The following is a 57,671-nucleotide window of genomic DNA, read 5'->3' as shown; positions in this document are numbered from 1 at the left end:
TGAGGCGCATGGCCGAGATTGGTAACGGCAATGCCTGACATGAAATCCAGATAACGCTTGCCCTGATCATCCCACAGCCAGCTTCCTTGTCCTTTTACCAGTGTAAGCGGGTATCTTGCGTAGGTTGGAAAAAGGGAGCTTTCTGTCTGCGCTTTTGCCGACACCTTTTCCGTTTGCACTCCGCTTCCATCCGCACTTGGCATTTCCTCGCTCACCAGCGTATTCGGTTCCTTACTCATTATGTTCACGCTCCTTTATCGTTTGGTTATATAGGTCGAGCTATATATTGTAATTACTGCATACGCACGATGCGTGTTCCAATCGATTCTCCGCCCAGCACACGGCTTAGTACCTGCGGTTCGCTACCGTTCACAATGACGACTTCCTTCACTTTGCCGTGGATACAGGCAATAGCCGCTCTCACTTTCGGGATCATACCACCGTATATTTCACCTGTGCTGATCATATCCTCAATCTCCTGTACGGTGATAGAATCCAGCACTCTCTTTTCTCCGCCATACTTCTTCAATATGCCTGGTACATCTGTAACGACGATCATCCGACTGACCCCCAGATGAGAGGCTACCGCACCCGCCGCTGTATCCGCATTAATGTTGTAACGCTGACCCGATCGATCAATCCCGATGGGTGCAATAACAGGCATATAGTCCATATCCAGTACACCTGTAATAATCGAGGCTTGAACGGATGTTACCTCTCCGACCCAACCGACCTCAGCGGCATTCGACACAGGCTTGGCTTCGATTAAATAGCCATCACTGCCTGACAACCCCAACGCTCGGCCCCCATGCATCCCTATTCTACGTACAATTTGCTTGTTAATGCTGCCTGCCAGTACCATTTCCACGACATCTAGCACGGGTTCGGTCGTTTTGCGTAATCCATGAATAAACTCCGTTTCGATCCCCAGCTTCGCCAAGTTGTCGGAAATCGCAGGGCCACCGCCATGTACAATGACAGGTTGAAGACCTTCCGACTGCAAACGCGCCAAATCTTCAAAAAAGGAATCAGGTAACGCAGCCAGCGTACTTCCTCCGCATTTCATCACAAAATTACGACGTGCCACTCCCGCATGATTCGCTTGATCCGCGTGTTCCACTGCCGATTGCATATCATCTCTCCTTTTCTTCTCTGCATATCCGTGCAATTTTCAAATGATGCTGGGCTTACATCCGCTCGTTGCTTCTAATAACTACTATCCTTATTCAATCCGTATTTTATTCTGGTACCTATGTCCGATAAGCAGCGTTAATCCGCACATAATCATAGGTTAGGTCACAGCCCCACGCTGTAGCGATTCCATTCCCGTGATGCAAATCAACAATAATCTGCACCGTATCTCCCCGCAAATAGGCTAGCGCCTCTTCTTCGTCAAAAGCGACCGGACTCGATTGGCTTAGCACAACAATATCACCCAAGCGAATATCTACCGTATCTGGATTAACAGGTTCTCCGGCACGCCCTACGGCCGCAATAATCCGTCCCCAATTCGCATCTGCTCCGAAAACGGCCGACTTGACCAGACTGGACCCAACCACTGTCTTGGCTATCGCTTGGGCGGACGCATCGCTTACCGCTCCGCTTACAGACACCTCTACCAGCTTCGTAGCACCCTCTCCATCGCGAGCAATTGCCTTCGCCAGCTCTCGGCAGATATAGGTGAACGCCTCGGCAAAAGCGTCCCAATCGGGATGCCCTACGTGCAGTTCACGGTTGCCAGCCAGTCCGCTCGCCATGGCGATTAGCATATCGTTCGTGCTCGTATCCCCATCCACCGTAATCATATTAAAGCTGGTATCCGTTGCCTGCTTTAATAGTTGATGAAGCGCCGTCTGTCCGATCACTGCATCACAGGTCATAAAAGCGAGCATCGTTGCCATATTCGGATGTATCATGCCCGATCCCTTGGCCGCCCCGGCGATGTGTACGGTCACACCGTCCACCTCAACCGCCACACACGCTTCCTTTTTAACCAAATCCGTTGTCAGAATGGCTTGGGTAAATTGCTCCGCTCCATCGTTTGCCCCGTTCATACGGTCAGGTAAGGAGGATATTCCGCCAAGCACACGATCCATTTTCAAATGCTCGCCGATCACGCCCGTCGAGGCGACGGCTACATTGCTCTCAGCAACACCCAGTTCACGAGCCGCAGCCGAACGCATAGCGTAGGCATCCTGCTCTCCTTGCTGTCCTGTGCAGGCATTGGCGTTCCCGCTGTTCACCACTACTGCCTGCAATCGACCATCTGCCAAGCTCTCGCGGGTCACCTTCAGCGGTGCAGCCTGAAACACATTGGTGGTGTACACCGCAGCAGCTGTCGCCTCTACCTCACAACGAATCGCGCCCATATCGTTGCGGTTCGAATTTTTTAGTCCGCAGTGTAATCCCCCGGCTGTAAAGCCACGCGGAGTTACAATGTTCCCCCCGTTTACTACTGTAAACTCTACTTTGCCCATAATTATGTGCCCTCGTTCGCAACATATTCGATGAATGGCAGCTGCCTGTATTCGAAATTCCGCTCGCTGACGTTTCCTGCATCTTGTTGCGGTTACTTGCTACTTACGGATATACCGGTATGAAGCCCAGCCCGAGGTTCTCCTCCCATCCCATCATCAAATTTAAATTCTGAATCGCCTGTCCAGCTGCACCCTTCACAACATTATCAATGACAGAAATAATCGTAAGACGCCCGGTTCGGGCATCTGCTGCAAAACCGATGTCGCAGTAATTCGAACCCAATACTTCCTTCGTTGCTGGCCATATACCTTCGCCACGTACACGGACAAAAGGATGCCCTTTATAATAATCCCGGTATAACCCGATAAGATCCTGATCTGTATGGTCACCCTTCAGCGTGACATAAATTGTACTCATAATTCCTCGGGTCATTGGAACAAGTTGTGTCGTAAACGTAATCGTAACGTCCTCGCCCGCAATATCACCTAGTACCTGTTCGATCTCAGGGATGTGCTGGTGCTTATTCACCTTATAAGCCTTGAAATTCTCGTTCATTTCCGCATAATGCGAAACAAGACTTGTTCCCCTACCCGAGCCGGATACACCGGATTTGGCATCCACAATCAGCGACCGATGGTCAATCCAATCCGCTTTCAGCGCAGGAATAATCCCCAGCAATGTTGCGGTCGGATAACAGCCTGGATTTGAAATAAAAGAAACGCCCGCCAGCTTTTCTGCATACACCTCACTGAGTCCGTATACCGCTTGCTTGAGATACTCGGGTGAAGCCGCAGGCTTTTTATACCATGCTTCATACGTTTCCCCGCTTCGAAGCCTGAAGTCCCCGGAAAGGTCAATGACTTTCAGTCCGGCATCAAGAAGCTGCGGCACTAACTTGGTACTAACGCCCGATGGCGTAGCAGTGAAAACCAGATCGGCCTTGGCAGCAATTTCGTGGACTTCGACACCGTCCAAATCCTGCACCACAATGTCCGTTAGATGTGGAAACCCGTCACTGATTGGGACACCCGCGCTGGACGAAGAAATAACAGATACAATCTCTACTTGCGGATGATGAACCAAAAAACGAATCAGCTCCACCCCGCCATACCCGGTGGAACCGACAATTGCCACTTTTAACTTGCTGCTCACAGACCTTCCTCCATTCCGTTCTTATGAAATATGTATTATTATACGACTCTATTCATATAAATACAACACCTCATGTCATGTTATTCCTCCAAATTTAAAATATGCGCTCTTGTCTATTCTTTTGACGGACAAGCTGTACGAGCTATAATAAAGGAAATAAAAAATAGACAGAGAGTCTCTTGAATACAGTCTGCCGTTTTGCATAAAGAAAAGGGGGGGATATTCCCTTTAAATTATCTCATATATTGGTATTCATCTCGATTGGCCGTTTGCTGCACTTTATGAACTTGTTGAACATGAAGGGAGTCACATGGGCTGCATCTAGTGAATCTGCGCAGAGGAGCCGCTGAAGCGGATAATTGGGGTCGAAAATAAACTTAAACGTTAGGGGTGCTACACATCGAAACATATACAGCGAATATCGTTATAGATGCAAAGGCAAAGTTAGGCGAGGGTCCCAGCTGGGATCAGCGGTTTCAGCGTTTATTTTGGGTCGATATTGAAGGTTTTCAATTGCATATCTATGATCCTTCTACGTGCACAGATCGTACAATAGAGGTTGGTGAACATATTGGTGCAGTTGTACCTTATCTCAAAAATAAAGTGATCGTAGCGCTGATTAGCGGTCTATATTGTTTGGATATTGAGACAGGGGCCAAAGTATTGATCCATGATCCTGAGGAAGGTAAACTAGGTAATCGTTTTAATGATGGAAAATGCGATCCTACAGGACGTTTTTTAGCAGGAACAATGAGCCTAAATGGCGAACACGCGCAAGGAGCATTGTATAGTCTGAGCACAAAAGGCAATGTCTCCTTACTGGTTGATAAAGCTTCCATATCTAATGGATTAGCCTGGAGCGCAGATCATCGTACAATGTATTACATTGATACTCCAACATTGGAGGTCGTCTCCTTCGATTACGATGTGGCACAAGGCACGATTAGGAATAAGCAACTGGTGGCTAGATTGGATGAAAGTGAAGGGTATCCAGATGGCATGACAATCGATGCAGAGGGCATGTTGTGGGTCGCGCGATGGGGTGGTAAACGTGTCTCCCGTATCCATCCTGCTCATGGAGAAGTGATTGCTGAGGTGTCACTCCCCGTCAATTGTGTGACTTCGTGTGCTTTTGGCGGTGAACATCTGGATGAGTTATATATTACGACTGCTCAAGATAATGATAGTGCCGATCAACCATTAGCAGGCGGTCTATTTATGGTTAAAACAGGGGTAAGAGGAACGCTAACCTCGTATTTCAATCAAGGACAAACGGCAAATTGGCTTGAACGATTAGTAAAAGGAATCTAGGAAAGCCATTCTGAAGAGAGAGGAGCCTAATTAGTAGGCTCTCCTGCTCTCCTACATTAATTCAGTTAAGAGCATACCTCCAGACAGGCCCTTTTGTTTTAGCTTTCCTTCTTAAACCCTTCACCCAATACCTCACGAGTATTACTAATAATCACAAAAGCTTCCGGGTCTACCAAGCGGACGAGCGTCTTGAGGCGAGTTACCTCGTTTTGTCCGACTACAACCATAAGAACAGGACGTTCTTCGTTCGTGTAACCGCCCCGCCCTGCCAGCTCTGTCAATCCTCGGTCCAAATCCTGCAAAATAGCCTGCGTGATCGTTTCTTTCTGATTGGATATGATGTAAGCTACTTTGGAGTAGCTCAGTCCCATTTCCACAGCATCAATGACCTTACCAGTTACAAACAAGCCAATCAACGCATACAGCGCACGTTCCGGCGAGAGGGCGAAACCAGCCAGTGTAATCACCGTGCCATCCATCAACATGACACAGAGAGAAAGACTAAAGCCCGTATACTTTTGAATAATCTGCGCCAAAATAGCCAGTCCACCCGTCGAGCCCCTGCCCCGAAATACAGTCCCCAAACCCAACCCTACTCCGATTCCACCATATAGCGAAGCCAGCAACGGATTTGTTGTCGGAACTGCCCAGTCCTTCGTGACATAAACGAATAGCGGCAGCATAATACTTCCCAGTAAAGAACGCAAACCGTATTTTTTCCCTAACAGCAGGACCCCTGCTATAAATAACGGAATATTCATTCCCCACTGCGTATAGGCTGGTTCCAGGCCAAACAGGTCCTCACCCAAGATAGACAAGCCCGATACACCCCCGGATGCAATCCGGTTTGGAAGCAAGAACATGTTAAAGGTCAGCGCTGTAATGAAAGAGCCGAGTATAATCAGCAAAATGTCGGTCACGTTGCGTGCGGGTCCGCTGGCGGCAATCAGAGGCTTGCGGCGTCTTCGGCGGGCAGCGGGGGGATTCAATTGAGACATCATTCGTGTTCTCCTTTAGTTAAAAATACCGTTACACAAAAATTCCTACAGTCCGCAGGCACATGGTCTGCAGACTGTAGGAAAACGTACAGGCTATTATTCTGCGTCCAGCTTAATTTGGCTGCGCAGGTAACCATCGATGAACGGATCGAGATCGCCATCCATGACAGCTCCTACGTTGCCAGTTTCCACGCTAGTACGATGATCCTTAACCATGCTGTATGGATGGAACACGTAGGAGCGAATTTGACTTCCCCATGCAATATCGGACTGTTCTCCGCGGATTTCGTCCAATTGCTGACGCTGCTCTTCGATCTTACGCTCGTAGAGCTTGGAACGGAGCATCGTCATTGCCTGCTCACGGTTCTTGATCTGGGAGCGCTCATTTTGACAAGTTACAACAATGCCAGAAGGAAGATGCGTAATTCGAACGGCTGAGTCGGTCGTATTAATATGCTGACCACCTGCACCGCTGGCCCGGTACGTATCAATTTTAAGATCCTCTGTCCGGATCTCAACGTCCACATCATCCGCAATTTCCGGTACGACATCGCAGGATACGAACGACGTATGCCGACGACCCGAGGAATCAAATGGAGAAATGCGAACGAGACGATGCACGCCTTTTTCTGCTTTGAGGTAGCCATAAGCATTATAGCCCTTGATCAGCAGCGTTACACTTTTGATCCCTGCTTCATCACCCGCAAGGTAATCCAGCGTTTCTACCTTAAAACCGCGTTTTTCTGCCCAGCGTGTATACATCCGTAGCAGCATTTGACCCCAGTCCTGCGACTCGGTTCCACCTGCCCCCGGATGCAGCTCCAAAATGGCATTAAGCTTGTCATATGGCTGATTCAAAAGCAATTGGAGTTCAAACTCTTGAAGCTTGCTCAGCAAGGATCTGATACTGTTTTCAATTTCTCCAGCCAGTGTTTCGTCGCCTTCCTCATCAGCTAGCTCAGCCATCATCCCCGCATCCTCATATTCCTGACGGAGCTGTTCATAGCTGTCTACAGAAGACTTAACCGCGTTCATTTCCGCGATCACGGCTTGAGCTTTATCGTTATCATCCCAAAAATCAGGCGCAGCCATCTTTTCCTCAAAGTTTGAGATCATTTCCTGTTTGAGATCTAAGTCAAAGAGACCCCCTAAGGTTTGTTAGTTTCTTGCCTATTTCCCTTAAATCATGTTTTACATTTGGATCAATCATGATGACATTCTCCTTTTAATATAGGGTTAGGGGAGTAAAAGCGTTGTGAGTTACGGCTGGTGGGTAGGCGCTGCGCGAATGATTTGATCTTACGATCGCTGGCGCTTCTCCAGATTCAAATCCTCCGCTTCGCTACCGACCGCCGTAAACGCCGTAAAGTCAAACTGCTTTTAAATAACTGGCTCTGGTTATGTGAGCCAGATTAACTGCTGAATTAACTGACAAACAAGCAGAGACCAGCTTGCTTGTCATTATTGTTTAAAAAGAATTGAGATCAAGCTAGCCATTCATCAATATTCAAACTAATCCTCCAATAGAGAGCTATAAGTTGAAAACATCAGTCTCACCCCTGTATGGCACAAAATGGCCGACGGTCAGTGGTTGAACTGCCGCCTGCCATTATATGCACTGCAGGGAATAGTGTATCTCAAGATCTCTCCCTTAATTTCAATCCGTTATTTTCTACGCGGACGCGAAGGAGCGGATTTCTTTTTAGGAGCCGCAGGTTCACCACTCGTCGAGATTTTGTCTTCGTCGATGACAGCCTGACGCTCTTGATTGGATTCAATTTGTGCTTTCATGATGTATGTGGCTACTTCCTCTTGGATGCTAGCAATCATAGCATGGAACATTTCGAAACCTTCAAATTGATATTCGCGCAGCGGATCGGTACCGCCGTAAGCACGCAAGTGAATACCTTGACGCAATTGATCCATAGCATCAATATGGTCCATCCATTTGCTATCGACTGCACGCAATACGATAACCTTCTCGAACTCGCGTACCATATCTTCGCCAATCATTTCTTCACGGCTGTGGTATCTGTTGGTAACTTTCTCGAAGATCATATCCACGATCTCCTCTTTTTCCTTGCCCCACAGGTCGTCACGCGTAAGTGTATTTTCCTCAAGCAGGTTGTTGTTCACATACTCTGCTACTTCTTCAAGCTCCCAGTTTTCAGGAATGTCATCGCCGCAATGAGCTTCCACTACGCGCTCAATGACAGGCTTGATCATATCGAACACAATTTCCTTGATGTTCTCTGATTCCAGCACCTCACGGCGTTGCTTGTAAATAATAGCACGCTGCTGGTTCATTACATCATCATACTGGAGAACAACTTTACGCTGATCAAAGTTGTTGCCTTCGACACGTTTTTGAGCTGATTCGATAGCACGTGTAATCATACGGCTCTCGATAGGTTGGTCTTCCTCGAAGCCCAAACGCTCCATCATACTCAGCACGTTGTCCGCACCAAAACGCTTCATTAACTCATCGCCCAGCGATAAGTAAAACTGTGTGGAGCCCGGATCACCCTGACGTCCTGCACGTCCGCGAAGCTGATTATCAATACGACGGGATTCATGACGTTCTGTACCGATGATGTGCAAACCACCGAGTTCTGATACGCCTTCGCCCAGTACGATGTCAGTACCGCGTCCAGCCATGTTGGTAGCGATGGTAACTGCGCCAGCTTCACCTGCACGGGAAATAATCTCAGCTTCCTCAGCATGATACTTGGCGTTAAGCACTTTGTGACGAACGCCTTTGCGTTTCAGCATTTCAGAAAGAAGCTCCGAGTTTTCAATAGAAACCGTACCTACCAATATCGGTTGGTTCTTTTTGTTGCGCTCCAGGATTTCATCCACCACTGCATGGAATTTGCCTTTTACGCTCTTGTATACAACGTCAGGCATATCTACACGCTGGTTAGGCCGATTCGTTGGAATTTGGAGTACTTCCAGACCATATATTTTTTTGAATTCTTCTTCTTCTGTTTTCGCTGTACCCGTCATCCCCGCCAATTTGCGGTACATACGGAAATAGTTTTGGAATGTAATCGTCGCTAGCGTCATGCTTTCATTTTGTACAATGATGTTTTCCTTCGCTTCAATGGCTTGATGCAGACCATCACTGTAACGGCGTCCAGCCATCAGACGACCTGTAAACTCATCGACAATCAGGACCTCACCGTCAGCTACGACATAGTCCACATCCAAACGCATAATAGCATTAGCCTTCAATGCCTGTACAATGTGGTGATTGATTGTAACACTTTCCTGATCGTACAAGTTTTCAAGACCAAAGAAATTCTCGGCCTTGGATACGCCGTTTTCGGTCAAAGCAACCGACTTCACCTTAATATCCAGAGTGTAATCTTCTTCAACACTCAGGCTCTTCACAAAACGGTCAGCCGCGAAATACAGCTCTGTCGATTTCTGAGCTTGTCCTGAAATAATCAATGGCGTACGGGCTTCATCGACGAGAATAGAATCGACTTCATCAATGATACAGAAGTACAACGGACGTTGTACCATCTGCTCTTTGTAAAGCACCATATTATCACGCAGATAATCGAACCCGAACTCGTTGTTTGTACCGTACGTGATGTCACAAGCATAGGCTGCCTGCTTGGCGGCATGATCCATATTGGCCAAATTCAGCCCTACGGACATTCCCAGGAAGTTATAAATCTGTCCCATTTCTCCGCTGTCACGTTGCGCCAAATAGTCATTGACCGTAACCACGTGCACGCCTTTGCCCAACAGAGCATTCAAATAAACCGGCAGTGTTCCTACCAGTGTTTTACCTTCACCGGTTTTCATCTCGGCAATTTTACCTTCATGCAGCGCAATACCGCCGAGCATCTGTACGTCATAATGACGTTTACCCAGCACCCGCTTGGACGCTTCGCGAACCGTTGCAAAAGCTTCCGGCAAAATTTCTTCAGCCGTAGTCCCTTGTTCGACCCGAGCTTTAAATTCTGCCGTCTTCGCTTGCAACTCCTCATCCGAGAGCTTTTCGAAATCCGGCTCTATCTTATTGATCAGTTCAACCGTCTTCATTAAACGCTTGACGTCACGTTCATTGGTATCTCCGAAGATTTTCTTAACAATTCCTAGCATGGTTTACCCCTTTCGCGCAAAACAATTAATAGAATCAATTTCACAATAAGAAAGGGTCCATGATGAAATTGATTCCCGATATGTTTGACAGGCCCGGCTGTACCAGCCCATCGTGCGATGTTCTTTGCATAAATTGTAACAGTTTGTAGGACATGCCGCAACACAAGCAGCCTCCAGATTTGCATCCGGTTAAAGATACCAAAACAATTGACGCACGAAATACACAACTTCGTTACGCTTATCCAAGTTAAAATTTCCTTGCATTTACAAAAAAACATATAAAAGAGCCCTATCCCGCCAGGTTCGCAAGGATAAGGCTCGTGTTGTTTTCATTTTCCTAATATCCATGAAGCATGCTTCAATCGAAATCGTTCTATTCATTTTAAAATGTGAAAAGTTCCTACTTCACAGGCTATTCTCGTTCGATCAGACCGTATTTACCATCATTGCGCTTGTAAACTACGTTAACTTCTTCGTTGTCAATATTGGAAAACACAAAGAAATTATGTCCAACCATGTTCATTTGAAGAATAGCTTCTTCCACATCCATAGGTTTCAATAAGAAACGCTTGGTGCGGACGACTTCCAGCTCATCCAGTTCTACATCCTCATCTTCAGCAACAGCCACGCCACCTGCCGGATCTTCCACAAAAAGGGTTTTCAAACTGCCTTCCTGACGGAATTTACGGTTTAGCTTGGTTTTGTGCTTGCGAATTTGCCGTTCAAGCTTGTCTACCACGGCATCAATGGATGAATACATGTCATCGCTCTCGTCTTCGGCACGGAGTACAAGCCCCGGCAAAGGAATGGTTACTTCTACAGTGTGCAAATCTCTGGTTGTGCTTAACGTTACACTTCCATCAGACGTCGGGGGTGCATCGAAATACTTTTCAAGTCTGCTGAATTTCTTATCAACGTAGTCCTTCAAAGCGTCGGTAACCTCGATCTGTTGACCTCGTACTGTTAAGTTCATAGGGCACGCCTCCTTTGCTCCTTCAGTATAGCACATATGTTAACGCCAAGTAAAAAAAGAGACCAACATTTCGAAGCTATTTTACAAAATTCTTCTTTTTTCGCTAAAACGCTTCCGATAACGTCATTCTTTGAAAACAGGTATGTTTAAAATTGACTTGCATACATATGTGAATAATGAGTGCATATATAAATATTGCCCCGCTGACGTCACGACAAACAACTATTTTGGGCTTCATGCTAAGCTATTTTATCGAAAAAGGGGGTGGCCTTTTCCCGCTGGATTAGGTACATGGGCTTGTGCGATATGCAAGGCCTGGTTATAACGCAGGCAATTTATACGAAAGGATTATTACACCCAGCCTAGCTGGCTCTTCCTATACGAAAATCCTAAGATAACGGATTTGGAAGAGATGGAAAGTAGGAAGCTAATCCATGGCTTTTATTCAGCGTTACGTAACGAACCAGACGGGGGCTGTCACCTTTATAGGGAATACACTTGGGCTGGCACGCTCTAATTCGGTAGGAGTGCCGGGAACAGCGACCAGCATTGGCGCGTTCATCACAACTAATACAGCCTCTCGCTTCGGTACGTATCCATTTGGCACGACTTCTACCTTTACCAGTAACTCATCGACAGCATTCCTTGTGCTCCCTGCGGGCAGTACGGTGCTGTATGCTGAGCTTATTTGGGGAGGAAGTTATGCCAACGGCAGTACCAATGTATTGTCCAGCACCAGCAACCCTGTCACATTTCAGACACCTGCTTTATCTACTACGGTCAGTCCTGAATCTGCAACATCGGTCAACGTCACTAGTCTCAGTACCTATGTGAGAACAGCGAATGTCACAAATCTGGTCATTCAAGGTGGCGCTGGTGCGTATACGGTCGGAAATGTGACGGGCACCATCACGGTTCCCGATTCCACCAACACCAACCATGCCGGCTGGACGCTGGCTGTGGTGTACAATAACCCGTCTCTGCCCTTCCGCAACCTGTCGCTACGTGTTGGTGGTGAAGGGGTCAGTACCGCTACAGGCTCGGTCAATGTAGTGGTGAGCGGCTTTGCCACACCTGTGCAGGGGACTTTGCGTGGTAGGGCGCTGATTAGCGCCCAAGAGGGTGACGTGGACATTACGGGTGACCGTGCGTTGTTTGGACCTACCACATCGAGTTTGACTGCGCTGTCTGGGCCTAATAATTTTTCGACTAATTTTTTCGCTTCCCAAATTAACGGAGACGACGGTACATTGGTCACGACGGGGACCTTCGGTACAACTAATGCCGTGAATGGAGCACCTGGAACGCAGGTCACGGGTGGACGGCAAGGTTGGGACATTACCAATGTCGATATTTCCTCCACGCTGCTCAATAGCCAAACCACAGGTGTCCTCCAGCTGACAACAAATGGTGACATTTACACTGTAAATGCCAATGCCATTCAAATTGATATCAATGCTCCACTGGTGACCCTGACCAAAACTGCCAGCTCTACAGGCTTGGTTATTGGCGATACTGTGACCTATACGGTTAACATTTCGAATACGGGGCTCGTCAGTGCTTCCAACACAGTACTTACCGATACCATACCAGCTGGGGCTACCTTCGTACCCGGCAGTGTTGTTGTCGCGGGCACAGCCCAGCCAACAGCCAATCCCGCTACAGGTATCACAGTGGGCAGTGTAGCTCCTGCTTCCACGGTGACCATTACATTCCGTGCAACCGTCACTTCATTGCCAGCAAACACCCAGCTGGGCAATCAAGCATCGGCATCCTTTTCCTTCCAAACCGTGCCTGGAGGACCTGTCATTTCTGGCAACGTTCCGTCCAACACTGCCAGTACACCAATCTACCAACCTGTTATTGGAATTGTTAAAAGTGCCAATACAACGGCTGCTACAGTTGGAGATACGATTACGTACACGTTTCAGATATCCAACACGGGCAGCATTGCTGCAAATCTCAGCTTTTCGGAGAGCATTCCCGCCGGATCATCCTTCATACCGGGCAGTGTGACCATTGGTGGTTCTTCCGTGCCTGCTGCCAATCCCGCTACTGGTTTTTCAGTAGGAACGATTAATACAGGTGCTACTATACCCGTGACCTTCCAGGCCCTCGTCAACGCGGTTCCCGCCTCTGGTAATTTGACCGATCAGGCGGCTTACACGTATACCTTCACACCGCCTGACGGACGTATATTGAACGGAAGCGGGACGTCCAACACGCTCACCATTCCCGTATCCTCACCAAATGTGACCGTGACAAAAGCCTCTTCCCTGGCGGCAGCCGCAGTCGGAGAGACTGTTCAATTTACCATAACCGCCACAAACAACGGAATCGCCAATGTGACCAATGTAGTCGTTACCGATCCGCTGCCAAGCGGAGTTGCCTTTGTACCTGGTAGCGTCACCGTGAACGGAACTGCTTCTGCGACTGCTACACCTGTGAACGGTATTCCGATCGGCACTTTAGCTCCAGGCGCATCGGTTACGGTTGTATTTCGGGCAGCCATTAATTCTCTACCTTCTCCTGCACAAATCAACAATCGTGCAACTGTCAGCTTCACTTCCGGGGCCTTTACCGGATCATCTTTGTCCAATCTTGTAACCATACCTGTCGTTATTGCAGCGCCGACGATTACCAAAAGCGCCAGCTCCAACCGTGCCAGCGTTGGCGGGACGATTACTTATTCATTTCTCATCGCTAATGCCGGAACAGCCGTATTAAACACGACCTTGACGGAAACTGTACCGACAGGCTCCACCTTTATTCCCGGAAGCGTCATTGTCGGCGGGTCCTCAGTGCCAGGCGCCAATCCTAATACGGGAATTTCAGTAGGCACCGTAAACCCTGGTGCACAAATTACAGTCTCATTCCGGACGACAGTGGATTCGCTACCACCCGGGGGTGGATTAAACGATCAGGGCCTGCTCCAATACTCATATCAGTTGCAAGACGGAAGAACCCTGTCGGGCTCGCTTCTCTCCAATATTGTTTCCGTATCGATTTCTCTTCCCAACGTAGCAGTAACCAAGTCTGCGGGATTCACATCCGTTAGTGTTGGCGAAACGCTGACCTACAGCGTGAACGCCGTTAATAACGGAATTGACCCCATCACAAACACCGTAATTACCGATCCACTCCCCGGCAGCGTGTCATTTGTACCCGGAAGCGTAACCGTCGGTGGTTCACCTGTGAGCACAGCCGACCCAAGAAGTGGCATTCCAGTCGGCACCATTGGCGCAGGCGCATCCGTGCAGGTGTCCTATGCTGTGCTGGTCAATGCCGTTCCATCCGTGCAGCCGCTGCAAAACACAGCCAGTGTCAGCTTCACCAGTGGTGCTTTTACCGGAACATCCCAGACAAATACCGTCTCTGTGCCGGTTTATCAGCCTCGTATCAGTGTGGTCAAATCTGCAAATACAACAGCAGCTACGATAGGCGACACGATTCTGTACACATTGTTAGTCACGAACAGCGGCAACTATAATGCTTCTGTAACGCTGACAGATGCTATTCCTGCCGGGTCCACATTTATGGAGAACAGCGTGGTAATCAATGGCGTTAGTCAGCCTGGAGCCAGTCCAGCAGCAGGTATTTTCATCGGAACCGTGTCGCCGCAAAGCCCTATCACACTGACATTCCAAACTGTAGTGGCTACCCTTCCAACACCATCCCAACTGACAGACCAGGCCACCGCCGCCATTTCCTTTACGTTGCCCGATGGGCGAGTGCGAACAGATAGCACATCGTCCAACGTGTTATCCATTCCTGTGTCTGCGCCGAATGTGTCCATTTCGAAGACTGCAGACCGTTCCACCGCCATTCCGGGTGATTCGGTGTTATACACCCTGACCTTACTCAACAACGGAATCCAGACCGTGAGCAATGTGGTCGTTTCCGATCCTATCCCGGCCGGCTCTCAATTCACTGCCGGTAGCGTAACGCTGAATGGCTCCACAATAGCCAGTGGAGATCCGTCTTTAGGTATCGTAATTGGGAGCATTGCCGCTGGAGGGGGAGCTACAATCACTTTCAGGGTAACGGTATCCTCTCCATTAACAAGTTCTCCGCAGCTCACCAATCAATCGCGTGCCAGTTACACCAGCGGTGCTTTTTCAGGCGTATCAGTATCTAACCCAGTGACAGTGGCTTTGAACGCTCCGGTATTAAGCGTAAGCAAAACCGCAGAACCTATATCAGCCACAGTCGGGAACATCGTAACGTATTCTGTGGCAGTAACCAACAGCGGTAATATTGCAGCTGCTGCCACATTGACAGACAATATCCCCGCAGGCTCAGCACTGGTACCGAACAGTGTGGTCGTCAACGGTGTTCCTATTCCCGGTGCCAGTCCCGAAGCAGGTCTGTCTATTGGCTCCATTGTACCTGGAGCCGCGACTCAAACAACTTTTCAGGTGGTGATTACTTCCGTGCCTTTACCTCCCCAACTCACCGACCAGGCGAATATCAGCTTTTCCTTTCAACCGCCGGATGGCCGGATTGTTAACGGCAATGTTTCGTCCAATATTGTCACAATCCCTGTATCGTCACCCAATGTGCAAGTAAGCAAAAGCGCTTCGGTAGCTGACGCCGTTCCTGGGGATACGATAACCTATACCATTACAGCTACCAATAGCGGAGTCCAAACCGTGACGGATGTTCGGGTAAACGATACGATCCCGTCGGGCTCCACTTTTATTCCTGGCTCGGTTATTGTAAATGGAACGACATTGCCGTCAGCCAGCCCCTTAACGGGGATTCCAATCGGTTCCATCGCTGCTGGTGCGTCAACAACCGTCACCTTTTCCGTGTCTGTCAACAGCCTGCCTGACCCACCTCAGCTGAGTGATCAGGCTACAGTTTCTTTTACCAGCGGTACACTGAATTTCACATCACTCTCCAACACTGTTGTCATCCCTGTTTACCAGCCTATTGTCAGTCTTGTTAAAACTGCAAATACGAGTCAAGCAACGGTAGGCGACACCGTAGTCTATACACTCACTGCTCAAAATACAGGTAATCTAGCAGCGACCGCCACCTTCACCGATGCCATTCCATCTGGTTCCTCCTTTATACCGAATAGCGTCACCGTGAACGGTCAGCCTGTTGCTGGAGCCAATCCCCAATCAGGGGTACTGGTCGGAAACATTGCAGCGGGGGCTTCTGTCGCTCTTACCTTTCAAGTGGTCATTAACGCTGTCCCTGCTGGCCTGGGTCTGTTAAATCAAGGTTCGGCCACATTCACCTTCCAGCCACCTGACGGTCGCACATTAAATGGAAGTGCACAATCGAATCCGGTGTTCATTCCCGTATCCAATCCGAATGTCACCGTGACCAAAACGGTCAATCAGACCTCTGTAGCCTTCGGCGATACCATTACGTATACCATTAACGCAGCAAATAGCGGCATTACACCCGTAACAGGGACGGTCTTTATCGACCCGATTGCGGATGGCACTACTTTTATACCTAACTCCGTACAAGTCAATGGTGTCACTATACCGGGAGCCAACATCGCCACAGGCGTATCCGTAGGCACTATCCCTGCTGCCAGCTCAGTAACGGTCACCTTCCAGGCAACGGTAACATCCTTGCCAGCGTCAGGTTTGTCAACGGATCAGGCAACGGTCTCCTTTAATTCCGGGGCTTTCGCAGGTCAATCCGCCTCGAATCAGGTCAGCCTGCCTGTATTTCAGCCAATCTTGAATGTGACCAATACCCTCAGTGCAGATCGTGCAACCGTAGGGAATACACTTGGCTTTTTCATCACTGTAACCAATACCGGCAACGCGCCCGCAGAAACGGTCGTGCTTGATCTGTTGTCCAGCTCGCTTAGTCTGAATCAAAATAGCGTACTGGTCAACGGTTCGCCCATTCCCGGAGCAGACCCGATTACAGGCATTAATATCGGTTCGGTCGCCCCAGGTGCGACGGTAACCGTCTCGTTTAGCGCCGTGGTCATATCAGTACCACCTGGCTCCATACTAACCAACCAGGCAACTGTGAGCTACACGTTCCAATTGCCCGATGGACGAACGCTGAGCGGAAGCGGAGCGGCCCTGCCTGTATCCATTCCGATCTCGTCACCGAATGTAACAGTCACGAAGGCAGCTGATGTGGCTGTCGCTGTCGTGGGTGATTCTGTCCCCTATGTCATAACTGCGTTCAATAACGGACTCGATCCTGTTACTAGCGTAATCGTCACGGATACCATTCCTTTTGGAACCGCCTTTGTCCCGGGCAGCGTTACAATTAATGGTACGCCTGTTGTTACAGCCAACCCACAAAACGGTATTCCTGTCGGAACGCTTGGAGCTGGTGGCGGAGCTACCATTCGCTTTTTGCTTAACGTACAATCTCTGCCGTCGCCAGCGTCCATTACCAATGAGGCGACCGTAAGCTTTACTTCAGGTGCATTTAATGGATTTTCGGTATCCAATCCCGTTACCATCCCTGTGTATCAACCGATCGTCACTGTAACTAAAAGCGCGGGAACGGGAAGAGCTACGGTTGGAGATACGGTAACCTATACATTCTCCGTTACAAACTCTGGAAACATCGGTGCAGATACCGTCCTTAGTGATCCCATCCCGGCTGGGGCTGCCTTTATCCCTAATAGTGTAGTGATCAATGGCACCGCCGCACCTGGCTCAGATCCAAGTGTTGGGATTCCATTAGGTATCATAGGTGCAGCTACGACCGTCACTCTGACCTTTCAGGCAGTCATTACCTCACTGCCCGCATCAGGTACATTGGTCAATCAGGCGACCGCAGCTTACAGCTATCAACCTCCAGATGGTCGTGTCCTGACTGGAAGTGCAGTATCTCCGTCCGTGACCGTCTCGGTCTCTTCGCCAGATGTGGACGTTATCAAAACAGCATCCGCTACAGATGCCGTAGTCGGAGATACCATTACGTATACTGTGATTGCTACGAATAACGGAATCAGTCAAGTCGTCAATGCCGTTGTATCTGATCAGCTGCCGCCCGGCACCAGCTTTGTTCCGGGTAGCGTAACCGTAAATGGAACTTCTGTACCTGCTGCGTCACCAAGCTCCGGTATCCCTGTAGGCACCATTGCAGTAGGTGGTTCGGCAGCAGTTACATTCCAGGTCTCCGTCGTTAGTCTGCCGCAGCCGCCGCAAATAACCAATCAAGCGACCGTCAGCTTTACTTCAGGCGCGTTGACCACGTCTTCGCAATCCGATCCGGTTACCTTGCCTGTTTATCAGCCGATCATCGGCCTGACCAAAACCGTCAATACCGTCAACACACAGATCGGATCAACATTGGTCTATACTCTGACGCTAACTAATACCGGAAATATTGCCGTTATACCTGTGCTGTCGGATAACATCCCCGCAGGTTCTGAACTACTGCCTAACAGCGTAGTCGTTAACGGCATCCTTGTCCCGGGAGCTTCGCCAGTTACAGGCATAACGCTCGGATCACTGGCCCCTTCAGGCAGTATTACGTTGAGTTTCCAAACCATCGTCTCGTCTCTGCCAACTCCGCCTATATTGACCGACCAAGGGCAAGCGGACTTTACCTACTCACCACCTGACGGTAGAGTACTGAGCGGTTCTGTCACATCGAATACAGTCAACGTTGCTGTGTCTGCACCTAATATTCAGGTGATTAAAACATCCAGCCTGGCAGCCGCTGTAGTCGGAGATACGTTCAGATATACACTGAGCATCACGAATAGTGGCGTGGATTCAGTCACAGATACTGTTGTAACCGATACAATTCCTGCAGGTACCTCCTTCGTTCCGGGCAGTGTCCTAATCGACGGAGTAGCCTTCCCTAATGCCTCTCCGGTTGCTGGAATTGCCATCGGAAACGTCGCACCTGGAAATACATTCGTCGTCAGTTTCCAGACAACTGTCCAGTCTTTGCCGCAGCCACCACTGCTCACAGATATTGCAGCCGTCACGTTTACTAGCGGAACGTTCACTGGCACTGCCTTTTCCGATCCACTCATCGTACCTGTGTTCCAACCGTTAATTGCAATTACTAAAGCATCCAGCACTCTTAACGCCTCCGTCGGCGATACACTGACCTACACGATTACAACCGTGAATAGCGGCAATATTGCAGCAGCGCTTACCATCAGCGATAACATCCCGGCCGGATCGACTTTCCTTGCCAACAGTGTCAGCATTGCTGGCAGTCCGCAACCTGGATTGTCCATCGAAACTGGCGTTCCAGTTGGATCCGTGTTGCCAGGCGGAACGGTATCCGTAACGTTCCAAACCATTATCAATACACTGCCTAATCCACAGGTACTGGTCGATCAGGCATCAGGCTCATTCACTTTCCAACCACCAGATGGCAGAACTGTATCCGGATCTGCGGTATCCAATTCAGTTAGTATCTCTGTATCCTCACCAGACGTTAGCATTGTCAAAGGAACGGCGGCTACCGACGCCATTATTGGCGATATCATCACCTACACACTGGCTGTCTCCAACAATGGGATCAGTACAGCCAATAATATAGTGGTTTCAGATATGATTGCGGCGGGAAGCTCCTTTGTAAATGGCAGTGTTACCATAAACGGAACTTCCTTCCCTGATGGAAATCCTGGATTTGGTATTGCCATCGGTACGCTCGCTCCAGGAGCTGTTACTACTGTTACGTTCCAGGTTCGAGTCGATTTCTTGCCCACACCGGCACAATTAAACAATCAGGCATCCGTTAGCTTTACCAGCGGGGCATTTACTGGTAGCTCAACATCTAATGTAATAACCATTCCGGTCTTCCAGCCGATCCTGACAGCAGTCAAAACAAGCAATACCAATAATGCCACAGTCGGAGACATCATCACTTACACGATTGTCGTATCCAACACGGGTAACATTGCAGCCTCAACTACTGTAAGTGACAATATTCCGGACGGCTCTGTATTCCTTCCGAACACAGTCTCGATTAACGGCATTGCAGCTCCCGGTGCAAGCCCAGTTTCCGGCATCCCGACTCCAGCCATACCACCAGGACAATCGGCAACCGTCACTTTCCAAGTGCTGGTATCTTCCATCCCTGCAACCGTATTACTGGTCGATCAGGCTGAGGTAGACTATCGCTTTAATGCACCAGATGGGCGAGAGGCAGGCGGTTTCCATTTATCCAACATTGTTGAGGTTGCCGTGTCACCGCTAGACATCACATTAAGTAAAAGCGTAAGCTCACCTTTCGCCACTACTGGCGATACCTTGACGTATGAACTCGTGATCCTCAACGAGGATACGAATACCGTGCAAGATGCCCGTTTGCTGGATACTTTGCCAGAGGACATCGAGTTTATTACAGGTTCAGTTCAGATTAATGGATCTACGGTGGCAGAAAGCGATCCCGGCACCGGCATACCTTTGCCACCGTTAGAAGCGAATACCAAGACTGTCATATCCTTTGATGTCCGTATCACAGCAACAGAACAGCCAGGACCGCGTACGAATCAGGCGCGCTTGTTACTCACGAAAAGTGAAGAAGCGAGTGCCGTTTTGTCCAATGCTGTCACCATTGCCGTACTCCAGCCTGTGGTGAAGCTGACGAAAATAGCCAGCACGGAGAGCGTGCAGCCAGGCCAAAGCATCACCTATTCCATCATTGCAGAAAATACTGGAAATATCGGTGCCTTTGGCTTGTTAACGGACTCATTGCCATCGGAGCTTTCTTTTGTTCCCGGCTCTGTTTCGGTTAATGGAATCCCTCAATATGGGGTCAGTCCAGGGCAAGGCATTGCCCTAGGTACCATCGCACCAGGAGAAAAAACGACTTCCGTCTTCTCCGCGCTTGTCGTTCGTGCCTCCGAGTCTGGCACACTGGTGAATCAAGCTTCACTGGCTTACTCCTACCAGCTGCCGGACGGACGAAGCACGAATCTGGTAACTGCTTCACCTTCTATCTCGGTTAAAGTAGCCCCTACTGCTAAAGGAGCCTTGTCAGCTGTGCTACGCACAACAGTATCTACTGTCGCATTAGGCGATGCTGTGCCTTATCAGCTGACTCTTGTTAATGATGCAGGCTCAGTCATTACCGATGTAGTGTTAGCCGATTACGTACCGAATGGAACCATCATAAACCCGGACAGCTTGAAAATTAACGGTTCTCCACCTGCTTCTAGCAAGCCAGGTGAACCATTATTTATCGGCAGCTTACAGGCGGGACAGACAATGGATGTATCCTACAGCGTGAACGTTCAGTCTCTGCCTCTCGGAGGACGTCTAAACAATAGCGTACGGCTCCATTATGCTGGCAATGAGGGTGCGAGCGAGGTTACCAGCAACACCGTGACTATAACTGTTTTTGATCCACAGCTTGCCGCAAGTATCTCTACGGAAAATACGGAGGCCATCGCAGGAGAAAGCCTTACTTATACGGTACTGCTCAACAACTTTGGCAACGTAACATCCGAAGTTACACTGCAAAATTTCATTCCTGCCGGGACTCTATTGATTCCTGACAGCATACAGTTGAACGGTCAATCACTGTTGGGAACCGATCCTGCTGTCGGTGTTAGTCTGGGGTCTGTGGAACCTGGACAGTCATTGACACTGACTTATCAAGTGACCGTATCGGAGACGCCTCCATCTGGCTACATCGTAAATCAAGCTGCCTTTGCCTACTCGTTTACGTTACCTGGAGGAAGAGTCGTATCAGGGACATTGACTACGAATACCGTTACCATCCCAGTTGTATTCCCACTGCTCGAATTAGTTAAAAAAGTGAATACCACGGATGCCTCTGTAGGAGACATACTCACCTTCACCATTCAGATTACAAACAAAGGAGGAATTCCAGCACAGTATCCGCTGTTCACAGACCCGTTGCCGCATGGACTCATTTATGTACCCAACAGCCTAACTATCCAAGAAAAAGCACAGCCAGGCGCTAATCCCGCCGCAGGTATCACGCTTCCGGATATTGCACCAGGGGAGACGCTCACCCTTACGCTCCAGGCACAAATTCGTGAAGCACCAACAGAGGGAACATTCAGCAACCAAGCCACCATCGAATATACCTCACGTCGTAGTGGAGGAGAGACCATCCAGGAAACAACCCAAACCAACACCGTCGGCGTGACCGTTATTGCAGCCATCCCTAAACTTACACTTAGCTCCAGCGCTTTACGTGTCGGGCAAGAAGATACCCTGTCCTTCACCGTCCATGTGGAAAACATCGGCAATACTCCGCTGGAAGAACTCTTGCTCACTGCACCATTTGCAGCCGAAGATTTCATTTTGTTGCGAACTGTCACCGTGAATTCTGTGCCGCTTCCGCATCCTAACCTGCTCCAAGGTATTCCGTTAGGTCGGCTTGACCCAGACCACAAAGCCGTTATCGTCTTTTCTTTCGACATCGAATCTGCGCTCCGCGCGTATCTGATCGCCCAGGTCATCCTGCGCTATCAATTCCGCTATCCAGACGGAAGCGTAGAGAAACAATCTGCCTCCTCCAATACCATTTTTGTGGAGATGGCTGACTTTGATGGTTCTCTAGAGTAAATGTTCTATTGTGTCGAGCTCCTTACCACTGGGTAAGGGGCTTTTTTATGTAATTAGAAAACATAAAAAAGCCCTGGAATATTTTCCAGGGCAGTTGCTAGCGCGTTATCCATTGCTAACCATCTTACCAATTATGTAGGTCGGCTATGCCGGGGATGATTATAATTTGGTTACGTTAGCGGCTTGTGGTCCACGTGCGCCTTCGACAATGTCGAACTCCACGTCTTGTCCTTCTTCAAGTGTTTTGAAGCCTTCTGTTTGAATTGCGGAAAAATGTACAAATACGTCGCCGCCGTCAGACGTTTCAATGAAACCATAACCTTTTTCTGCGTTAAACCATTTTACTTTACCTTGCATGCACTAACATTCCCTTCGTCATCAAATGAAGTGAAGCTCTCGCCCACATTTCCGACTATACCACCCAAAGTTATCCATTGTCAATTGGAATTGATAATGTTTTCATTCATAGTTATTCCAATTTTACAAAGCAATCTATTTCTATAGATTGAAATGGTATATTAAGCAAAGAGTTTACTATACAAGTATAGTAAACTCTTTGTGAATGTTTGAAACTCCTAGGGAAAAAACATTGAAAATTTTTGTTATTTCTTTTTTACTTAATTATAGTAAACTACCGTTGGCTGGGGCTCAATTCCTTTTGCATAGTAGTAATTCAAGTTACTTACAAAATCAATTACTTTCTTTGTATCCAGATCATACACAAGAATGTCTGGATCTCCAGCCATATCAATAAAATCCAGGCGTCTCGGCGTAGTTCTGCCACTGGTGTCAACAAAAGAGGAACTGTGATTCGGTGGATTGCCAGAACTATATGCAGATTCAAAATAGGTAAAAAGCGTATCTGCATTTAGAACAATCAAAACAGCATTATCAGAGCTTGCATAATTTGAAAAGTTGAATTCTCTTGACCATTCCAAATTCGGGTTTGCCACCGTTGTATTGGCAATTTGGGTCCCATTCACCTTAATATCTCCGTTTGGATACTCAATGACCGTTAGTAGGGTGTTAGCTTGGCCGTCTTACCATTAATCGGTGTATCCGCTGGCGAGGCCGCATTCATGTGGATACTATAACCGTTCCTGTGGAAGTACAGCCTCAGTCGTGCTGGTAGGTTCCAGCGCTTGAATCGTATTAAGCGAAAGTGACGTATCAGTATCCTTCGCCGTTAAACTTGATGAGCTGGCCTCAACTGAGGCTGGAGCTATTGACATAATGCTTAAAACTAAAATGGCTAATAAAATTCCAGAAAGGTATTTTCCCCACTTCATAAACATCATCCCTTCTCAGAATATTTAAAATTATTCATAGATTGAAAATAATTCCTATGGATGATGTACTAATTCTATAACATACTTAATTATCCTTTATTCTAAGATTTCGTCTTAGACGATCTTACATTGAATCTATGAACGAGCATTGATCAGCACCCTCGTCCAATAATACCAACTTTCCATTTTTTGAATTCTGTAACCACACTTTATATATAAATTCAATGCATTGTAATTTCGACCTTGTGTTGAAACTACTAGTTGTTCAATCGGCCTGCTTTCAAGAAACACCTTTAATTCTGTTAGCAACTTCGTGCCCATTCCATTGCTTTGATGTTTCAGATCAATTCCTAAAAGGCCGATTCTTGCCTTTCTATTTATTAGATTTTCTTTAATTGTCACAAATCCAATAATTTCTCCATTTAATTTAATGACAAGACAATAATCATCGAACGCACCAGTAATAGACTTTTTCACCCATAGTTTATATAACTCATCCACTTTTTCAAAATTAAAAATATGTGGATAACAAGAATATCTACTATCCTTAAATAATCCAGTCATCATATTTTGTAAAACAGGAAAGTCATGCTCCGTTGCTAATACAAGAGAACTTTTATTCTGTGCATTAGTATCTATTCTAGTCTCAAATGTTACTTTAGTATCCGCTAAGTGGAAATTTTCATTTTCGAGAAAATGAATAGTCGTTATATCATCAATTTTACAAAGTGCTTGTATAAAATCTAATTGATTCTTTTCTATCACATGTTGAAAATATGAGCTTGTAACTGGAGAAGTAGTAGAAACTTCCGCCATATTCATAGCAAAAAAAATAGAATCCCAATGCAAAAGCCTTAGCATCCTAAATCCCTCCAACTATACTGTCGAAAAAAATCGTATATACAATCTACAATCTTATTTATATCTGACTCTTTTATATTAAAATAGAGAGGTAATCTAATTAAGCGTTCGCTCTCTCTAGTTGTATAGGCATCCTCACCAATAAATGAACTATGCTTTAATCCTGCCTCGGAACTATGAAGCGGCACATAATGAAAAACAGCCATGATTTCATGTATTTTCAAAAAATTCAATAGTTCGGTTCTTATTTCTAAATCTCTTACTTTAATATAAAACATATGAGCATTATGGGTACTATTAAGAGGTATAAATGGTAAGTCGATTAAATTTAATTCACTCAAAGGCTGTAATAGATTAAAATATAAATTCCAGCTAACCAATCTATTCTTTGTAATCATTTCTGAGGCCTCAAGTTGTGCCATTAAAAATGCAGTGTTTAGTTCACTAGGGAGGTAGGAAGAACCTATGTCAACCCAAGTATACTTATCTACCTGACCTCTAAAAAATTTAGATCTGTTTGTCCCTTTCTCACGTATTATTTCAGCCTTTTCCATAAATGTTTCATCATTAACTAACAAAGCGCCACCTTCCCCGCAATGTACATTCTTGGTTTCGTGAAAGCTGATACATCCTAAGTGACCAAGGGTACCCAGTTTCCTTCCTTTATATTCGCTAAGAATCCCTTGTGCTGCATCCTCCACAACTGCCAAATTGTATCTATTCGCCAACTCTAAAATTTTATCCATATCACAAGCTACTCCAGCATAATGCACTGGGACAATTGCTTTTGTTTTATCTGTGATCGCATCTTCTATAAGATCTTCATTAATATTCATAGTATCAGGTCGAATATCCACGAATACAATCTTAGCTCCTCTTAAAACAAAGGCATTGGCAGTGGATACAAACGTATAAGATGGCATGATAATTTCATCACCCTGTTGGATATCTAAGAGAATAGCAGCCATCTCCAGAGCATGTGTACAAGAAGTCGTTATTAATGTTTTTTTTACATCAAAAGTTCTTTCAAACCAGTTTGCACATAAACGCGTAAATTCTCCATCCCCCGAAAGATGTCCACTAGAAAATGACTTTTCGACATACTCTCCTTCTTTGCCTACGATTGCCGGTATATTGAAATTTATCATTATCATCTCTCATTTCAGCAAATTATGTGGTAAAGCCCATGCAGCTTAATAAAAGTGTGGTGATTTAGTCATAGTCTCTATAATTTCTCTCATAACCTTTTCACTGTCAAAAATTTCATCAGCCCTATTTATTGCTACAGATCTTTCGCGTTCCCTAAATACAGGATTTTCCCAATGTTTTATAAATGTCTTCACATCATCAAAACTGTTAATATGATAGTACTCTCCTGCCGTGTGAGCAACATCTCCGAAGGCATATGTAAAAACGGGTAGCCCTTGCCGTAAAGCAATGGCAGCAGAAGTACCGCCTCCAGATCGAACTGTGTTTAAATACGCGTCACACACTTCATAAACAGCGGCTAAGTCCCTTTGAACTCCGACATGGACAGATTGTTTTTCAAGAGTGACATACTGATTCGTTATCTTTTTATAATTTTCAAGTTCACCTATAAACATAATGCGGGTATGATCATTACATTTCAATAGATCGTCTAGTTCTGTTAAAAAAGAATCGTCTAGCTCCGTATCAAGCCGATTACCTACTATGGCCAATACAAAATTGTCCTCGCCTAACCCCCAATACTCTCTATGCATTTTAGTCTGTGGAGGCGTATATTTATAAGTAAACACACTCTCAATAACAGATTCCCGAGACCTGTTTAATTCTTCTAGGGTGTTCAAATCTGCTGTGTTTATTTTTCTGGGCAAAATAGAAAATGTGCTCTCTGAGATGGGGAGATCATAAGCTAATGGCAGAGTGATAACAGGCACAAAATTAGAAAATAGGTCGGAGCTTACATTTGAGCCTGAGACAGATAAAACAAAAAGCGGCTTTAAATGTAATATCATTTGGATTAGCTCTGATATCTGGGCACCATTTGGCATTTCCTTTTTACATTGAAAGAATGGAATACTTAAATCTTCATACACTAGCTTTTCAGTTTGATTGTACCCCTCAACATAGTTAGATAGGACAGCTCCGAAATAAGGCGTGGTTATAGATCTTGGCATGTCTGCGGTATTTATAAGGAAAATATTTTTTTTGAGATTATATAAAGCTTTGCAATGATCTAGCGCTACTTGTGTTGGGCTATGTAACATAGAAAGCATCTGTCCAGCTACAACAACTACAAGATCTTGGTTGCGTTCTTCATAAGGAATCCAATTCGCCTCGTTTGCAATTTGATTATTAAAATACTCAAAATATTTTCGATATATCCTTCTCAGTCTGTTAGTGTTTTCCTCCGTTTTTAATTTAGGAGTAGTAAAAAGAAAGCTCGTAATTTGCCAGTAAACAAAATGAAGCACATCTATTCTTACTTCTTTTTCTATAGATTCAAAAATATCATCCAAAAACTTCTGATCCTTTGTACAGGTGAGTAAAAATGACGTTAAATATAGTCCCCAATTCTTATAATCTGATATCATTTGTTCGATTTCAGTTACTATCTCTTGACGACTATTTGAATTTATACTTTCAAAGTTTCCAATTAATTTGGTTAGTTCATGGTCCAGTAATTTGTATACTTCCACATTTGATAATTTATCATTCGATAGTATTTTTTTTAATTCATGCATTGCCTCAGAATAGCTCATTAGGAACCTCTTTTCATTCTATCATTAGGGTTTGTTAAGGAAACCGAATTTAGGCGTGAAAAGCCAAATAATCCTCCTAATCTCCCTTTTCATGCCCCAAAAATCAAATCTAATTTTGGATAAAAAAACACAAGGAACAAACACAGTAGTTCGTTCCCATTCACATCCCACAGATCACAAATACGATGACGTCCCTAGGGGAGGTAGACGTATACAGTCTATTCTATCCATCCAAAATTCTCTGTTGTCAGAAATCCCCCCTTCTCTTGTACTAAAAGCACCAACAAATCCATTCTTCACTAGAACTGGAGTTAGTTTGTCCAACATTAACTTTTGGTTAACTCCACCACCAAAAGCAGGCGTATACCAGATCGGATTTATACCTAAAACACTCTTCATCCAATCTTTACAAGGGCCGATTTCAATATCATAAAATTCCTGTGGATCGCCATTGTAAGGAATATGATTATGAGCATGCACACCTATAGTCATTCCTGCCTGGCTCATTTCAACTATTTCTTCTGTACTTATATAAAAATCATTTATAAATTTTTGCTTATCGGGAAACAAGGACTGAAAAATAGACTCGAGAAAGATAGTTGCTTCCGTAACAGATAATTTAAAATTAAGCATAAATTTATTGTATCTGCGGAGTTTTTTCTGTTCATACTTATAGATTTGGCTCTCCTCTTCCACACCGCTCGTATCATATGTTCCACTCAATAATTCCCACAACTCTTCATCGGATTTGAAGGAGAGCACCGTGTGTACCAAATGAACTAATGGAACGTTACCTGTGAGGTGTGGACCAGACATGACTGTAAAATATGCAGGAATTCCTTTTCTTTTCAAGATGTCAAAAGCAAACGTATATTGGTCTTTTGTACCATCATCAAACGTTAGTACACACCATGGTTCCGAGTTGGACTTATCAATCTCGTCTAACGAGATAATTCGATGTGTCTTGCTAATTAAATCTAGCTGTTCTTCAAAGTCATGGGGATGCATGGGAACAATCCCACCCCATCCTTTCTTCTCACGTACATAGTGGTACATCGCAGCAATATTACCCATTATCAATTCCACCCTTTAGGAAGTGGCCAAATGTTGGGACGATCCATATCTCCGTCAGTTTTAACAAGATATATGTCATTCACTTCCGTATTTTGAAAGTAACCTTCATTTTTTTTAATTTTCCATACAAAATTAATGGGATTAACACGATAACGAAAAGGCTGGAACAGGCCTGCCAATCCACATTCCTTTGGCGTGTAGTCTATATTTTGTTTTTTAAAACCGATGGATTCCAGAACATGCTCTAAACGATTTGAACTTAACTGAAAATCCGCCGCAACACACCCTTGGTCACGAGCCCATGACAAAACCCCAGATACCATCTCAATCAAACGATGATCTGCTATTCCTTCCCAAACCTCCGCATTAGCTGGGATGATTTCTATAATCCTTAATACTTTTGTGCCGTGGGTACTCCCCTCTGGAGCATATACTCGATCTAGACGTGCAATTACAATCCCCTCAGCAGTGGAATCACCGAAAAATAAATACTTATAGCCCGCACTATTTATATATCTCCATTCCCAAAAGGAGGCGCTACGGTACTGCGAAAGTGAGAATCGATGTTGAATACTTTTAATGTATAATTGCTCTAACTCCTCACCCGTAATATTGAGTATTGGGCTGTATGAATGTATCAATCTTTCCTCAACACCTGATATCCATTGTCCAATAACCGAATGATCGAATGAATCATTTAGTAGGTTAACATAACCGTTGGCGTCAAGCGGAATGATGTAACGGTTCAAATGATCTGAATACGAATACCCCATACGTTCATACATAGGTACCACTTGAAGATTACAACCTAAGGTCACGCACACCGAATTATACTTTTCAGCTTCTTTCATAAGCATAATGCCCAAGCCACTGTTTCTATACTTCTCTGATACAATCCACATGGCGAAACTGATACCTTTATATTGTTCTCCGTTAGAACTATACTCACTAGGAATGACCCCAAGGAACCCCTCAATACAACCATTGTCAATCAGCAGTAAACTTTCCGATAAACCATTCTCGTCAATCCGATACTGCCAATCAAACAATTCTTTGTTATAGATAGCATGCTCTGGGGACCAATTAATTCTCATAAACGCAACCAGCGACTCATAATCAGAATCTTTATATTTTACAATTTCCAATAGCTTTCCCCCTCCTTTTTACGCGTTATATTTTTCCACATAACACTTCAAATAAATTATTAATTATGAATATTATTCAAAATATGCAAAATGCTTTGCACTGAATCTATATTAGCTATTTCATCAATGGGAATAGACACATTAAAATTAGCTTCAAGTTCCATCACTAAATTCAATTGATTGAGCGAATCCCAATTTTCAAAGTCACTTTTTACCGATCCCAATGTCACTTTTTCGACAGACACATTCATAATTTTAGATATTATCGATTGAACTAACTCAAATTTATTCAAAAAGAGCACTCCTTAAGTAAGATATGATGAGGTAAGAATATCTCTCCTAGATCTAATTCATTGTTTTTGGATACATCCCTATACTTCTTTGAAATAAAGTCATAAAAAGGTTTATTCTTTTCTGTTTTTATATACATACCCTTAATACTATGGGGGGAAAAATGCTTGGTAACTAAATAAAGCATTGCTTCCTCAATTCCCTTGCCCATGACACGACAACTCATAACAAAATCATGGATTTCAGCCTGACCTTCATCATCACATGAAACCGAAATCAGTCCTGTATAACCTGCATTTCCAAATTTGTCTTCCACTTCAAATAAGATTGCATGATTATTCGGCAGTTCACTCCAGGACCAATACTCTTCAATCGTAAACCTGCGGGTTGCCATGTTAAACTGATTCGTTTTATTCATTAACTGGACAGCACGTGTTAGCAATAATTTATTCAATTTATGTGGAGTCAGCTTAATTTCAAGTGAATGTAGCCATTCTTCCAATGATTCTACGTTTAACTTTATCGACTCTCGCTTTTGCTCCTGTTTGAACCAGTCTGTTCGTTTACGATCCTCCAACGTTATAGCAGGAGTCTCGAAACAATCCAGTTGGCTAATAAAAACAGGGTATTGGGTAACATCAATAGGTAGGTCAGGTACATATACTTCTGGAAGAGCCTGCTTGATACGATCTCTTTCAGATGGATTATCGTCTAGAAATACAACAGATTGCAGACCTAGGTTGAGCTCCTTTACAATTTCAACCACATTGGCAGCCTTGTCGTTCCAGTTGATTCGAATTGAAGAAAAGTCCTTTTTTCTCAGAATCATTTCCGGATGCTGTTCTATCATTTCTAGTGCTATCGGTTCGCTGTTTTTACTGCATATAGCCAGGATGACACCTCGGTTACTCAATCTGTGCAATTCTTGCTGAAAAAGCTTGAAACTCTCACCGACGGGATCAATCCCCCCCAGTTTGATGTTGTCAATACCATCGTCACCAATCACGCCACCCCAGAGTGTATTATCCAGATCACAGATAATTAACTTTTTACTTTGTCCGTATAGACCACTAATGATTGATTTTAGCTCATTGGATACAAAGAGAAAAAAATCGCGAGAGAACTGAATTTTCCCAAGTGCATACATTTTAGCATCGTAGCTTTTTTGCTGGATTGCTGCATACCAATAGCTAGAATCAAGAATGATAACATGCTCGTGCTCTTGTAGTCGTTCTGAAAGACGTAGATTCATTTGCATAAGTACATTGCTTAATCCTACATTGTGCTTTAATGTCATCGATTGTATCCAACGGTAATGAGGTGGGAGGGACCAAGACACAACAAAAATATGTTTTGCTTTTCCCTCAGCCCTGATAATAAGCTCGCAAAATTGATCGACTTCATTAAGAACATCACCGATATTAATTTCCTTATACTCCAGCAGTTTATTAAAAGAAGGAATTACTTTCTCAGGACTTGTCCATAAAAGCAACATATCCTTTTTTTCCGACCATACGGAGTGATCAGAATTCATAAGAACCTGATTTACTTGATTATAAGGAGCTTCTGTCACTTCTAACGTCAAATCTTGATAAGATCCCTCTAGAAAACGAACCATCGGATTTAGATTAGAATCAGAGAGGATTAATAGTTTATTTTTTCTCATTTATTTTCTCCCCCATAAATCAAGGTTCAACTTACTTCATAATGGCGACACTACCACATAAGTCACTTATAGGAGTGTACTTAACACCATGTTCTCTACAATACTCTCTAACCGCCTGTTTTACACCATGAAATCGAGTACTGTTGTAGTCATGGATTATAATATATCCCCCATCTGACATCTTAGGATAGAAAAATTTTAATCCTTCGAGAATAGGCTGATACAAATCAACATCCAAACTAACAAATGCAAAAGTTTCATTCACGTCACTTGCTGATTCTGGAAAATACCCTTTTTTCACAATACAATTTTCTTTATACATCATTTTATTCAGTACTAAGTCCACATCCGAATTGCAAAATTCTCCTGCAACCGAGTTCGAAAAATCACCTTTATTTTCGTTATCAATATCCTTCTGGTCAAAACCGCTAAAGGTATCAAATAAATATAGTTGACGATCAGGAAAAACCCGGTTAATATACTTAGAAAATTCCCCCTTAAACACACCGAGCTCTGCTACACTTCCCTTTACTCCGCACTCATTTATTTCATCAGCAATTTGCCGTAATAGAGCCAGCCTAGTATCAAATTTCAAACTCATAAAATAGTCAATAATTTTTTCCTTTTCAATCGACAACTCTTCAGTTAGCTGTTTGTACACTGATTCTCCATGAATATTCGCTATAATTACATAATCGAATACAAGCTTACAAATTTCATTAGGAGCAACGACCGGTTTGGACAAAAATTTCGAGCCTTGTTTAGATCCATCATTGTCTGCAAATGCGATAACCTCGAATTCATCACTTAATAGATAATGAACACGAAGTCCTCCATCACCTGCACCAAAAATAACTACCTTTGCTTTATCAATCAAATTCTACACCTCTCCCGAAATAAGCATCATAAACATAATGACTGAATAAATGCTCTTTTTATGCAAAACATAGCTGTGCTAATTGAGTTCAATATTATATTCATCGAAAAAAGGCCTTCATTTGATTAATAACAAAACTCTGCTCATCCACCGACATATTTGTTCCAGAGGGCAAACAAACTCCTTTTTCAAATAATATTTTGCTAATATCCAAGCCACCTTCATGAGCATAATACACGGCATCTTTAAAGAGTGGTTGCAGATGAAGCGGCTTCCATACTGGTCGAGATTCAATATTATCTTTTCCTAAATAACCTATTAAATCACTAACGCTTGTACCAATAATTTCAGGGTCTATTATCATTGTTGTCAACCATCGAGTAGACTTACCAAAACTCTTTTCCGGCATAAATTGTATTCCATCAATTCCTGATAGCTCATAGCTATACTTTTCAAAAATTTCTCGTTTCTGTTGAATGCGTTCGTCCAACACACGAAGCTGCCCTCTCCCTATACCAGCTAGGACATTACTGAGACGATAATTGAAGCCTACATCCTCATGCTGATAATGTATCGCCTTTTCCCTCGCCTGAGTTGCGTAATGTCGCGCTCTACTTAGTGCTTCTAAATCATCTGAAACCAGCATGCCCCCACCTGAAGTAGTAATAATTTTATTTCCATTAAATGAAAGAATGCCGAATTTCCCAAGCGTTCCACTCATTTGCTTGCCGTAAGTTGCTCCGAGTGATTCCGCAGCATCTTCTACAATTGGCACCTCGTAATAATCACATATTTTTTTCAACCGATCGTAGTCTGCACTCTGCCCATACAAATTGACTATAACTACAGCTTTAGGTTTCTTTCCCTTATCTGCATAAGTCTTGAATGCTCGCTCTAGTGCCTCAGGGGACATATTCCAGCTGTCTGGTTCCGAATCGATAAAGACAGGAATTGCACCTTGATATAAGATCGGATTAGCACTGGCAACAAAGGTAAGAGAAGAACAAAAAACAATATCATCCTTTTCCACACCAAGCAATATCAAAGACAAGTGAATTGCTGCTGTTCCAGAACTTAGGGCAACTGCGCCTCCACATCCTAAGTAATTTGCCACCTCTGATTCAAAAGCGTCTACATTTTTACCTAGTGGAGCAATCCAATTCGTTTCAAAGGCCTCTGCGATATATTGCTGTTCAAGCCCGCCCATATGCGGTGAAGATAAATAAATTCTATCTCGATTGGACATTTTGTTTCATCCCTTATCCTTATAGGTTTTTTATTACTTTGGCCGGACAACCCACAGCTATAACGTTTTCTGGCAAATCGCGGATGACACAAGAAGCAGCACCAACGATGGTATCGCACCCTACACGAACACCAGGTATAAGACTTGCACCTATTCCGATATGAGCACAGTATCCGATCTGAACTCCACCTGCCATATGTACACCTGGGGAAATATGCACGAAGTCTTCTATTCGGCAATCATGATCTATAGTAGCCGCCGTATTAACAATGACATGCTCTCCAACATACGCATCAGCGTTAATTACAGCATTAGGCATGACAACCGTCCCCTCCCCAATGAATGCGCTGGGTGCGACTACAGCGCTTGGATGAACAGCAGTACCAAATTGGACTGAAGCAACTTTTAATTGACTTACAATCTTCCTTCTGGTTGTATTATCTCCGATTGCCACAACGAACAGCGCCTCTGGATACAGAGATAATAGTTGAGCAATCTGATTACGGCCCCCCAAGATCGGCAATCCGTTCCATGCTTCTTCTTTACAATGGTCATCCAGAATTCCTATGACTTCTTCACCACAGGACCGTAAAATATCCACGATAACCTTGGCATGCCCTCCTGCTCCAAAAACAATATAGCTCAAGGCCGATCCTCCTTAATAGGTAATTGTCTTTTGAATAAGCTGCTCTGACTTGGATGTTCGGTTCAATATATCTACGATGCGAGAGCTGGTGTTATCTCTACTGTAAATATTGTCGGCTGCTTTAACAATTTGTTGGAAAGGCTCAGACATTGCGTACTCTATTGCAGAAGTCAATTCGAGCTCGTCAGCTGAAATATCTATTGTGTTCACAGAACGCTCTCTGCCTGTCTGGCGAGTTCCGATATTAATGACTGGAACATGAAAGGAGGCAGCCTCAATAATCCCCGATGAAGAATTTCCAATTAATATTTTTGCATTTTTCAACATCGTCAGATAATCAAGTTGCTCAAAACTGGTTACAAGGTGCATCCCTTTTCTTGCAGCAAAACGATTATATACATCAACAATCGCATCAGCTCCAGCATCCGAATTAGGCATCACACAAATTACCTCATTCTCCCCAGCCAAGAGAACTTCCATCATCTTACCAAGGATGTGCATATCCGCTTCTTCCGTGGTGACAGGATGATAAGCAAACAGCACATAATCGTTATCTATATTCAGATCGTATTTACGTTTCGTCATCTCTAGCTCAGGCAGGGAAGTGTTCATCATCGTTTCAATTCTCGGAGCTCCGACTACATGAATTCTCCAAGGTTCCTCGCCAAGCCTGATTAGGCGCTCTCTGCTTCCATTTGTAGCCACAAAGTGAATGTGGGCCAACTTGCTAATCGCATGCCGAACAGACTCATCAATCGTGCCGGATACTTCTCCACCATGCAAATGAACAAGCGGAATGTTCATGTGAGAGGATACAATCGCAGCTGCAAGCATTTCTCCCCGATCTCCTAATACAACAACGAAATCTGGTTCCAAAGCTTCTACGGCTTGTGTCATGCCCATGATTGCTATTCCAATAGAGCGAGACATATTAGCATGGGTAGATCCCTGCAGCAGACAGTCTACCTTAGCAGATACACGAAATCCGTCCTTTTGGATAGCGTCCAATGTATACCCATGCTGTGGAGACAAATGCATGCCTGTAACCAACAGGTGGAGCTCCAGAGCATGTTCTTCCTCAAGAGCCCGCAAAACCGGGTAATATATCCCATAATCAGCTCGTGTTCCGGTAATCACCAATACTTTTTTCATTGCACATCATCCCATGATAACAAATAGTCTTCATGTACATCCTTTAAAAGCTGCTTACCAACCAAGTCATCAAAATATTTAGGCTCTATTCCAGTGCCCGGACGCTTGATAACTAGATCTTCTAGTGTTAGCAACTGGCCTGTTTTTTTAGATGTTGCCACCACAATACTTTTTCTTGCAACAGCTCTTGTGCTTTCCTCAGAAGGCATACACCTTTTAACACCATCCCCTAGGGCCTGCTCCACATTACGAATCGCGAGAACCATTTTTGAGAAATCAGCAGGCTCCAGTGAAGCCTTATGGTCAGGACCTGGAAGATTTCGATCCAATGTAAAATGCTTTTCAATAATTCTAGCTCCCAGTGCTGAAGCCGCTATAGCGATCTCAATCCCAGCCGTATGATCTGAGTAACCTGTGACCTTATTAAAAGCTGTAGATATTGTCTTCATGGCCAGCAGATTTACATCTTCCAAAGGTGCCGGATAGTCGGAAGTACAGTGTAGCAATAGTACTTCACTTTTTTTAAATGCTTGTAACGATTCTCCAATTTCATCCAAATTAGACATCCCGGTCGATAGAATAATCGGACGCCCATAGCTATCAAGTTTCTGAAGAAAGGGGATATTGTTCATATCTCCTGATCCAACCTTGAATGCGTCAATATGAATTGAATTCAGAAACTCAGCACTTTCTTCATCAAAGGGTGTGGAAAGGAAATCTATCCCTTTATCCTCACAGTACTTTTTCAATAGAACAAAATCCTCAAAGCTCAATTCCAGCTGTTTTAACATATCTAGTTGGCTTTCAGCTGAATTGGTATTTTCCGTCTGGTAATTAGCCTTCTGGGCATACTTGGTTACCAGCTTTTCGCTTTTAAAGGTTTGGAATTTCACCGCATCTGCACCACATAAAATCGCTTGGTCAATACACTCGAATGCCAGCTCCAATGATCCATTATGATTGACTCCTACCTCCGCGATAATATAGATAGGGTGGTTTTCATTATTTGATAAGAGGTTTTTCATGTTATATTCCTCCCTCCTACTGCAAGGATTCCTTGTGATTGGATTGTCTCCAAAAAAGCTCTGCCATTTTTAAATCAAACTCGTCATCTATGTCAACAGATCTTTCTTTAGGCATAATGTAGCCACAATTATTAGGACCAATCAGAGTGTCACCATTTATCAACAGATCTCTTTTCACGATATAGATGGCTCCATTTAAAGCATGTAGTTCTTTGAGATCTTGTCTCCTCAAATGCTCCCTTTCACCTTTCAGGTAGGGCGTAAGCCGTCCGTTATCCATTTCCCTTAGTAAATAGGGTTGCACTCCAGACAAAGTGACACTTTGAAGTGAATCAGCCTGATGATCTAAAAATATTTTATATGCTTCTTTAATGTCCATAGCATTTCGCAGTGGAGATGTGGGCTGTAGCAGCATAATAACATCAAAAAATTGATTTTGCGTCTGCTCATAAAATTCAACTGCATGCTTCAATACATCAATGCTTTTGGCCTCATCGGTAGCCAGTTCATCGGGCCTTATAAACGGAACAGCCGCTCCGGCTTGGCCCGACACACGAGCAATCTCTTTACAATCCGTTGAAACTACAACTTCGTCCACACAACCACTATTTAGTGCAGCTTCAATGCTATATTGAATGAGCGGTTTATCATGTAACAATCTTATGTTTTTACCGGGTAAACCTTTTGATCCACCCCGCGCAGGAATAATCGCCAAACATTTGTGTTTGCTCATCATACAATACCTTTTGTGAAGCCCAATCCGTTCAGTTCAATAAGCTCCCGAATGGCTTTCGGGAAAATCTGTGGTGCAGTCATCGAAGAATATTCTTGACGAATAGCCTTTTTAAAACCTTCATAATCCTGCTCTGCGGTATGAAATAACGAAGGAATGATATACATCTGTCCATTCTCCAATGCTCTTTCCGATTCCTCAAGCGTCATGAGTTCCTCATATAGCTTCTCACCCGGCCGTATTCCGGTCTCAATGATTTCTCCACGATAGGGTTTACCGACTGCCTCTTCATACGAATCAACCAAGCATTGGGCCAAATCCGTAATTTTGAGAATCGGCATTTTTAGTACAAATACTTCTCCGCCTTGCGAATAGTGCGCCGCATCTATGACCAATTGAGCGGCTTGAGGAATAGACATCATAAACCGAGTCATCTCTGCATGTGTGACCGTCACCGGTACCCCTTTAGCAATCTGGTCACGGAATAAAGGAATAACAGAGCCCCTGGATCCCATAACATTTCCAAAGCGGACACAAGAAAAGATGGTACGTTTGCTCCCTTTATACAAGTTGGCGGCAGAAATTAAACGTTCTGATAGCAGCTTCGTAGCTCCCATCGTATTCGTTGGATTTACCACTTTATCTGTGCTGATGGCTACTACTTTTTCTACATTATGCTCAATAGCCGTCTCTATCAGATTTTGTACGCCAATAACATTCGTTTTCACTGCTTCCATAGGGTTATACTCACATGCAGGCACATGTTTGAGAGCAGCAGCATGAAAAATATAATCCACATCCTCCATAGCATAACTCAATCTTTGCTTGTCCCTGATATCACCGATCAGATAGCGGATATTCGTATATTCTTTTAATTCCTGCTGCAGATCAAACTGCTTGCTCTCATCCCTGCTAAAAATCCGTAAGGCTTTAGGGTTATACGATAAAATATTACGTACAATTTCGCTTCCAATCGAACCTGTGCCGCCCGTAACCAGTACAATCTTGTTGGTAAACATAATGACCTCCGGAGTGTAAAACGATTAATTTATATATCTTTATCGATCACTGCATCGCTATCTGTTTTTTTATCTAAACGGCGAATCGATTCCGAAAACATTTCTTCAAGTATTGGGATTTGTGCTGTGATATCCTGTAGCAGCTTACCTAGATGCTCATAGATTAGATCAGACTTACGAGTCAACTGATGTTCTGTCACAATCACAGGGAGCACCTGATCAAAACGCGCAATTTCGATAGGCATAATGGACTCAAATATAGGCGAGAACCATTCCCTGTTGGCAATTAATCCCCACATCTGCTCTATGGATTCCACCATACTTTGAGCCTTGGCTGGTTTAGTCCGGCTAAATTCGCGTATTTTTTTCATCAGCTTATGAATTGCTGCAATCTCAGAACGTACATTGGAAAGATCTCCGAGTGTCGCTATCAGCTTATCTCTGACATCCTGCACCTTATTCATATCAGCAGCAATATTTATTTTGTTTATCAAATCGGCAATTGCATCATGATCAACAGATTCTGGTGCTAACAATTTATACATCTCTTCCATCGGTTCGTATGGGGCTCCCTCAATCACTGCACCATTGCGAGTTGAATTGATAAATTCAATCCTTGGAAGTGCCTTAATCAGATTTTCGACTCCATCCTTCATCAGGGAGAAACTTTCGTCTGTGGTATTGTATGTCCCCTTTACATTTAGCACTTTTTTAGGTGCTTCCTGCACTATCTTATCTGTAGTTTCGGCTGCAAAATGTTCAATTCCATCTGCGTAGAATTTGTTATCAGGGAACGACAGATCCTGACCTGCAAGTATGATCCGTTTAGCCCCTAGATATGCCGCTGCTTGAATAGCCGTTCCTGCAACCGTTTCTGTAGGGGATATAAAGAGCTCCTCCTTACTGAGTCCAAAGAAATATTGTGATACAGCATCACTTTTCATAATACTATGGATTTTCCCTGCACAGTTCTGATCAGAGATTTCATAATAGGAAGAAGATGTGAATAGTAAAGGCTGCTCTCTCGTTTCAGAGGAAGCAAAGATTTTCTTATTGACTGAATGGCCATCCATTATTACAGCAAGGTGAGGATGTATTCCATGCTTTATTAATGCCTGAATGCTGGAGCCTGCTGAAATAATCAGTGCGTGAGGACGTAATTTTTTCAGCCATTCGATATCTTCCTGTAAAGATGGGCCTGATGATACAACAATCACCGTTGCACCCTCAAAAGCGTGAAAAAGCCGCTCAATGGAAGGAGTGTATAGTACATCAGATAGATGATATAGAAAATTTCGAGTCCATTCTTCTCGAAAACGATTCTCTGTATGTTTATCTACCAAAAAGCTCTGGCGGTACTCCTGAAATTTTTCCTTTACTTCACGTAGCGTACTCATATCATCGGTTAGATACTTACGCAGCGCAATAAACACTAAATCTTCCATCATGTAACTACTCAGCATATGAAACATCATATCGAGCTGAGAATCACCAACGGATAGCCAGTACAAATTGGAATGCCCCAGCAAAAGACTGAGGTCATACTCCGTCACAGCCTTCCGAAAAAGCCGCTCATCCGGCTCGTATACAAACAGCCAGTGATTCGGGTACAATTCGAGGAGATCAACAATGCTGAGTCCCCTTTCAAATCCATATACAAAAAGGATCTTTCCGTTTCCAATTGCTCCTTGAACAGCATTAAGCCAAGCCGTGTCCCTTTCAAAGGGCTCAGTAAACAAAGGTATAGATAAATCTTCATTCGGCAAACTATTGATTTGGGTTGCAACATGAGGAAACCTCTGCTCTAGAATTGTATGGTTTATTTGTAGTTGAGACAAGGTAATACCACCGTTTCGCATTAATATTTGTTAATTAGTATATCGGATTTACTCTTAATGGAATGAACCTTTTCACAAAAATACCCCCATTCTAAATCGAATAGGGGGTACGCTCCATAAAGCATTTTTTATTTGCGATGATCAATAAACAAACTGTCTACAGAATAAGCTTGCTGGTATGCATGCTGCTGTACACGAATGGCTCCGCGTTTCTCCATCCAGTGGCCAGCCTCATCCTTTAGTACATGCATACGCTGCAAAATTACAGAATCATGACTTAGTATATCACGAATTTTCTGCTTATTATTTTCCGTTATCGACGGCTGAAAGGACTGCATCTGTTCTACAATGCGCTGCCTTTGATCTGCAAACTGTTCAAACTCTTCCTCACTTAAATTCATAAGGTTAGATAACACTGCTTCTGTCCTATGTTGCAGTTCTTCAAGGAGTACTTGCATATTAGGATCTGCCATTACACACTACCAACTACACCAGGCATTTTCATGGCTTCCAACCAAGCTTCCCGTAGGTCAGTCAAATGTTCCAGCACCTCTTGTGCCGGAGCGGCTATTTTGTGAACATTCGCCTCGATCAGCTCATGCAGCATATATTCATACACCCGCAATAAGTCATGGGATATTGGATACTCAAAATTTAACGCAGATATCAACTCGTGTACAATAGCTTGTGCTTTACACAAATTATTATTTGCTTTCTCGTTATCCCTATTCTCTATCCCCTCAATCCCCGCACGAACGAAACGAATAGCCCCATCGTACAGCATAATCAGCAGTTTAGGCTTGGATGCAGTTTGTGCTTGAGTCTGCCGGTATTTCTGATAGGGTGTATTGATCAATTGTAAAACCTCCTTTATGACGACATGCCTGTAAGACTCGAAGATGTATTATTATACTTGCTTATTGCCGTTTCCATGGCGGTGAATTTTTTGTAATAGTTAGTTTCAATCATCGTTAGACGGCTGGTCATGTCACTAATTCGACGGTCCAGACTCGTTAATTGCTCTCCCATTGTGCTCGTAGAAAGAAATGAAGCAGTTAGATCCTTACTAACTTTTGAAGTACCGGCTGTATCGGCCATTCTTTGCAGTGAAGTATTCGAAATCTTTTTAAGTTTAGCAATAACACCATCTTGCTGTGTGTATTTATTGGTTAGCGCGGTACTTGGATCCTGTTTCCCAAAAAAATTCGTGATAATATCTGGATCTTTTTCAACCGCTGCACGCAATTTGTCTGCATCCAAAATTAGCTTGCCTTTCGTATCATACGTCCCTGTAGTGATCCCAAGTTCAGACATCATTAATGGCTTATTCTTACCATTTGCATCAACTCTGCCGATATCTACACCTTGAATCATGGCATTACGCATTTCAGATAATGTATCCTGCAGGATAGGATCGTTTCTAAGCATGCCACTCTTGGCCTTGGTTGTCCAGAGCTTGACTTCATCATCGCTCATACCGGCTTTTTGTTCCGTCGTAAGCGGAGCGTATTTTTTATATCTCTCCTCACTAACCTTGCTGTTGAGTGTAGCAAGAACATCATTATAAGCATCAACAAAGCTTTGAATATTTTCGACGATCTTATCCGTATCTTTAGTAGCTTCTATTCTTGTCGCAGCACCACCTGCTGTCTTAAGCGTAATATCAATACCATTAATGGTAAAATTGTTAGAGGATTTTTTGACTTCAAGTCCATTTACCTTTAGCAGAGCATCAGTTCCATTCGTTGAAGACAGTTTAAACTCACTACTAATTTGAGAATCAATATTGAATGCTTGGGAACCGGTGGTTTTACTTGTTAATGACAAACCGGATTTGGCATCGTATAGAGCAGTTACTCCTGTCTTACTGTTCTCATTAATTTTTTTGACAAACGATTCAATCGTTTCGTTGGCATCCACATCAATGGTGGCCCCACCAACCTGAACCGTACGAGCTGCCCCATCGGCAAATGCAAGCTCAGTGCTTGCCTTTTCAGACCATGAGCTGTCTGAGACAGATTTTGCGGCAGTAGCGAGATTTATTACCGAGATATCCAATACTCCACTGGCAGACGATGAAGCCGTTGCAGTCAACGCGTCACTATTTCCCGTTACTGTTACTTTCTGCGGATTCATTGAAGCAGTACGACTTAATGTACCTAGTTTATCTTGTAGAAATGAAACAACTTTAGTACTGGACTCACGATAGTTTTCCCGTTTCCATTCCATCAGTTGTTTTTGTTGATTCAGCTTATCTAGCGGTACACGTTCAGCAGTCATCAACTTTTTGACCATTGCATCAATATCCATACCAGAGGCAAGGCCACTTATTCTGGTTACCATAATTATATGTCCCCCTATACTTTTTTATCGATAATTATTCCAGAAATTTCCATCATCATAGCCGCTATATCCAGAATTTTCTCAGGAGGTACCTCACGAATCAAATCTCCCGTTTCCTTGTTCATCACTTTTATCATGATTGCATGTGTCTTTTCATGTACCGATATTTCAAACGTCTTCTGCGGGCCTTGAATAGCATCAATTGCTTTCTGTAGCTCCAAAACTGCTTCCTCATGTGTCTGCTGTTTCTGCGCGGTACCACTTCTATTGGCTGTCTGGACAGCATCTTGTACAGCAGAATAATTTGTTTCGGCATCTGAAGGGGCTTCACGTTGTATTACTGCTGATGGCTGAATCGGCAACAAACTCCCAGTGCTAGGGGGGATCATCGAGTCCATACAATAACCTCCATTAATAATATTAGACACAATAAAACCGTTCTGTATTTGAAATGCCAATACATTATATATCGGTAAATGAGTGCAAATATTTATGAAAAAACTAAAATAAAAAACAAAAAAAAGATCCTGCAATACACAGGATCTTTTTTTTGTAAACTTATGTCGTTTAAAATTAACGCAGCAACGACAATACGCCTTGTGGCGCGGAGTTTGCTTGTGAAAGCATAGATTGGGAAGCTTGCAGCAAGATGTTGTTTTTGGACAGAGTAACCATTTCTTTTGCCATGTCAGTATCACGAATACGGGATTCGGAAGCTGTCAGGTTTTCTACAGTTGTGCCCAAGTTGTTGGAAGTGTATTCCATACGGTTTTGCATAGCACCCAGGTTCGCACGTTGCTTAGCAACTTTTTCAATTGCTTTAGTTGTAGCAGACAAACTTACTGCAGAAGTAAGACCACGGATATCAGTGGAATCGATACCTTTAATAGTAAGAACGAACGCGTTATCATCAGCTTGGATTTTAACGCTTCCACCGGAAATCGCAATACCGTTGAATTTAGTGTTGGACAGGATTGCATCAATTTGACCGCCCAATTGACCAAGTTCTGCTTTGATGTTGGATTTATCGCCAGCGCTGTAAGTATCATTGAGTTGTTGAACGCTCAGCTCTTTCATACGAGTCAACATGGAGGATACTTCGTTCATTGCACCCTCAGCTGTTTGTGCGAAAGAGATACCATCTTGAACGTTACGTTGTGCTTGTTCCAGACCACGGATTTGACCGCGCATTTTTTCGGAAATGGAGAGACCAGCAGCATCGTCAGCTGCACGGTTGATACGCAGACCTGAAGACAATTTTTCCATGTTTTTACTTGCTGCTGAGTTGTTCAATTGCATGTTACGGTGTGTATTTACTGCTGGTAAGTTGTGATTGATAATCATTTTATATTTCCTCCCTGAAATGGTTTAATTCCCACGTCCTTGTGGTATAAGCGTCTTCACAGGTCGGCCGCCCTGAAGAATTACCGCTCTAAAATATATATCGACCCTATGATGAGAATTGTTTATAGCATTCCAGCTTTTTTTTGAAATATTTTCTTAGTAGTTTTCGACTTGGTTATTTCGATTTAACACCAACATTTTATACATTGATGACTTTATCCAAGTCCGACCTGTCCACACCTATTCTTAACCCATCAAACTTTCGAACTCACCCAAGTGGAGATTTTCGATATTACGATAAACGGTGGAGAACATGGTTATATCAATTATTGTTCCAGATAATTAAGCATAAAATCTAGTCAAACAAAGACCGACACTTTACTTGTGTCGGCCTTCCTCAATGTATGTGCACCTCTAAGATTAGCGAATCAGGACTTTCTCTTATCCATTTCCAACATTGCATTATGAATAGCATTCGAATCCATAACAGCGATTTGGTTATTTTGCTGAATAGCATCAAAGACTTCTTTTCGATAAATATCGATATCCTTAGGGGCAGAAATACCGATTTTCACAGTATCTCCTTCAACAGAAAGAACTGTAATAACGATATCATTCTGAATTACAATGGATTCACCCTTTTTACGTGTTAATACCAGCATTAGGATTCACCGCCTTTGCTGGACTCTATTTTATTCCACAAGGGATGCTTAATTGTATAGTTCGTATTTTGCAAAACAACTTGCTTTCCCGTCTGCTGTTCAATGTTAAAAATTAAAGGCGCAAGCAAATTAACTGTTGTTTTGGATTGATCACTGTTCCATGTACAAATACATCGTACTGATATCTGTTCCTGACTTATAATCCCAATGTCCTCTAGAGCATCATCGGATAACTCAAATTCATAATCTTCAAAGAAATCAAATGGATTTACGGTAATAAAAATAGTAGCTGGCTGCTCTACTGCACTGAAAAGACTAAATAATTCATTATGCTCCTGTAGTTGAAATTCCCGAAGTTGTTCAAATCCTGGTATTCCTTTCGGAAACACATAAAGACTAGTATTTTTATCTTGGTTCTCTTCATCTAATTTCTGTTCTGGGGTCATAAGTAACTCCTCCTATATATAGTAACAAAAAAGCTACGGACCACTCGTCCATAGCTTCAAATTATAAATGTCAAAGATAAAAATCAGCTCATAAAGTCCATCAGGGATGGCTGCATGATTTTAGCTGATGATTTCAGGGCGGCTTCGTAAATGGTTTGGGCAGATGTAGCTTGAATCATCAGACTAGCAACATCCGCATCTTCCGTTTTAGCTTGAAGTGTCGTCAAATTTAAATTTCGCTCTTCCAAACGGGATTGTATCAGTTCAACTCGATTCGTACGTGCACCCACTTCAGACAAACTTGTTTGCATTTTAGTAAAGCGGGACTCAATACCTGAAAGCTGACTCGATATTGCTGTACTATTTCCGCTGCTTAGTGCAGAAGATATAGCATCCATGACCTTAAAAACATTATCAGCATCTGTCGATTTCCCAAAAAAATCGCTACCGGACGTATTTACCCGAAATGCATCTTGGTCTCCAACTGCATAGCTGACAGCGGCTTGATCTGGATTGATCTGATCATAACTTGTTACCGTAGCAGATAGCTGATACGGCATCTGATCATAATTTTGTCCATTAAAAACATACTTCCCACGAAGCTGGCTGTTACCAATATTCATCATTTGTTCTTTTAACTGATCAACTTCTAGCTTAATCGAATCCAAGCCGGATTGAGGTAGTGTTTCACTTGAAGCCTGTACTGTCAACTCTTTAAGACGCTTCATTACATCACTGGCTTGTTGCATGGTTGTATCAGTGAAATCCAACCAGCTAACAGCAGCATCTGAGTTTGTCTTGTATTGTTCATTAGAAGCTAACTCGGCTCTGTAACGTAGCGCATAAGTTACCCCTACCGGATCATCTGAAGGCTTATTCAGCTTACGACCAGTCGAAATCTGATTCTCCATTTTACCCATATTATTATTATTTCGATTCAGGTTACTGAGCAGTTGCATACTGGTCATCCCTGAAGTCACTCGAATTGGCATGGCTTACTCCACCTTCTCATTATACTAGAGACCTACGCGGCCTGTACCATTAATCAGTTTGTCCAACAGTTGATCAAAAGTTGTCATGAACCGGGAAGCTGCACTGTAAGCATGTTGAAACTTGATCATGTTCGACATTTCTTCATCCAGTGACACCCCGCTGACGGATTGGCGGTTCAAGTCCACTTGCTCAGTCAACAGCTGCGCATTCTGCGATTGTCGCTCTGCTTCCTGAGTTTGGACACCTAATTGCCCAACAATTGCACTGAAGAAGTCATCTACAGTGGTAGTTTGCGCTTGAGTTGTATTAAAACCAAACTTCACATTTTTCAGGCTCGCCATAGACAATGCCAAAGCATTGTTACCTACAGTTACCTTTTCATTAGCTGTTCCCGTTCCATCTACACGCAAAGAGCTGGCAATTTTATTGGGATCATCTTGAATATCCTTATTCAGCGTAATGTTACCTGCTGTAATAGCAGCTCCATCTTTGGAGGTAAAGAACGCTCCGCCCTTTTGTGGTGTCGTACCACTAAGGGTGTATCCCAACTGATGGAGTCCATTAATCCCTTGTACAGTTACTTTCAAATCCGCGGTCAAGGTTCTGTTGTTATTCGCATTCGAGTAAGTCACTGCTGCATTGTTGACACCTGAATTTAGTACCGTTCCCTCAGGCAGAACTGTACCTGCAGGTAAAGTAATTTCAATGTTACCATTCGCCAGCGTATTAGCTAGCTGATCCATCTGAGTTTTGTAATCTGCTACATATTTATCTCTGGATAAAACCATACCGTACACTTCGCCACCAGTTAACGTTCCACCTTGATATGCAGCCTCAAGGCCAGCCGCCGTAATAGCAGTTACCTCTGTACCCGCTACAGCTATCTGTCCTGCCACCGTTACCTGATAACCGTTATCCAGCTGAGTTACCTGCACATTTGCAAGCTTGGACAACTTATCAACTGCATAATCCCGCTGATCACGCAAGTCATTTGGATTATCCCCAAGTTGTTCCAACTTGTAAATATTACCATTCAGGTCCGCTATAGACTGCAATAACGAATTCATCTCAGATGTTTTTAATGTAACGTTATTAGTCAAATCAGAACTGAGTGCATCCAGTTGCTTGCTAGCCTGGTTCATCGCATCTGTCAGAGCAAGCGTAGTCTCTTTTACAATTTTACGATTCGTGACATCCTGAGGATCTTGGCTCAGATCGGACCATGCATCCCAGAAATTATCCATGACCTTACGTATACCTGTATCCGAAGGCTCATTCATAATGGTCTCAAGCTTGTTCAGTGTGTCATAGCGAATGTCCCATCCACCTTGAGAAGAACTTTCATTACGATACTGATCGTCCAAAAACGTCTGACGGACGCGCTCAATAGCAGTGAATTCAACCCCTGTACCCATTTGACCTCGTACAACGGAACGATTCAAACCGTAGGCTTCCATAGAGTCCGAGGCCTTCATACTAACCACTTGTCTGGAGTAACCCGCTGTGTTGGCATTTGAGATATTGTGTCCGGTTGTATTAAGTGCTGCCGTTTGTGTGTTTAAGCTTCTTTTCGCTGTTTCTATACCATGAAATGTTGAGACCATATTTTCCTCCTTCAATTAGGCGCGTGTATCAAATAGTCCCGCTCGTACAGTAGAGGTACTTTTGTCAGCTGGACGCTGATAAACCGCTTCAGATTCCGCATAATATGACATACTCTCAATAGAAAAATCAATATAGGAAAGCGCCTGTTGTATAAGCTGTTGATTCAACTCATTTAATTTTTTCAATTCTACAAGCGTATCCGCTAGATTTTTTTGAATGTGAAGGAGGCGCTGCTTGTCTTCTACATCAAACACAAGACGAGACAACTCCGTAATATTAAGATTCAGCTTGGACTTAATACCACGTTCCTGCAAAAATTCATATGCTGCCTGCAGGCGTCGCTCATCCAGCTGTTCAATGTGTCTGGACATCTTCGATTCCTGGTTCATGACTAGAATGAGCTGATCTACCTTATTTGATATCAGTGCTTCTTTTTTTTGATTTCCTAATGCAATCAACTGCTCGTGAGCCTCTCTAAGCTGCTCCAGCACATCAATCAATCGATCTAAAGGCATATTCCTTCACCTAGCTTTCAGAAGACTGCTTGAAGTAAGGTAACAGCTTCTCTGCAATTTTATCGGCATCCACACGATAAGTACCAGAAGCTACTTGCTGCTTAAGCTCCTGAATTTTCTTAACACGGTCTGCATCACTGCTGCGGTTCAGCATTTCCATTGCTTCCGGAGAAATGGAAACCTCGTCCTTGCGGCGGGATTTCTTTTGTTCCTCTTGACGTCCTGTTTCAATATTGCGCTGATATGGATTAATAGCTCCGATGCGGTTGGTCTCGTTAATTTTCATAACTTCCACCTTCCTTAGTTATTTGATATGGTCAGAATGTATCAGACGACATAGCGTCGAACATGGTTCGTATTATGCCTCACTTCTTTATTTTGTGCATGGTTGCTAAAAATAAAAAAACCGATAAGCTCTATAAAGATTATCGGCGGTATTTGAAACTTTTTGAATAGCTGAATGCGTTTTTAATTCCCCTGTACTACTTTCCACGAAGTTTATCAATCGCGCTGTAGGTACCTGAGCCCATATTATTACTTTGATCCTGATTACTACTTTCGCGTACAGCCTGATGCAGGTCTTTAGTCAGACGTGTTCGACAAGAATCGCACATATGCCCTTCACGAATCGGTATCCCGCATACCTCGCAAGGATACGTCATATTGGGCGCATTAGCAATGGAAATACGTCCCTCACGTATAAATGTCGTGATTTGCTTTACGGATACCTCAGTAGCCTCTGAAAGCTCATGCATATGAATGCCCTTATTTTCACGTATATGTTTGACACAGCGTTCGTATTCAAATTCAATTTCTTTAATACAGTTCTGACAGATTCCCCTGACGTTCTTAATAAACAGCTTTCCACAGCGAGGACAGTTATCCAAATTCATCCTCTGTAGCGCCCCTTTCCAATTTCCGATCTTTAATTACTTTTATCCTTACATTAACTTATAATGAAGAGCCTCGTCTAGCAAATATTTCAAAAAAGATTTTCAGATTTTACACAATTGCACATCTTATAAGCTATCATATAAAAAGTATAAGAGAGAATGATCCATCATCAAAAGTTTGTCTACATCTATATGCAGTGAAATAAAAAATAAAGAAAGCCCATGAAAGTTAATAGCTCAGCCTATTGCATGTGTTTATTTATCGTCAAACATTGCTCCATACTTTAGATAGAAATAAAATAAGCGCCATTCCAGTTATTTTCGGGAATAGCGCTTCATTATACAATTAAAATAGCTATATATGAATATGAGTAAATGTAGAAATTAATTATCAAGATGAGGGAAAAACCGGGCGAAACAATCCTCAGAAGAATTCATGTTCACCTGTGCCCCGAATGACATCAAGAAAGCCCTGTAAATCCGGGGGAACGGCGCCCATACGAATGCTCCGCACATGGAGTGTGGGTATTCATAAATCTCATGGACCTAACATCATCTCAACTTATAACCTATCTTAAATCAAGCTAGATGCACCAGTGGAAATTTGCAGCCCAAAAAAACAAGCTATTTCACAAATAATTATTCAAAAAAGCATTGTTTTAATAGAGGCCTTCCCGTATACTATAGTCAAACGCTTGGTTTAAAAAACACATTTTATTGTACAGTTATAATGATAATTATTTATTTGTGTTTGTTTGCGGTACTTGCAGTTCTTGCCCTACTTTAACCAGGTTGTTGATTTTAACCAGTTCTTCAACAGTTACACCGTATTTTTCAGCAATAGAAGCCAGTGTGTCGCCTTCTTGAACATTTACTGTGATTGTATTTACAGCTGCTGGTGTTTCAGTTGTAGTCGTTGTTGGTTTTGTGGTTGTTGCTTGATTATTGTTCTCAGTAGCTGGTTGAGCTGGTGTTGTAGTTGCTGCATTTTCAGTAGTTTCAGTTCCAAAAAGTTTTGCTTCAAATGCTTTTTGGGCTTCTTCTTGTTGTTTGATGATCAGTTGTTCTTCAGCTTGATCCTTAATTTGGTCAGAGTTCGATTTTGCCATTACTTGACCTGTTGCAAGTGGACTCAACAAAGATACTGCACCTAAACTAACTGCCAACATGCTAGATACTGCTACTTTTTTCATTACGTTTTTCATGATTTTTTCTCTCCTCTTTTTAGCTTTAAATTTTAATTAACTGCTTTACTACTGAGCGAGACACTCCCAATGTCCGCTCTTTAGTCATTAGCTAATCACTTATTACCAATCATGTTAGCTATCAACAGATAGAAATTGTACTCCTCTTTTCCAAAAAAATCAACCTCTAAATTGAAATATTCTGTTTTCATCCCTCACTTCCTTACTTTTTGTTTGTCTCTATACTTTTATTATATACCTCTCTCTAGCTCGTTGTCAAATCCTGCTGATTGTATGGTTTAAATGGCTTCTGCTCTATCATCTAATTCTTCCATTAAGGGAATTATACCCTTTTTTCATAGTTTCAAGCAAAATAATCATGAGAAATACTGGAGATTTGGACTTATGATCTGGCTAAAGTCAGGCAAAAAATAGTCAAATGTATTCCTTGCTCTAATGCCTTTTCTCTCAATACACGTGCACACGCCTGCAATGTGCTCCCCGTTGTATAAATATCATCTACAAGCAAAACGGTAACGGAAAGCTTATCCTTCGTAACACATTGAGATTCAGCTTTTAAAATAAAAGACTTCAGCAAATTTGTCATATTGGGGTGGACAGAAAACGCATTATTCATTGTGTTCATGCGTTCCTTTTTTGATTTAAAGCTTTGTTTGCCTGTATCTTGTGGACGAGCAAGTAATGATAGGAAGGGGAGATTATTCCGCCTAGCGATCTCTTCTGCCAAGATCCGAGCCTGATTGAAGCCTCGCTCTGTCAGCCTCTTCTTACTTACCGGGACACAGGTCACTATATCCACACTCCACAAAGAACGCTTGAAACGAGAATGTTTAAGACTTGCAAACTCATACCTCATCGCCTGATAGGCTCGATTCATGATCTCACCCAGCAGGGAACCATACTTTTCATTCCCGCGATATTTGAACTGTCCAATCCATTCTCTCATCATCGGCGTATAGCTGGTTGCACTCCGATTGCATACAAAGTAACGTACTAATCGGTCAAATTTTACGCAATCCGGGCAAAACGTCGGACGTCCGCAATGAACACAACGAATGTTGTAAACCCAAGGAATTTGAAGCGAACAAGAAGTACATATCCCAGAGAATTCAGAAAAACGTCCTGTGAAAGTGCCGCAAGCGATACATGTTTGGGACTGACGTTGGAATAACCAATTCAAAAATAGACGGGTTCTTGGAATCATCCCCATACCAGAATGCACCTTTCTTGGTAGTTTACGTACTGACATTGTTTCAGGTTTCACATTTCCAAAAAAACTTTTTTTATTTAATACATTTAGTGCTTCACCTCCTTCAGGTACCCTTTTTTCCGAGCCAGTGCATTCATTCGTTTAATTTGTCTAATCGCTCTCTTTTGGCCTCGAGTCCATTGGGGCGATGTAAAAATAACACCTCCACATGGATCATCCTTGGACCTTCCCGCGCGACCAGCCATTTGGACAAGAGAGGCTTCATCAAAAAGACTGCTGTCCGCGTCTAACACATACACATCACTCCGTGGAACAGTCACCCCTCGCTCCAAAATAGTCGTTGTGACCAGAACTCGTATTTCAGTAGCTCGAAATAAGCGCACTTTAGCGGTTCTTTCTTCATCCTGTGAGGAGGTTCCAGCAATAGGTACATCAGGCAATTGTTTAATCAGCAGCTCCACAAGTCCCTGAATAAGTGAGATTCGTGTCACAAACAGGAAAACCTGTGCTCCACGTTGTATGGATACGCGTAGGCGTTGAATAAAGGATGCGGGAAGCCGACCTTTTTGCAGCCAATGTTGCACTGAAGCAGTCCCCAGGCGAAATGGGACAGGTAGGGGATGACGATGAAAACGAACGGGAACCTTGGCGTGTGGCAGTAGACCGCGTGCAGCCTCTTTCTGCAAAGCATGGGGTGGTGTAGCAGACAAATAGATAAACTTTCCCTTCGGCTTACATACTGCTCGTGCAGCAAAGGCAAGCATAGGATCATTGTGATAAGGGAACGCGTCAATCTCGTCAATCACAACCAAGTCAAAGGCTTGACGATAACGCAATAGCTGGTGTGTCGTTGCCAGTGTCAGCTGTCCCCTTTGCCAGCGTTCTACGCTCCCCCCATAGAGCGTCACCATGCTCACATTGGGAAAAGCAATGGCCAAACGAGGCGCTAACTCAAGTACCACATCGCGGCGTGGTGTTGCCACAAGTGCCGTCCCTCCGTGGTCCAACACATATTGCAAGAGCGGAAACATCATTTCCGTCTTGCCTGCGCCTGTTACAGCCCAGAGCAGAAAACGTTCTACCGTAATAACGTGCCCTTGCCGATCAGCGCTATACCTTGCACCTTCGCCAGGTTTTGGCGAAGACTGCCTGCTGCGGGCAAGGGGGCTGCCCTGCGAAGCGGCAGCACCTGATCCCCGGCACGCAACCATGTCGCGCCGGAACAACGCCCGGAGCCCACGGCCTTCCGGGCGAAAACGTCCCTGCACTTCGCCGTGCGGTGCGGCCAAAAAGCGCAGCGCCGCTTCGGCGGCGGCACGCTGTGCAGGGCTCAGCCTCCAGCGGTCGAGTTCCGTCGCCGGGGCTGTGCCTGCTGTGTGTGGCAGGGCGGGTTTCGCTGCACCGCGCAGCAGCAGCGAGCATTCACGGCTGCGCCCCAGCGCGAGACATGTCTCGCAGTAAGCGCACGCCTTACGTCCGCACGACGCACAGCTCGTGCGGTACACTATCCCGCTGCCACAACGGTTGCAGCGGAGTTCATGCGTACGCGCGGCAGACCATCGCGTACGTGGTGCTGGAGCGAGGCCAGCAGCAAAGCTGAGTCGGCCTTGCAGATATGCAAGCTGTGCAGCGGATCGCCAAGTACGCTCCAAACCTGGCGCTGCCTCTGCCAGTAGCGCTTCGGCTTCCGGAACGAGTAACTGGCGTCCTGACAACAAATTAACCAGCTCATTCGCTTGTCGTGTTAAACACTCCCTATCCAATCCATCAATTCCCGTGACGAGGCTCCTTTTTTGAATAGAACGTAAACCTCCGTTTGTTTCTCGTCCCTCATTCCTACTTTCTGTGCGAGAAGTCCGCCCTTGTCCACCATCCCAAATGCATATATTTTCTACTCCTCCAGATAAAATCCGTTCTCCGTCAAAAGGCTCAGGAGCCAGTTCACTTTTTAGCTGTGCGAGAATATAAGCCCACCACTGCCGTTTTCCCCATCGCTCCATATCTGCTAATTCCTTAAATGTTTCGCACAGCTTTGTCCCCCAGGACAAGGGAAGCTCATCTCCTAATAACACCCATCTTTCGACAACATTCTCTTGTCCCTCATCTTGATTCATCCACCATGTCATATCTACTCGAATATCCACAGATAATCGGAGAGTCCAATTCCCTTTATACTTCACTGCATATACTGCAATTTTCACCTTCCCCTTCTCCTCCCATTCATGATTTTTGCGGTTCTTGTCACCCCAGAGAACAGCAAAAAAGCACACTCCTATGGCTAATAGCCTGAAGTGTGCTTCACATCAAGTAGATCTCAATGAGATCCCTGTCGTCTTGCCTATGCAACTGTTTATAAACATTTATATCCGATTTTGACCACGATGTCCACAATCCCCTGTCGCTAAGGAACAAGTGGGGCGTCCGCCAACGACTTGACCGTTCTAAGATCAATAACAACCTGCTTTTCACCGCCTGACTTCGGTAAGACCGGGTTCCCCGGTGAAAAACGACTTGAAATGACTGAAACATCCATATGACTATAGCGCACTAACCGTGTCAGAATCGGTAGCGTATCGTCCATAGATTCATCATCCAGTACTGTCACATGTAGCGGCCTCCGGTGTAGCCAGGCAAGTATGTTCAGCGAACGCATCACCCATTCCACACGATCTCCGTCATTGGACGTAATCACAATATAGCGAGTCGCACGATGACCCGGAGATATTGCGCGTGAATCTTCACCATTGTGATAAGCCTGAACCGCCTGTCGTATATACATAAGATGAACGACTGCGGCTCCCACACCGTATATAAGCAATATCCAAACCAAGTGAGCCGTCACGAGGGTTCCACCTCCTCCTATAGCGACAATATATGCCGTATAACAGGAAGAGGTGTCACGGTTATGTACTGGGTTTCCGTATGAGCGGACATATCGCTCCAAAAGAAAGGCGGTACAGCATTCATATCTATTAGCAGCTACATCGTCTAATGCATGGAAAAACTACACTTTACAGCGTAACCCATCCATATTTGATTGAGTTAATAACTGCTTGTGTACGGTCATCAACCTCCATTTTTTGCAGAATGCTGCTGACATGGTTTTTGACCGTTTTCTCACTAATGAATAAATATTCACCGATCATCTTGTTGCTCTTACCTTCAGCCATCAGACGCAGCACTTCAGCTTCACGACGGGTCAATGGATTATTTTCACCTGCGACAAACTTCACGCCGGCTTCCTTGGTATGACCTTCAGCCATAGCCCCTGTTTCGTTCAAGTAGGTCATCCGGCGAAGCTGCTGAATGAGTTTACCCGTTACCTTCGGATGGATAAACGCATATCCTTCATGAACCGAACGAATTGCATTAATGAGGGACTCGGCCTCCATATCTTTTAACAAATAACCATTGGCTCCCTTGCGCAACGTCTCGAATACATAGCTTTCATCATCATGAATGGATAAAATGATAACTTTGACATCCGGGAACATCTCACGCAGTTTTTCGGTTGCCTCTACACCATTTTCAATTGGCATATTAATGTCCATAAGAACAATATCCGGTTTCTCTACGTTACAGAATTCCAACACTTGAATACCGTCGCCACATTCTCCGATGACCTCAATGTCGTCCTCCATATTCAAAATACGTTTAAGTCCTTCACGGAACAACTGATGATCGTCCGCTAAGAGAACTTTAATGGGTGCATTGCTAATTTCCTGATTTTCCATGTTGTTACTCCTTTCCCTTTTCCACGTTGGTTGGGATATGAATCACTATCTTGGTGCCTTGATTCTCAGCTGATTCGATCTCCATTCTCCCCTCGAGCAGTTCAACCCTTTCCCGCATACCAATCAGACCAAAATGCCCATGATCTTTGCTTTTTTGCTGAAAAAGCTCTGGCTTGAAGCCCAAACCATTATCCTGCACCACGATTTTTACAAGCTGCGCCTGATAGGTAATCTCAACAAGCACATAGGTAGGATAAGCATGCTTGGCAGCGTTGGTCAAAGCTTCCTGGATCAGACGGTAAATGGCTGCTTCCATCGCGGAAGAGAGACGGTGTTCCTTGCCCCTTGTTTCAAAAAGCGATCTAATCTTCGTTTTTTCTTCAAAATCCTGCACATATTTCCGGAGCGTCGGAATAAGTCCCAGGTCATCCAGGGCCATAGGACGCAAATTGAAAATGACCTTTCGCATTTCCTCAAGACTGGAGCGAACCTGTTTCTTCAAGTCTACTATTTCGTCCTGAACCATCTTAAATTCCTGCTTGGCGATCATTCTTTCCACAATTTCCGTCCTAAGCACTAGATGCGCAAGGAGCTGCGCAGGTCCATCGTGAATTTCACGGGATATGCGTTTGCGCTCCTCTTCCTGAGCTAAAATAATTTTCAGACCAATAAACTGCCGGTTTTTGGCCGATTCGATGATCCGCGTCACTTGTCCCAATTCGCCCGACAAATATTCCAGCACGACCCCCATCTGCGAACCGATGGTTTCGGCACGCTCGACAGAAGCCTCGACACTTTTGGCCCGCTTTTGAAGATCATCTCTTCTGGCTTTGAGATACATTTCCTTCTCACGGAAAATCATCACATCGAGTTGAAGCTGTGTTGCCTTCTCATAAGCCTGCTTGATATCCTCTTCCGAATAGCGAACGAAGTCACGGCTGACCTCAGTCAACCGAATGCGGGACCGCCGATAGTTCATTTCCAGCTGGTCCACCTTTTCGATCGTTTCTGCCGTTTCCTTCAAGACGCTCTGGAGCTCCTGATTTAACGTGACCAGCTCGGTCCGGGCCGTGTCCAATATTTCGAACATCTGATATTTGCTGTTCTCCATCACCTGGATGGCATTTTTAATGACTCGGTCTATGATATCGGCTTGAAAGTCCACAAATGTTCTACTCCAATCCTAGCATTTCAAGTATATATCATACCATATCATGACTGAAGGGTGATGGTCTTCGTTTCTTGTTCCCATTTTACAGTCATTCCTAACTGCTCAGATACGAGTCTCAATGGGACTAAAGTCCTACCTCCTAGCACAACGGGTGCAACATCAGTGCTTTGACGCTTCCCGTTCAGAACAACTTCTTTTTTCCCTACGGTCAAATCCATCAGCACACCGCCGCGCATAATGGTGATCCGCTGATCGCCCGCATTCCATTTAGCTTGTCCGCCAAATGCGTCCAGCACATACTTAATCGGAACATACGTTGAGCCATTGCGGGTCATCGGAGCTGCATCAATTGTTGTAGGCGTTCCGTTCACCGTCATTGATTTTTGTCCGATCGTCATCTGAGCTGTTCCCTTTTTGAGTCCTTCTGTACCGACCGTTCCCGGTGTATTAAAAGAAATATTATCAAAAGCAACATTGCCTGTTTTAGCGCGCTCGTCCTGACCCTCTGCCACATTGACCACATAAAGACGCTTCAGCTTCGCCGGATACGAAATATTCAAACCGCTCATATCTGCATTAATGGTTTTCCAGCCGTTCCAGTCGATCACTTTAGCGAGATCAATATATGCTGTTTTGCCTTGAGCATCCTCTAGCTCTGCACGCAGCCAGTTCAGACTCTTATCCCCTCTGACATCAATCGAGATGGAAGTAGCCGCCTGTTCAAGCGTTTTCCCGGATGTGCCGTTCAATTGAGCGTAAGCATACATTTTACCACTGCCGTTCGTCATATCGTAGTTCAGCTCTAGCACTTTGGAATTGGCATGGTCACCATCTCCTTGTACAACAGCCGCTGTGCCAGTAACACCTTCCACATTCGAAGTAAAATCAACCGGATACGAAACATTTTCGAAGTTCTCCCAGTTGTTTGTACTTGCTCCACCAGCAGACAGGAAGACGACAGCGCTGAAACCATCATAGCGACCGATGGCATAGCCCGTTTTTACGCCTGCATCCACCGTATTTACCGTAAGCTGATTGTCCTTGACACTTCCCTTAAAGCCGATGAACTCCCATTTGAGCGCATCGGACGTAATGCTGACACTCTGTCCATCTTTTGTCTTTGCCGTTACCGGTACAGCGATTTTAGCTCCAGCGGTAAGCGAGCCAGTTCCAGTGCCTGCGGTAAGTGATGAAATTTCATCTGCTCCAAGCACCGTGACCTTGGTTGTAGCGCTGGCTGAGCCACTGGATGCCGTTAAAGTAGCCGTTCCTGGTTTGGCTCCCTTTACAACGCCGCCGCTCACTGATACAACAGCCGGATTGCTGGATTTCCACGTCACTTGTACTTTCGAGGTATCAAATGGATTGTAGTAGTTGTCATAGCCTTTGAAGGAATAGCTTCCGGT

General features: G+C 44.2%; 47 protein-coding genes (2 of these 47 cut by a window edge). 2 read left to right on the top strand and 45 right to left on the bottom strand.

The window, feature by feature from the left end; translation table 11 throughout:
* From MKX59_RS03310 to argC, 4 genes are all read right to left on the bottom strand, one after another.
* Nucleotides 1-239, bottom strand: partial view of an acetylornithine transaminase gene (locus MKX59_RS03310; RefSeq protein WP_076264491.1) — the start only. It extends 1,024 nt beyond the left edge of the window; 239 of the gene's 1,263 nt are visible here — the first part of the coding sequence; the start codon lies at nucleotides 237-239; its stop codon lies beyond the left edge, outside the window.
* Nucleotides 240-292: 53 nt separating this feature from the next.
* Nucleotides 293-1,132, bottom strand: coding sequence for an acetylglutamate kinase (gene argB / locus MKX59_RS03305; RefSeq protein WP_025723996.1), 840 nt, complete (start codon nucleotides 1,130-1,132; stop codon nucleotides 293-295).
* A 118-nt stretch (nucleotides 1,133-1,250) separates the two neighbouring features.
* Nucleotides 1,251-2,477: a bifunctional glutamate N-acetyltransferase/amino-acid acetyltransferase ArgJ gene (gene argJ, locus MKX59_RS03300; RefSeq protein WP_076264493.1), complete on the bottom strand. Its 1,227-nt coding sequence runs from the start codon at nucleotides 2,475-2,477 to the stop codon at nucleotides 1,251-1,253.
* A gap of 103 nt (nucleotides 2,478-2,580) precedes the next feature.
* Nucleotides 2,581-3,630 (bottom strand): N-acetyl-gamma-glutamyl-phosphate reductase, encoded by a 1,050-nt coding sequence (gene argC, locus MKX59_RS03295; RefSeq protein ID WP_069290524.1) that lies wholly within the window; start codon nucleotides 3,628-3,630, stop codon nucleotides 2,581-2,583.
* Nucleotides 3,631-4,020: 390 nt separating this feature from the next.
* On the opposite strand from argC, the gene MKX59_RS03290 reads away from it, so the two are divergent.
* A complete protein-coding gene (locus MKX59_RS03290) occupies nucleotides 4,021-4,941 on the top strand; it encodes an SMP-30/gluconolactonase/LRE family protein (RefSeq protein ID WP_340857603.1) in 921 nt (306 codons plus the stop codon).
* Nucleotides 4,942-5,039: 98 nt separating this feature from the next.
* Here MKX59_RS03290 and MKX59_RS03285 read toward each other — a convergent pair whose 3' ends face one another.
* From MKX59_RS03285 to hpf, 4 genes are all read right to left on the bottom strand, one after another.
* Nucleotides 5,040-5,939, bottom strand: a complete 900-nt coding sequence (locus MKX59_RS03285; protein ID WP_023990638.1) for a YitT family protein — start codon at nucleotides 5,937-5,939, stop codon at nucleotides 5,040-5,042.
* 96 nt (nucleotides 5,940-6,035) lie between these two features.
* Nucleotides 6,036-7,149, bottom strand: a protein-coding gene (prfB, locus tag MKX59_RS03280; protein ID WP_103744773.1) for a peptide chain release factor 2 whose coding sequence is annotated in 2 segments (ribosomal slippage) — nucleotides 6,036-7,076 and nucleotides 7,078-7,149 — 1,113 coding nt in all. Because the reading frame shifts where the segments join, the coding sequence is not laid out codon by codon here.
* 455 nt (nucleotides 7,150-7,604) lie between these two features.
* A complete protein-coding gene (gene secA, locus MKX59_RS03275; protein ID WP_023990640.1) occupies nucleotides 7,605-10,055 on the bottom strand; it encodes a preprotein translocase subunit SecA in 2,451 nt (816 codons plus the stop codon).
* A gap of 412 nt (nucleotides 10,056-10,467) precedes the next feature.
* Nucleotides 10,468-11,028: a ribosome hibernation-promoting factor, HPF/YfiA family gene (hpf, locus tag MKX59_RS03270; RefSeq protein ID WP_023990642.1), complete on the bottom strand. Its 561-nt coding sequence runs from the start codon at nucleotides 11,026-11,028 to the stop codon at nucleotides 10,468-10,470.
* A 434-nt stretch (nucleotides 11,029-11,462) separates the two neighbouring features.
* Here hpf and MKX59_RS03265 point away from each other — a divergent pair, with 434 nt between their 5' ends.
* The gene (locus tag MKX59_RS03265) at nucleotides 11,463-22,538 is read left to right on the top strand and encodes a DUF7507 domain-containing protein (protein ID WP_340857598.1); all 11,076 of its coding nucleotides are present in this window, start codon (nucleotides 11,463-11,465) and stop codon (nucleotides 22,536-22,538) included.
* Between the two features lie 159 nt (nucleotides 22,539-22,697).
* Here the strand turns inward: MKX59_RS03265 and MKX59_RS03260 are convergent, their stop codons facing one another.
* From MKX59_RS03260 to MKX59_RS03080, 37 genes are all read right to left on the bottom strand, one after another.
* A complete protein-coding gene (locus MKX59_RS03260) occupies nucleotides 22,698-22,895 on the bottom strand; it encodes a cold shock domain-containing protein (protein WP_013312263.1) in 198 nt (65 codons plus the stop codon).
* Between the two features lie 260 nt (nucleotides 22,896-23,155).
* A complete protein-coding gene (locus tag MKX59_RS03255) occupies nucleotides 23,156-23,521 on the bottom strand; it encodes a hypothetical protein (protein WP_233903785.1) in 366 nt (121 codons plus the stop codon).
* A 105-nt stretch (nucleotides 23,522-23,626) separates the two neighbouring features.
* Nucleotides 23,627-23,827 (bottom strand): hypothetical protein, encoded by a 201-nt coding sequence (locus tag MKX59_RS03250; protein WP_233903786.1) that lies wholly within the window; start codon nucleotides 23,825-23,827, stop codon nucleotides 23,627-23,629.
* Nucleotides 23,828-23,962: 135 nt separating this feature from the next.
* The gene (locus MKX59_RS03245; protein WP_053326228.1) at nucleotides 23,963-24,688 is read right to left on the bottom strand and encodes a GNAT family N-acetyltransferase; all 726 of its coding nucleotides are present in this window, start codon (nucleotides 24,686-24,688) and stop codon (nucleotides 23,963-23,965) included.
* Nucleotides 24,682-25,836: a dTDP-4-amino-4,6-dideoxygalactose transaminase gene (gene rffA, locus MKX59_RS03240; protein ID WP_053326229.1), complete on the bottom strand. Its 1,155-nt coding sequence runs from the start codon at nucleotides 25,834-25,836 to the stop codon at nucleotides 24,682-24,684. The genes MKX59_RS03245 and rffA overlap by 7 nt, the downstream gene beginning before the upstream one ends.
* A 45-nt stretch (nucleotides 25,837-25,881) precedes the next feature.
* Nucleotides 25,882-27,432: a glycosyltransferase gene (locus MKX59_RS03235; protein WP_071558141.1), complete on the bottom strand. Its 1,551-nt coding sequence runs from the start codon at nucleotides 27,430-27,432 to the stop codon at nucleotides 25,882-25,884.
* Between the two features lie 174 nt (nucleotides 27,433-27,606).
* The gene (locus MKX59_RS03230) at nucleotides 27,607-28,506 is read right to left on the bottom strand and encodes a polysaccharide deacetylase family protein (RefSeq protein WP_053326231.1); all 900 of its coding nucleotides are present in this window, start codon (nucleotides 28,504-28,506) and stop codon (nucleotides 27,607-27,609) included.
* A 2-nt stretch (nucleotides 28,507-28,508) separates the two neighbouring features.
* Nucleotides 28,509-29,651, bottom strand: a complete 1,143-nt coding sequence (locus tag MKX59_RS03225; protein ID WP_028542138.1) for a GNAT family N-acetyltransferase — start codon at nucleotides 29,649-29,651, stop codon at nucleotides 28,509-28,511.
* A 59-nt stretch (nucleotides 29,652-29,710) separates the two neighbouring features.
* Nucleotides 29,711-29,953, bottom strand: a complete 243-nt coding sequence (locus MKX59_RS03220) for an acyl carrier protein (protein ID WP_254348531.1) — start codon at nucleotides 29,951-29,953, stop codon at nucleotides 29,711-29,713.
* On the bottom strand, nucleotides 29,941-31,608 hold the full coding sequence (locus tag MKX59_RS03215) for an HAD-IIIC family phosphatase (RefSeq protein WP_028542140.1): 1,668 nt from the start codon (nucleotides 31,606-31,608) through the stop codon (nucleotides 29,941-29,943). Before MKX59_RS03215 ends, MKX59_RS03220 begins: the two co-directional genes overlap by 13 nt.
* Nucleotides 31,609-31,639: 31 nt before the next feature.
* Complete coding sequence (locus tag MKX59_RS03210; protein ID WP_053326232.1) at nucleotides 31,640-32,485, bottom strand: TylF/MycF/NovP-related O-methyltransferase; 846 nt, start codon at nucleotides 32,483-32,485, stop codon at nucleotides 31,640-31,642.
* A gap of 100 nt (nucleotides 32,486-32,585) precedes the next feature.
* Nucleotides 32,586-33,731: a DegT/DnrJ/EryC1/StrS family aminotransferase gene (locus MKX59_RS03205; RefSeq protein WP_028542142.1), complete on the bottom strand. Its 1,146-nt coding sequence runs from the start codon at nucleotides 33,729-33,731 to the stop codon at nucleotides 32,586-32,588.
* A gap of 19 nt (nucleotides 33,732-33,750) precedes the next feature.
* On the bottom strand, nucleotides 33,751-34,377 hold the full coding sequence (locus tag MKX59_RS03200) for an acetyltransferase (RefSeq protein WP_053326234.1): 627 nt from the start codon (nucleotides 34,375-34,377) through the stop codon (nucleotides 33,751-33,753).
* Nucleotides 34,378-34,389: 12 nt separating this feature from the next.
* Nucleotides 34,390-35,529, bottom strand: a complete 1,140-nt coding sequence (neuC, locus tag MKX59_RS03195) for a UDP-N-acetylglucosamine 2-epimerase (RefSeq protein WP_053326235.1) — start codon at nucleotides 35,527-35,529, stop codon at nucleotides 34,390-34,392.
* Nucleotides 35,526-36,554: an N-acetylneuraminate synthase gene (neuB, locus tag MKX59_RS03190; protein WP_053326236.1), complete on the bottom strand. Its 1,029-nt coding sequence runs from the start codon at nucleotides 36,552-36,554 to the stop codon at nucleotides 35,526-35,528. The genes neuC and neuB overlap by 4 nt, the downstream gene beginning before the upstream one ends.
* A 16-nt stretch (nucleotides 36,555-36,570) precedes the next feature.
* A complete protein-coding gene (locus MKX59_RS03185; protein WP_226887714.1) occupies nucleotides 36,571-37,290 on the bottom strand; it encodes an acylneuraminate cytidylyltransferase family protein in 720 nt (239 codons plus the stop codon).
* Nucleotides 37,287-38,306: a UDP-N-acetylglucosamine 4,6-dehydratase family protein gene (locus tag MKX59_RS03180; RefSeq protein ID WP_053326238.1), complete on the bottom strand. Its 1,020-nt coding sequence runs from the start codon at nucleotides 38,304-38,306 to the stop codon at nucleotides 37,287-37,289. The genes MKX59_RS03185 and MKX59_RS03180 overlap by 4 nt, the downstream gene beginning before the upstream one ends.
* A gap of 29 nt (nucleotides 38,307-38,335) precedes the next feature.
* Entirely contained in the window at nucleotides 38,336-40,144 is a 1,809-nt protein-coding gene (locus MKX59_RS03175; protein WP_179085435.1) for a motility associated factor glycosyltransferase family protein, read from the bottom strand.
* 128 nt (nucleotides 40,145-40,272) lie between these two features.
* Nucleotides 40,273-40,617, bottom strand: coding sequence for a hypothetical protein (locus MKX59_RS03170; RefSeq protein ID WP_053326239.1), 345 nt, complete (start codon nucleotides 40,615-40,617; stop codon nucleotides 40,273-40,275).
* Nucleotides 40,617-41,000: a flagellar export chaperone FliS gene (gene fliS, locus MKX59_RS03165; RefSeq protein WP_053326240.1), complete on the bottom strand. Its 384-nt coding sequence runs from the start codon at nucleotides 40,998-41,000 to the stop codon at nucleotides 40,617-40,619. Before fliS ends, MKX59_RS03170 begins: the two co-directional genes overlap by 1 nt.
* 14 nt (nucleotides 41,001-41,014) lie before the next feature.
* Nucleotides 41,015-42,487 carry a flagellar filament capping protein FliD gene (fliD, locus tag MKX59_RS03160; RefSeq protein ID WP_053326241.1) on the bottom strand — a complete coding sequence of 491 codons (1,473 nt, stop codon included), beginning with the start codon at nucleotides 42,485-42,487 and terminating at the stop codon, nucleotides 41,015-41,017.
* A gap of 14 nt (nucleotides 42,488-42,501) precedes the next feature.
* Nucleotides 42,502-42,885: a flagellar protein FlaG gene (locus MKX59_RS03155; protein WP_053326242.1), complete on the bottom strand. Its 384-nt coding sequence runs from the start codon at nucleotides 42,883-42,885 to the stop codon at nucleotides 42,502-42,504.
* A gap of 175 nt (nucleotides 42,886-43,060) precedes the next feature.
* On the bottom strand, nucleotides 43,061-43,831 hold the full coding sequence (locus tag MKX59_RS03150) for a flagellin N-terminal helical domain-containing protein (RefSeq protein WP_053326243.1): 771 nt from the start codon (nucleotides 43,829-43,831) through the stop codon (nucleotides 43,061-43,063).
* A gap of 428 nt (nucleotides 43,832-44,259) precedes the next feature.
* Nucleotides 44,260-44,493 (bottom strand): carbon storage regulator CsrA, encoded by a 234-nt coding sequence (csrA, locus tag MKX59_RS03145; protein WP_053326244.1) that lies wholly within the window; start codon nucleotides 44,491-44,493, stop codon nucleotides 44,260-44,262.
* Entirely contained in the window at nucleotides 44,493-44,939 is a 447-nt protein-coding gene (locus tag MKX59_RS03140) for a flagellar assembly protein FliW (protein ID WP_053326245.1), read from the bottom strand. The genes csrA and MKX59_RS03140 overlap by 1 nt, the downstream gene beginning before the upstream one ends.
* Before the next feature lie 83 nt (nucleotides 44,940-45,022).
* Complete coding sequence (gene flgL, locus MKX59_RS03135) at nucleotides 45,023-45,931, bottom strand: flagellar hook-associated protein FlgL (RefSeq protein WP_053326246.1); 909 nt, start codon at nucleotides 45,929-45,931, stop codon at nucleotides 45,023-45,025.
* Nucleotides 45,932-45,955: 24 nt separating this feature from the next.
* Complete coding sequence (gene flgK / locus MKX59_RS03130) at nucleotides 45,956-47,536, bottom strand: flagellar hook-associated protein FlgK (protein ID WP_071558139.1); 1,581 nt, start codon at nucleotides 47,534-47,536, stop codon at nucleotides 45,956-45,958.
* Nucleotides 47,537-47,551: 15 nt separating this feature from the next.
* Nucleotides 47,552-48,052 carry a flagellar protein FlgN gene (locus MKX59_RS03125; RefSeq protein WP_068938901.1) on the bottom strand — a complete coding sequence of 167 codons (501 nt, stop codon included), beginning with the start codon at nucleotides 48,050-48,052 and terminating at the stop codon, nucleotides 47,552-47,554.
* Nucleotides 48,053-48,062: 10 nt separating this feature from the next.
* Complete coding sequence (gene flgM / locus MKX59_RS03120; protein WP_013312286.1) at nucleotides 48,063-48,338, bottom strand: flagellar biosynthesis anti-sigma factor FlgM; 276 nt, start codon at nucleotides 48,336-48,338, stop codon at nucleotides 48,063-48,065.
* 196 nt (nucleotides 48,339-48,534) lie between these two features.
* Nucleotides 48,535-48,945, bottom strand: a complete 411-nt coding sequence (locus MKX59_RS03115) for a TIGR03826 family flagellar region protein (RefSeq protein WP_023990675.1) — start codon at nucleotides 48,943-48,945, stop codon at nucleotides 48,535-48,537.
* A gap of 737 nt (nucleotides 48,946-49,682) precedes the next feature.
* Nucleotides 49,683-50,150 carry a LysM peptidoglycan-binding domain-containing protein gene (locus MKX59_RS03110; protein ID WP_028542157.1) on the bottom strand — a complete coding sequence of 156 codons (468 nt, stop codon included), beginning with the start codon at nucleotides 50,148-50,150 and terminating at the stop codon, nucleotides 49,683-49,685.
* Nucleotides 50,151-50,532: 382 nt separating this feature from the next.
* The gene (locus MKX59_RS03105) at nucleotides 50,533-51,399 is read right to left on the bottom strand and encodes a ComF family protein (RefSeq protein ID WP_340857571.1); all 867 of its coding nucleotides are present in this window, start codon (nucleotides 51,397-51,399) and stop codon (nucleotides 50,533-50,535) included.
* Between the two features lie 47 nt (nucleotides 51,400-51,446).
* Complete coding sequence (locus MKX59_RS03100) at nucleotides 51,447-53,561, bottom strand: helicase-related protein (RefSeq protein ID WP_071558137.1); 2,115 nt, start codon at nucleotides 53,559-53,561, stop codon at nucleotides 51,447-51,449.
* A 200-nt stretch (nucleotides 53,562-53,761) separates the two neighbouring features.
* Nucleotides 53,762-54,202, bottom strand: coding sequence for a hypothetical protein (locus tag MKX59_RS03095; RefSeq protein WP_025719114.1), 441 nt, complete (start codon nucleotides 54,200-54,202; stop codon nucleotides 53,762-53,764).
* A 169-nt stretch (nucleotides 54,203-54,371) separates the two neighbouring features.
* Nucleotides 54,372-55,094 (bottom strand): response regulator, encoded by a 723-nt coding sequence (locus tag MKX59_RS03090; protein ID WP_007432713.1) that lies wholly within the window; start codon nucleotides 55,092-55,094, stop codon nucleotides 54,372-54,374.
* 4 nt (nucleotides 55,095-55,098) lie between these two features.
* Nucleotides 55,099-56,259, bottom strand: coding sequence for a sensor histidine kinase (locus MKX59_RS03085; protein ID WP_013312293.1), 1,161 nt, complete (start codon nucleotides 56,257-56,259; stop codon nucleotides 55,099-55,101).
* Between the two features lie 47 nt (nucleotides 56,260-56,306).
* On the bottom strand, nucleotides 56,307-57,671 hold the 3' portion of the coding sequence (locus MKX59_RS03080) for a stalk domain-containing protein (RefSeq protein WP_076264496.1). The gene runs 1,353 nt beyond the window's last position; 1,365 of the gene's 2,718 nt are visible here — the last part of the coding sequence; its start codon lies beyond the right edge, outside the window; its stop codon occupies nucleotides 56,307-56,309.

It is taken from the genome of Paenibacillus sp. FSL R7-0340 (assembly GCF_038002205.1).
In the GTDB taxonomy this organism is placed as follows: Bacteria; Bacillota; Bacilli; order Paenibacillales; family Paenibacillaceae; genus Paenibacillus; species Paenibacillus polymyxa_B.
Note: the sequence above shows the minus strand (reverse complement) of the source record. Positions and strands in the feature narration are given on the sequence as shown.

Excerpts from the sequence above, each read along its gene's own strand:
- MKX59_RS03170 (WP_053326239.1), bottom strand. The coding sequence starts at position 40,617 with ATGGCAGATCCTAATATGCAAGTACTCCTTGAAGAACTGCAACATAGG.
- MKX59_RS03090 (WP_007432713.1), bottom strand. The coding sequence starts at position 55,094 with ATGGAAAATCAGGAAATTAGCAATGCACCCATTAAAGTTCTCTTAGCG.
- flgL (WP_053326246.1), bottom strand. The coding sequence starts at position 45,931 with ATGCCAATTCGAGTGACTTCAGGGATGACCAGTATGCAACTGCTCAGT.
- MKX59_RS03150 (WP_053326243.1), bottom strand. The coding sequence starts at position 43,831 with ATGATTATCAATCACAACTTACCAGCAGTAAATACACACCGTAACATG.
- MKX59_RS03230 (WP_053326231.1), bottom strand. The coding sequence starts at position 28,506 with ATGGGTAATATTGCTGCGATGTACCACTATGTACGTGAGAAGAAAGGA.
- MKX59_RS03265 (WP_340857598.1), top strand. The coding sequence starts at position 11,463 with ATGGCTTTTATTCAGCGTTACGTAACGAACCAGACGGGGGCTGTCACC.
- csrA (WP_053326244.1), bottom strand. The coding sequence starts at position 44,493 with ATGCTGGTATTAACACGTAAAAAGGGTGAATCCATTGTAATTCAGAAT.
- MKX59_RS03105 (WP_340857571.1), bottom strand. The coding sequence starts at position 51,399 with ATGTCAGTACGTAAACTACCAAGAAAGGTGCATTCTGGTATGGGGATG.
- MKX59_RS03215 (WP_028542140.1), bottom strand. The coding sequence starts at position 31,608 with ATGAGAAAAAATAAACTATTAATCCTCTCTGATTCTAATCTAAATCCG.
- flgK (WP_071558139.1), bottom strand. The coding sequence starts at position 47,536 with ATGGTCTCAACATTTCATGGTATAGAAACAGCGAAAAGAAGCTTAAAC.
- argB (WP_025723996.1), bottom strand. The coding sequence starts at position 1,132 with ATGCAATCGGCAGTGGAACACGCGGATCAAGCGAATCATGCGGGAGTG.
- MKX59_RS03155 (WP_053326242.1), bottom strand. The coding sequence starts at position 42,885 with ATGGACTCGATGATCCCCCCTAGCACTGGGAGTTTGTTGCCGATTCAG.
- MKX59_RS03260 (WP_013312263.1), bottom strand. The coding sequence starts at position 22,895 with ATGCAAGGTAAAGTAAAATGGTTTAACGCAGAAAAAGGTTATGGTTTC.
- MKX59_RS03185 (WP_226887714.1), bottom strand. The coding sequence starts at position 37,290 with ATGATGAGCAAACACAAATGTTTGGCGATTATTCCTGCGCGGGGTGGA.
- rffA (WP_053326229.1), bottom strand. The coding sequence starts at position 25,836 with ATGATAAATTTCAATATACCGGCAATCGTAGGCAAAGAAGGAGAGTAT.
- MKX59_RS03235 (WP_071558141.1), bottom strand. The coding sequence starts at position 27,432 with ATGAGCTATTCTGAGGCAATGCATGAATTAAAAAAAATACTATCGAAT.
- neuB (WP_053326236.1), bottom strand. The coding sequence starts at position 36,554 with ATGAAAAACCTCTTATCAAATAATGAAAACCACCCTATCTATATTATC.
- MKX59_RS03115 (WP_023990675.1), bottom strand. The coding sequence starts at position 48,945 with ATGAATTTGGATAACTGTCCTCGCTGTGGAAAGCTGTTTATTAAGAAC.
- fliD (WP_053326241.1), bottom strand. The coding sequence starts at position 42,487 with ATGGTAACCAGAATAAGTGGCCTTGCCTCTGGTATGGATATTGATGCA.
- flgM (WP_013312286.1), bottom strand. The coding sequence starts at position 48,338 with ATGAAAATTAACGAGACCAACCGCATCGGAGCTATTAATCCATATCAG.
- MKX59_RS03125 (WP_068938901.1), bottom strand. The coding sequence starts at position 48,052 with ATGCCTTTAGATCGATTGATTGATGTGCTGGAGCAGCTTAGAGAGGCT.
- MKX59_RS03245 (WP_053326228.1), bottom strand. The coding sequence starts at position 24,688 with ATGCTAAGGCTTTTGCATTGGGATTCTATTTTTTTTGCTATGAATATG.
- MKX59_RS03250 (WP_233903786.1), bottom strand. The coding sequence starts at position 23,827 with ATGAAGTGGGGAAAATACCTTTCTGGAATTTTATTAGCCATTTTAGTT.
- MKX59_RS03205 (WP_028542142.1), bottom strand. The coding sequence starts at position 33,731 with ATGTCCAATCGAGATAGAATTTATTTATCTTCACCGCATATGGGCGGG.
- MKX59_RS03140 (WP_053326245.1), bottom strand. The coding sequence starts at position 44,939 with ATGACCCCAGAACAGAAATTAGATGAAGAGAACCAAGATAAAAATACT.
- neuC (WP_053326235.1), bottom strand. The coding sequence starts at position 35,529 with ATGAAAAAAGTATTGGTGATTACCGGAACACGAGCTGATTATGGGATA.
- argJ (WP_076264493.1), bottom strand. The coding sequence starts at position 2,477 with ATGGGCAAAGTAGAGTTTACAGTAGTAAACGGGGGGAACATTGTAACT.
- MKX59_RS03110 (WP_028542157.1), bottom strand. The coding sequence starts at position 50,150 with ATGAAAAACGTAATGAAAAAAGTAGCAGTATCTAGCATGTTGGCAGTT.
- secA (WP_023990640.1), bottom strand. The coding sequence starts at position 10,055 with ATGCTAGGAATTGTTAAGAAAATCTTCGGAGATACCAATGAACGTGAC.
- MKX59_RS03180 (WP_053326238.1), bottom strand. The coding sequence starts at position 38,306 with ATGTTTACCAACAAGATTGTACTGGTTACGGGCGGCACAGGTTCGATT.
- hpf (WP_023990642.1), bottom strand. The coding sequence starts at position 11,028 with ATGAACTTAACAGTACGAGGTCAACAGATCGAGGTTACCGACGCTTTG.
- MKX59_RS03285 (WP_023990638.1), bottom strand. The coding sequence starts at position 5,939 with ATGTCTCAATTGAATCCCCCCGCTGCCCGCCGAAGACGCCGCAAGCCT.